This window comes from Lactobacillus agrestimuris, assembly GCF_943193025.1.
Taxonomy (GTDB): domain Bacteria; phylum Bacillota; class Bacilli; order Lactobacillales; family Lactobacillaceae; genus Lactobacillus; species Lactobacillus agrestimuris.
Window position 1 is genome coordinate 1 of record NZ_CALPCQ010000005.1, and the last position, 57,671, is coordinate 57,671.

A 57,671-nucleotide genomic window follows, 5' to 3' on the forward strand; every position below is an offset into this window, starting at 1 on the left:
GTCAGTTCGAGTCTGACAGCCGGAGCTAAACGGAATATGCAAGGAAGGGATCACCGGAAGGTGGTTCCTTTTTTCGTGCTTTTCCCTTTGAAATAGGGAGTATCGACGTCCCTGATACTCCCTATTTAATAGTTGTATTTAATTCTAATTTTTCAAAATGATTGATTAATTTTTCTAGCGACTTTGGAATGTTTTTTCCTTCTTTAATAGCTAGGAAGAATTTCAGGTTCATAATCTTACTATCTAATGGAAAAAGGTTGATTGGTGTTTGACTCATTCTTTTAAGAATACTTGCTGTAGAAATTGTTAGACCAATGCCGTTAATTGATAAGTTTGTGGCAGTGATTATACTGTTAGACTCCATTATGATATTTGGTTTAATATGAAATTTTTGGAGTAGTCCGTTAACTTGGTGCCTAATTGCGGATTCTGGGGCGCTTAAAACAAGTGGCTGGTTTAGTAATTCAATTAAATCTAAATCATCAAGAGAAAGAATAAATTTTCCTTCTTGATATAGACTAGAGGTAGGTGGGATTACAAAATAGTATTGTTCTCCCCCATTAATGAATAGCTTAAGTCCTCGATTAGTTGTTTCAGGTGTCTGCCCAATGTAGCAATCGATTTGCTCATTCAATAAACGGACTTCATTTTGTCTTGGGAAAGCTTCGAATAGCTGTATTTCGACATTCGGATTTTCTGATAAAAATCCAGGTAATACTTCAGGTAGCAAAAAAGTTCCTAAACTTTCTAATATTCCAATTCGAATAACTTGTTTATCTGGCCTAGTAAATCTAGCGAGTTTTCGATCCAATTGTTGATTATCATATGAAATATTTTCTAAATACTTATAATAGATTATTCCCGCTTCTGTTAAAGAAAATGGAATCTGGTCTCGATTAAGTATCTTAGCACCGACTTTTTTCTCAATTCTTTTAATTAATTGAGTTAAATATGGCTGAGAAACATAGAGTTCTTTTGCTGCTTGAGTAAAATTACTCTCTCTTAAAAGAGTATCAAGATAATGTAATAGTGCTTCTGGGTCGTTCATAGCAATCCTCCTTATAACAAATTTATTATAACTTACTAGCTAGAAAACTATTTCACGGATGAAAATTCTTAATTTAAAATAAAGTAAAAGCTTAAAAGAAAGGTCGATGTACATGAAGCCAGGAAAGTATGAGGTTAAAGCACATGGTCATGGTTCTAGTTATATGCCAATGTCTGTGACTTTATCTGAAGATAAAATACTTAATATTAATGTAGATTCTAGTGGTGAAACTCGTGGAGTCGCAGATGAAGTTTTTAAGAGATTACCTCAAGAAATTGTTGATAATCAAACATTAAATGTTGATGCAATAAGTGGAGCCACCATTTCAAGTCATGGAGTGATTGATGGTGTTGCTACTGCAATTACTCAGGCCGGTGGTGATTCTACAGAATGGGAAAATCGACCAAAGCCTGTTGATAAAAAAGTAAAAAAAGATGAAGAATTAACGACAGATATTGTCATTGTTGGTGCCGGTGGTGCGGGACTTGTTGCAGCTGCAACTTCACTTCAACATGGAGAAAGAGTACTTGTATTAGAAAAATTCCCACAAATTGGTGGTAATACTACACGTGCAGGTGGTCCAGTTAATGCGGCTGATCCAGAATGGCAAAAGAAGTTCTCATCTTTAGCTGGCGAAAAAGAAACGCTTAAAGAACTTGCTGAAACACCAATTGAAAAAATAGATCCAGAATATCGTGAGGATTTTGAACAATTACAAAAACAAATAAATGATTATCTAGCATCTGGAGAAAATTATCTATTTGATTCTGTTCTTTTGCACGAAATCCAAACTTACTTAGGTGGTAAAAGAGTCGATTTAAAAGGTAATGAGATTCATGGTAAATATTCTCTAGTTCATAAGCTAGTTGAAAATGCTTTAACTTCGGTTAAATGGCTCAGACATTTAGGTGTAAAGTTTGATCAAGAAGAAGTTACTGAGCCTGTTGGTGGGCTTTGGAGACGTGGTCATAAGCCAGTTGAACCAATGGGATATGCTTTTATTCATGTTCTTGGTGATTGGGTAAAAGAAAATGGTGGAAAAATTTTAACAGATACCCCAGTTAAACACTTGATTATTAATAATGGCCGAGTTGAGGGAGTTATTGCCGAAAGAAAAGATGGCAGTAAAGTTACTGTCCATGCTCAAGCTGTTGTTTTAACTGCTGGCGGTTTTGGAGCTAATACCAAGATGGTTCAAAAATACAACACGTATTGGGAGCATATTGATGATGATATTGCGACAACTAATTCACCAGCTATTACTGGTGATGGGATTCAGCTGGGTCTTGAAGCCGGAGCAGATTTAACTGGTATGGGATTTATTCAATTGATGCCAGTCTCTGATCCGAAGACAGGTGAATTATTTACTGGACTCCAAACTCCACCGGCAAACTTCATTATGGTTAACCAAAAGGGTAAACGTTTCGTTAATGAGTTTGCTGAGCGTGATACTTTGGCTAAGGCAGCAATTTCTAATGGAGGGCTATTCTACCTTATAGCCGATGATAAAATCAAAGAGACGGCTTATAACACGACACAGGAGTCAATTGATGCACAGGTAAAAGCTGGAACTTTGTTTAGAGCAGATACTTTAGAAGAATTAGCTGAAAAAGTCGGTATAGATCCAAAGGTTCTGACTAAAACAATTGCTGATTACAATTTATATGTTGATCAAGGTAATGATCCAGAGTTTCATAAAAATGTTTTAGGACTCAAATGTGAGGTGGCACCATTTTACGCTACACCTAGAAAGCCTGCTATTCATCATACGATGGGAGGACTAGTGATTGATCCGGATGCGCATGTACTAGATCCTACTGGGACAGTCATTTCAGGACTTTATTCGGCCGGAGAAAATGCTGGAGGACTTCATGCAGGAAATCGCTTAGGTGGAAATTCACTTGCAGATATCTTTACATTTGGTCGAGTAGCCGCTGATACTATTTACCAAGAAATTAATCAAGATTCAGAAGCAGATGCTAGTTCAGGTGCATCTGAACGTTAATAAACAAAAAAGCTGGGAAAATCCCAGCTTTTTTTAGTCAGTTAAAATACCAACTTTATTAATCTTTTTTAAAATATCTTTACCATGTGGTGAAGATTTAATTTCTTCAGTTAAATCCTGACCAGCCAAGTTACCGTGGTGTTGACCATCAGTCCAATGGTTATTATTAGTTACATCATATACTATACCGTCAACTGCAACGTAAGCGGGACGACCGTCTTTTCCGTTGTTGTTTTTCAAGTCTTCTTTAGTGAATTCTTTCATAGAGAGGACTCCTTTCATAATTAGATTACTTATCTAATTATATAGTAACACGGTGTCACCAAAATTCATAGAAATATGCTTATTGTTGATGCCAACCAGCAATGTCATCATTAGAAAAGTCATAATTTAACTTCTTGCCATAAATTCGTTCATAGGCAGCCACTTTTTGCTTGTAATCCTGCTCCTTCATTTTGGTGGAGCTTTCTTTTTCACTTAAGTTAAGGTCAGGATAAATGACTGGTAAAACGTGAACAATATACTTGGTTTGGTAGAAATTATTATCTTGCTTTTCTAATTTTGGTAGATCTTGAATTTCTACAAAAGTTGAGATAATTGGAACGTTTTGCTTAGCCGCAAAATAATAGGCCCCTCGCTGGAGTTTTCTTGGCTTGCGGTAATTCCACCACATTTCTTGTTCGGGATAAATAAGCACCCAATTATCGCGATCTAGAGCATTGTGTAGGTACTTGATGAAGTCATTTCCAATATAGTGGGGACTATCTACAATAGGAATGGTTCCCACATAATTCATTAAATAGCGTAAAAATCCAGGAAGCATTAGATTAGTGTCTTTGATGACGATTGATAATTTATGATGCTCGTGATCAGCTAGCCGCTTGATGGTCAATGAATCAAACTGATTGAAGTGATTGGCAGTGACTATAGCACCTCCGCGTGGAAGATCACGCAAGTTTTCAGCACCAACGATTTCGGTTGAAGCAGTAATCGTTTTGGCAAAAAGACTATACATGTAATGACCAATTGTATCGTTGATCTTTCCTTTAAGGCTCGCTTGATTTTTCCAGAAGTCATCCACTAGTTTTAAACGTTCATCTAAGGACATAACTGGATCTCCGACCTCAACTTTGGCATTTAAATTCCTAGAATTGGCGGCCTTTTTAATATTTTCAATAACTTGTTCACGGTTATCCCCAATGATCATAAATTCTCCTTGATCTTTTAGATTCTTACATCTTCAAACTTTTTAACTTTTGCCCAGGTGTATTCTTCTTGTTCAATGTGTTTAACTTTTGTTGCCATTTTTTCTAAATCATCACGAGCATGCTGACGATCTGCGTCAGTAAAGGAATTAAGTTGCTCTTTTAATTCATCATAATATTCAGTCTTTTTAGCAGCTTTCCAGAAGTATTCACCATATTGGACATCAGCAAAGTGCCATGGCTTGAAGAATAAATTGTAGTGAACAATCTTTGGGCTTTCAATTTCAGGCATATTTTCGTTAGGCATTGCGTCCCATTCTTTTGGTAAATGGTAAATCTTATCTTCACAAATCTCATTCATGTATGCTTGATCTGGATCAACATTATCGAAGTGATATTTTTCAAGCAAGTAGTAGAATTTATCCACGAAGTGCTTGTCGCGGAAAGCCTTCATGTTAAAAATGATCACGCCATTGTTGATATATTTTTCTGGTGGAAAAATACCTTGGCAGTTCTTAATATATTCTTGCAAAAGTGGCATGAAACGAATTGATAAATCAGGGCAGCTAGCAAACATGTTGTCCGCAATATCGATATCATACATTTCAGCTAAATCCGTATTGATGATTGTATCAGCATCCAAATAGATTGCCTTATTATATTGTGGGAAAAGTTCAGGGGTGAACAAACGATAGAAAATTGACATGGTAAAGAATTGACCACGTAAGTAATTTTCTTTTGAATTTGTGATAGGTTTAACCATTTGATCATCGATGTGGAAAATATTTACGTGAACATTATCAGTAGACATGTTTTCTAAGCTCTTTTTATGTTCATCACTGATTGTTTGAACTAACAAAGTAATAGTGTAGTCATGATCAGCGCTAGTATGATCAATCAAAGATTGAATTGAAACAGCCGCATATGGGGTGTAGTTGTCACTGATTGTGTAAAAAATAGGAATGGTCAATATTCTTTCCTCCAAGAAATAAAAATTATTTGTTTAAATTATCCCTCAATGCGAGATATTCGTTAAGTAATTTATCATATTCATGCAAATTTAATACGCTGTGAACACGTTCAACATCCCACGGTTTTACAGTCAGAGTGTGTATAAATGGAAATGGTTTAAAACGAAAACTAGTAGTGAAATGCTGAATACGGGTATCGGGTTGGAGTTTGTATTGCTCATTATAGATTCTAGGAGCGATTCGTTTACTTGTAGCTAGCTTATTCAGAGCAGCTTGATCAGGTAAAAGCATTTTTTTGACCTGAATCATATGGCGAACTTTGGCAAAAAGACCTGTTTTTCTGATTTCATGCATGTTTAATAAGAGCATTCCGGAGTTCACGTAATCAAAGACCTTTCTAAACTTAAGATGATGATAGAAAAATCTTCCCCAATAATCTAATACTCCGACAAACTCAACACCTGAAATATCTTGATTGTAAAAGTCATCGATATTCTGACGAACAATGATATCATCATCAAGGTAAAGAATTCGATCAGGAATCTGAGGTAATTCATCCGCAAATAATCTAAGCATAGCATATGGGGTAAAGCGCGAATTCATATTAGCGGTTGGCGGCTCCTTGATAAATAAAGTAGAGCAGTCAATTAACTCTAACGTATTTTTTGGATTCTTTTTTACTAAAAGTGAACGAATAAAATCAGCCGCATGTTTAGAAAATGGATGATAGTTTTTCTTTTCGCTATGGGTGTACATGGTTAAAATATACAAATGTAATTCGGCATCGGTATTTTTTAAAAGAGATAAAGTCGTGATTAAAACTCCATCTTGGGCGTGACTGTCCCCACAAAAAAGGATGTTCATAGTTACTCTCATTTCTTGCATTCATATCTAATATAGTTGTAATTACTTAGCTTGGCATGCTCATTTAAACTGTCCCAAATTTGGTTATGCAGTTTTTCTTGGGCCTGCTTTTTACTAAGCGTTTTATCTGGGAAAAAGGGACCATCAATGTAAACAATGATTTTTGGTCTTTTATAAAAAGATGATTTAACGTAAGTGCTTGTCGCAGTAAAACTTGGAGCGTTTAATTTAATTGGAAAATGCATACTAGTGTCGGCGAAAGGGCGGATTTTTGTATAGTATGGCCAAACGTGTGCTTCAGGATAAATCATAACTACACCGTGTTTATTCTTGATTACTTCTTGAACGGCTTTAACTAATTTACCGGCCTGTTTGATATCGCTGCCGACTGGAAGTCCGCCATAGCGAACGAGGTATTTTCCAATGAAGGGGATGCCCCAGTTTGCTTGTCCTGCAATGGCGTAGAAGTTTTTTACAGGAAAAATTGTCAGCGGAGTAAAAACATCTCCCATTGGTTGAGTGTGATTACCATAAACAAAATATCCGGTGTCTTTAAATGCTTTAAGCTTCTTCTTGTCAACTACTTGAACATGTAAAAAAAGGCGTGAGTATATCCAACCAAAGCCAGCAGCCAAATAGCGCGCAATTGGATTCCAGATTTTAGCACCGATTGAAGTGGGCAATAGTTGATAATCATCGCTTAATTTGAAGTTTTGATCTTTACTGTCGATTAAATCGTCAGTCAGCGTTTTGTAATAGTATGTTTCCATCTTTTTCTTCCTATAATTAAGTTTATTCTATCATGGAAAGCTTAGTAAAACTAAGTAGAATAATTGTTCAATGAAAATAAAAAGGCGAAGCACATAATGCTTCGCCCTAAATTTTGGCACAAAAAAAGCACCGACTTCTCGCAGTGCCATTTCCATATGGTGGGTGGTCAGGGGATCGAACCCTGGACCCACGGATTAAGAGTCCGTTGCTCTGCCAGCTGAGCTAACCACCCGTTTTTTTATTTATCAGCCGTACCGCTGACAGTTAATAATATTATCAAGAAATTCGACCTATGGCAAGTACTTTTTTGAAAAAAGTTAAAAAATAATAGCCACTTATTGTTTAAGTGGCTAGAAATCAAAGCTTATCCTTGATCTGATAGGGTTCACCATGGCGAGCATCACGTGCCTTATCTTCTAAATAAATTGCGTAAGTACCATCTTTTTCATTTTTAGCAATAATTAGTTGATCGGCAGTTGGGCGACCTGCTTTAATAATTTGTGCACTGCGACGTGCTTCTTTGTAATCATGTGAAGAAGCAATTGCATCGCCAGGGTTAAAGAAGACATTTTCGTTGTTCATAGTAATCCCTCCTTGAGAACTTCTATAATTTAATTTTATTTTACCAATAAATGGAATTTTTTTAATCAAAAAAGCATTAAGAACGACGTTACATGGAGCCTGATCTTATTATCAAGAAATTTGGTAACAAAAAAGCACCGCCGAAGCGATGCTTATAAGTAGTGGGTGGTCAGGGGATCGAACCCTGGACCCACGGATTAAGAGTCCGTTGCTCTGCCAGCTGAGCTAACCACCCATTTTTGACTTGTCATAACTGACAGATATTATTATGCTATTAATTGGGTAAAAATGCAAGAGTTTTTTTAAAAAAGTTTAACGCTATTGGCTAATATTATAAAAATCAGTATAATAAAAGGGCAAAGGAGGCACATTCTCGATGCCAAAAAAAATTCTCGTCGTCGATGATGAGAAGCCAATTTCTGATATTATCAAGTTTAACTTGGAGAAGGAAGGCTTCGACGTCGACACTGCCTACGATGGTGAAGAGGCTGTAAAGAAAGTTGACGAATATGATCCAGATCTGATGATCTTAGATTTAATGCTGCCAAAAAAAGATGGCCTTGAAGTTGCGCGTGAAGTACGCCAAACTCATGATATGCCTATTATTATGGTAACTGCTAAAGATACAGAAATTGATAAGGTTCTAGGTCTTGAAATGGGTGCGGATGACTATGTCACTAAGCCATTTTCAAACCGTGAACTTGTAGCTCGTGTGAAGGCTAATTTGCGTCGCCGCGATATTGTTAAAAAAGCAGAAGCAGCAACGCAAGAAGAGGCCGACAAAAACATTACAATCGGTAATTTAGTTATTATGCCAGATGCATATATTGTAGAAAAGAATGGAAGTAAGATTGAACTTACTCACCGTGAGTTTGAGCTCTTATACTACCTAGCTCAACATATGGGTCAAGTAATGACTAGAGAGCACTTACTCCAAACTGTTTGGGGTTATGACTATTTTGGTGATGTACGTACTGTTGATGTAACTGTTCACCGTTTGCGAGAAAAGATTGAGGATAATCCAATTCAACCTCAAATTTTAATTACTCGTCGCGGGGTTGGTTACTACGTAAAACAGCCTACAGAAGAATAATTAAGAAAGCCACAGGACTGTCTAAGTATGTGGCTTTCTTTTTATATAGTTATTGTGAAAATAAAAATGAATAAGATCAGAAAAAAATTAAAAAAGACTTTTAATTCCATAAATACAAAACTAGCGATAGTTTTCATGTTGATGTTACTAGCAACAATTGAAGTGATTGGGGCATATTTTACTAGGCAACTAGAACAAAATAATATTAATAATTTCCAATCTTCAATTCAAGTTCCACAGATCGTCACTAATCAGCTATCCAATCAGCTAGTTCGAAATGATAAAAATACTGATGATCGCTTGAGCGCAATTATTAATGACTTTAGTAATAATTCATCAATCAGTGAAATTATCGTCGTTGATAATAAGGATATTATTCGGGCAGTTTCGACCCTTAATGATAAGGGACGTGTTGGTCAAAGAGTAAATAATGCAGATGTGAAGCAAGTTACATCTACTGGTAGACAAGTTACTAGGGTAATTAATGATGGCGGAAATAGTTACATGATTCAAGTAACGCCATTAACTAGTGGTAATGGCTCCAATAATAATGTGGGAGCGATTTATGTCCGTGCAAATATGCAGAGTATTTTTGATGATTTAAGAAATACTTCTTTTGCCTTCTTAGTTGCTTCTCTAATTGCAGCATTACTTGGAGCAATTTTAGCTTTGGTTATTTCAAGAGCGATCACCCGTCCGATCGAAGAAATGCAGGAGCAAGCTTTAAGTATTGCAGATGGTGATTATTCAAATCAGGTTAAGATTTACTCAAATGATGAATTGGGTCAATTAGGTAAGGCCTTTAACACTCTTTCTGTAAAGATTGAACGTTCACAAGAAGAATCTGATAGTGAAAGACGAAGACTTGATAGCGTTCTGTCGCACATGACAGATGGGGTGCTAGCAACAGATCGTCATGGCAATGTTAGTGTTGTTAACCAAATGGCACTCAATTTCTTAAACTTAAAAGAAGAGGATGTAATTAATCATCCAATTAGAGAGGTTTTAGGAATAGAAGAAGAAACATCGCAAGAGTTAATTTCTAGTCAAAAAGAAATTGTGATTACTGTTAATGAAGGTACCCGTGATGAAGTTATCTTGCATGTGAGCTTCTCTTTAATTAAGCGTGTTACCGGGTTTGTTTCAGGTAGTGTATGTGTACTTCACGATATTACTGAACAACAGAAAAATGAAAATTCTCAAAGACAATTTGTTTCAAATGTTTCTCATGAGTTGAGAACCCCATTAACAAGTATGCGCGCTTATATCGACACTTTGAATGCTGGTGCTTGGAAAGATCCAGATATTGCACCTAAGTTTTTGCAGGTTACTCAAGAAGAAACTGAGCGTATGATCAGAATGATTAATGACTTGCTTAGCTTGTCAAGAATGGACCGTGGTGTGTCGAAGATGGATTGCGAATTAGTTAATTTTAATGACTTCGTGAACCATATTCTTAACAGGTTTGATATGATCGTGAAAAACGATGAATCAAATGGTAAAGATAGCAAGAAATACACCATTAAGCGTGAATTGGGAAATCAAGCATTGTGGGTAGAAATTGATACTGATAAGATGATGCAGGTAATTGATAATATTATGAACAATGCGATCAAGTATTCACCAGATGGTGGGGTAATTACAGTTAAACTTGTTCAAAATCAAAACCATGTCATTTTAAGTATTTCTGATCAAGGGTTGGGTATTCCAAGAAAAGACTTAGACAAGATCTTTGATCGTTTCTATCGGGTTGATAAGGCTCGTTCACGTGCACAAGGTGGTACAGGCTTAGGTTTGGCAATTGCTAAGGAAATTGTGGAAGCTCATCAAGGTAAAATCTGGGCAGATAGTAGTGAAGGTCGCGGATCTACTTTCTACATTTCACTTCCATATGAACCAATGAGTGAGGAGGATGATTGGGATGAAGTTTAAATTCAAATTTGGTGACCTCTTCTTAGGAATTGGGACAGCTGTAGCGATTATTTTATCTATTGTTTTATGGATCTTCATTATGACTAATGATCAGCGCTTTAGCCATATCGCTCAATCACCACACTCTTCGTCGGTTAATCGGGATCAATTGAGAAATCGTAATACTAAAGATCTCTATGATCTATATATTCCAACTAATTCTTATGGTTTCAAAAAGGGCCACCCTTATCGACTTTATGATTCTAAAAAGAACTTACCATTTGAATTTTCTCGGTCTTTAAAAAATGCTAAGGTAACCAAAACAGTAGATGTAAGTTCAAGTCGGGCAGATTATGAAAAATTATTGAATAATCCTAATTTTATTCAATTAACATATCCTGATGAAATCACTTTAAGATTATTTGCCAATTATAATCTTGATAAAAGAAATCGTGAGTTTAACCGAATTTTTATTCCAAATTCAAATAGTTGGCTTTATTTAGGTAATGATAAGACTAATCAAGTTTACCGTTTGAGCTTGTCAGGAGTGAACTTTAACCGTCTAAGAAAATATGCAAAAAATGCTAAGTATCAAAGCCAAGTTAGCTTTATTAGAATGAAGTCAGGATACTCAACTTTTTATGATAAGAGTTATGACTGGAAGGTTTATAGCTATATTACTAACTATCAATCTGACTCATTTTTTGTGAATCGGTTGCTAGGTACATCGGGAGTTACAAGTCGTACCTCTAAGGATGGCCAAACAACCTATTCGCTTAATTACTCAAATCGTTTAAGAGTACCAAATGCGGATAAGTCAAACGACCATAATTATTTGTATACCAATTATGAAAAGGGCAGAATTCCAAATGTTAATAACCGTCTATTAGACAGTGTCTATTATGTTTATAATTTGGGCTTAACTGAACAAGACCTGCGCTTCTTTGATGCAGATAAAGATAGTGTCAGTTATGTTAACAATATTGAAGGAATTCCAGTATTTTTGAATGAACATGATGTTCAAGTTAATACCAAGTTTTCAACTGGGGCAATTAATGTAGCATTCAATAGCATTAACTTCCAGATTCCAGTACCATTTGATGGTGAAACTGAAAGACTTGAATCGACTGATGAAATGATTGATAGATTGGCCACAAACGGCCTAAGAAAAGATGATATTGAAAAGGTGATTATCGGTTTTAAGGTCGAAAAAGATAAAAGTAACAATAGTTTAGTTAATCTAGTTCCGGCATACTTTGTTAAAGCCTATGGTGAATGGAAGAGTGCTGATGAATGGTCGAAGCAAGATATGCAGATCTATCGCAGCAATAAGGTAGCAGTGGAAAGAGAGGCAAAATAAAATGGATCATAAAAAAATTGAATGGCTATTTTTGATTGTCTTTGTTTTAATTGATATTTATTTAGCAATTGAAATAGTTCGCTCACCTGTTAGTTTGTCTAATACTGCAAGTAATTCAAGCAGTTCAAATATTAAACTAGAAATGCGCTCGGATGGAATTGACTTGCCTGATCATTTATCAACCACTCAGGAATCAGGTTACTATTTGGCTGCTAAAAATAAAGATTATCTTTCAGATAAGTTGTCTACTTTAACCCAAGTAAATGCTAGTTACTCGAAGGCAACTTCAACTTTAACTGCCACTCCTAAAAACCAAGTAACGATCAAAGGTGATCAAAAGCAGATCTTGAAGGAACTTAATATGTTTAAGGATGATTCGAAAAATGTGCCATTTGGGATGCAGTTTAAATATGAACCAAATATGTCATCAAGTGGTAGTTATATCTTTGTTCAAAACTCTGAGTATGGCAGTATCTATGATAATTCGGCCTTGCTAACAATTAATGTGAAAAATGGTCTGATTGAAAACTACACTATGACCTATATGGGACCAGTAAGTTCGGTGCGAGAATTACAATCAACAATTTCACCATGGCATGCAGTTAGATCAATGTATACTGATCGAGAACTAGCTAATAATTCTCGAGTGTTGAAGGTTAAATTGGGCTATTCAAAGTTAACTGATGTGCGTGGTTCAACAATCTTATTACCAACTTGGATGGTTTGGATTCAAAATAAGACAACAAAAAATACTACGGTTAAACGAGTTAATGCCTTTAATGGACAAATGATTCAAAACAATACTTCAATTTCAGATAAATAATGTGAAAGGGATAGTTGTGGAAGTTTCGGTTTTATCCAGTGGCTCAACTGGAAATATTAGTTTAATTACGACTGGTCAGCATAAGATTCTAATGGACGCGGGTCTATCTGGTAAGAAAACTAAAGAATTGCTAGATGAAGTTGGAGTCGATATTAATGAAATCGATATGGCTTTTTTAAGTCATGATCATAGCGATCATAGTGCGGGACTTGGTGTTTTGATGCGTCGCTATCCTAAGATTGATGCCTTTGCTAATACGGGAACGTGGAATTATCTTTTGGATACCAATAAGATTGGAAAGTTACCGTCTCAACAAATAAATACAATCGAACCAGGTCAGACAAGGACTTTTGGGGATTTAGACGTGACGGCTTTTGCAACTAGTCATGATGCTGCTGAGCCGCAATACTATGTTTTTGAAAGTGATGGTAAAAGAATTGCTTTCTTAACTGATACAGGATATGTGTCTGAGACCGTTAAGGGAACAATTAAAGATGCGGATGCATATATGATAGAATTCAACTATGATAATATGATGTTACGAGATGGTCCATATTCATGGTCGCTTAAGCAGAGAATCTTATCAGATGTTGGGCATTTATCTAATGATGAAGCAGGACAAGCACTACTTGATGTGGTATGTCCAAAGACGAAAAATATTTTTCTGGCTCACCGGAGTCATCATAATAATACTGAATATTTGGCTCATGAGACGGCGAAAGAGATTTTAATTGATGGGGATGCTAATCTAGATAGTGATGTCAACATAATTGATACGGATGCTCTCAGTCCAACTAAACTGGTGAAAATTTAAATATTTAACAAATTTCGTTCATATTTTTTTCAAATTTTATCGGTATAGTTAGTACAAATAAAACATAGGGGGATATTGAAGATGGATAACAATCAAAATAATCAAACACCAAAACAACCAACACGGGCTCCTAAGAAGAGCAATTCAATTATTACTAAAACTGCAATTGTTGGGGTAGTTGCTGGTTTGATCGGTGGGGGAATTTCATACTACGGAATTGATCAAATAAATAATGCCCAAGTTAATAATTCAGCTCAAACTAGTATTAGTTCAAGTAGCGCAAAGATTTCTAAAAATAGTGCTGCTAACAGTGGTGGTATGACTAAAGCATACAATCAAGTTAAAGGTGCAGTGGTATCAGTTATTAACTTGAAGCGACAACAATCATCAAGTTCAAATGACATTTATAGCATCTTTGGCGGTGGCAGCAGTAGCAAGAATAGCGATAGCAACAAGCTTGAAACCTATAGTGAAGGTTCGGGTGTTGTCTATATGAAGGCAAATGGTAAAGGTTATATCGTAACTAATAACCACGTAGTTTCAGGTAGTGATGCTATTCAAGTTATGCTTGAAAATGGTAAAACAGTTAATGCTAAGATTGTAGGTACTGATAGTACAACTGACTTAGCTGTTTTATCAATTGATGCTAAGTATGTAACTGAGACCGCTGAGTTTGGTGATTCTAAGACCCTACAAGCGGCTCAACCAGTTATTGCAGTTGGTTCACCACTTGGTAGTGAATACGCTTCTACAGTCACTCAAGGGATCATTTCGGCCCCAAGTAGAACTATCACTACTCAAAACAACCAACAAACTGTAATTCAAACAGATGCCGCAATTAACCCAGGTAACTCTGGTGGTGCGTTAGTTAACTCTGCAGGTCAAGTTATTGGTATCAACTCAATGAAGTTATCACAATCTAGTGATGGTACTTCTGTTGAAGGTATGGGATTTGCCATTCCATCTAACGAAGTTGTTACAATTGTTAACCAATTAGTGAAAAATGGTAAGATTACTCGTCCACAACTTGGCGTTAAGGTAGTCGCTTTGAACGGTATTCCTGATGCTTACAGAGAAAGATTAAACATTAAGTCAAATCTTAAGGACGGTATCTATGTTGCTTCTGTAACCAAGGGTGGTTCAGCTGCAAGTGCAGGTATTAAATCTGGAGATGTTATTACCAAGGTTGACGGTAAGAGCGTGAGCGATGTTGCTTCGTTACACAGCATCTTGTATAGTCACAAAGTCGGTGATACTGTGAATGTAACTGTTAACAGAAATGGTAAAACACAGGATACTAAGGTAAAACTTCAAGCTAATTAATATTCCGATATAGAAGAAATAAAAAGCTATGTAGTGCGTGTTTCACGTATTGCATAGCTTTTTTGTTAACTTTAAATATGTGTAACAGAATAAAGTTCGGAAATACAGGTTGTCAAGTTTTGAAGAACTTAGAAAAGTTGTTGATAACTGTGGATAAAACTGTGAATTGTGGATAAAGTGGGTAAAATTGCACACATTTATCTGTGGATAAGCTGTGAATTGTGACTTACTTATTGTGCTATTATCTTGTTAATTTTTTAAGAAATGGCTTTACAATAGGCTTTTCACAGTAAAAGTTTGTGAAAATTACTTACCCCCAAGGTTAATGTGGGAAAGTATTTTTAAAAATATTTAAAAAAGTTGCTAACCACAAATTGTGCTGGGAACGTATGAGCTAACTACTAAATCTTGATTTTACTTTTGCACACTTGTGGAAAATAGCAGTGGAAACCTTGTAGATTAGGGGATAAGTCCGGGACATGATAAAATAAGGGCATGAATATTAAGATAGTTTGTGTAGGAAAATTAAAAGAAAAGTATTTTAAAGACGCAATTGCGGAATATGAAAAGCGTCTCAGCCGTTTCGCTAAGGTGCAAATAGTTCAGGTGCCCGATGAAAAGGCGCCTGAGAAGCTAAGCGATGCGCAGGATGAACAAGTTAAAGAGATCGAGGGTCAGCGAATTCTCAGCAAGATCAAAGATAAGGAGTATGTGTATGTAACTGCGATTAAAGGAAAGCAGCGCAGTAGTGAGGAATTCGCAAAAGAGATTGCTGATCTTGGTACTTATGGTCATTCTGATATTACCTTTGTGATTGGGGGCAGTCTGGGTACGAGTGAGGCTGTGAATAAGCGTGGGGATGATTTGATCAGCTTTGGTAAGTTGACTATGCCACACCAATTGATGAGAGTAGTGCTGATTGAGCAGATTTATCGTGCGTTTATGATTAATAGTGGTAGTCCTTATCATAAGTAAAAGAAACTATTAAAAAACGATATAAGTATATTTAAGGTATTTACAACTAAGGATAAGCGTTACGTAAAAGTTGCAAACTTTGAATAAATAAATTAAGCGGAGAAACTTTGAGTTCTCCGCTTTTTTGTTTCGATAATATAAAAATGTTATACTACGTTTGACTAAATTACTTTTATAAAGAGCCAGCTACTACAAGTATTCCTCCTATCACTATAGGAAGAATTTTTTTTAGTTTAAATTTCAACATAATTTGGAGTCTCCTTTCATGAATAAAATAGATAAATTGATAGGTCCTAAATTCAAAAAGTTTAGAAAAAGATCAAATGTTTCATTAAAAAACTATGTATTGATGTTCCAGTAACTTCTACTTCTGTTCTCTCTAGATGGGAAAGAGGAGAAGAATATTTACCGATAGAAATTTTCGATAAACTATTAGATTATTTACATATTTCATATTTTGAAATTGGTACAAGTGAAAAAGAATTAAAGAGTATAATACAAAAAATAAGTATCTTGTATCAAGAAAATAATATCCAAAAACTTCATGATTTTTCACAAGACTTACTTAATAAATATCTAAATGAAAATAACAAATTTGTAAAGTTAGAGTTACTTTTTAAGTCAGCCATGGCCAATAATTATTATTTGGATTTATCAGGTAATGATTTGACAAATAGAGATTACAAATTGTCACTTTTAAACCAAATTGCCAAAATAAATAATGGCTTGATAAAGAAGTGATTCTATTTGCGAACGTTCAATTATTATTAGATCCAACAGCAGTTTATAAATTATCTCGTTCTTTATTAAGCGAGATGTATGAAAACAATATTGTATCTTTAAATGAAAGTATTGCAATTTTGAATGCTGTATTTGTCTTAATTAAGAAAAAAGAAGTTACTAAAGCTGAAAAATTATTATCAATAATTAAAAAAATGAATTTTGATGATAATGATCTATTAGTAAAGATTAGAATTCAGTTTGTAGAACAGTTGATTAATTATTTAAATACAAGAGATAAGGATAAAATTTCAAATTTTCTTTTTATGATAAAAGAAGTATTTGACCAGCAACTGTATTCAGATTATATGTTCGCATTTCAACAAATAAAAGAAATATATGATAATTAACCAATGATATTATTGTTTCATAGGTATAAATAAATTTTAAAAAATCCCTAATCAGGGATTTTTTATATTTACATTTAAAACTTATATTACTATTGAATAAGGTAACTGGGATACAAAATGTTGATAACGAAAAGAACTAAAAAAGTTCTTTCAACTCTTTTATTTTGGAGAATCTTATGAAATATATAAATAGCACTATTAAATGGATATTACTTATAATATGGTCATTTTTGATATTTGCATTTATGGAAGTACCTGGAGTAGAAAGCACTCCATTATATTCTGTTAAAAATGAACGTGAATTTAATTTAGCATTCCATCAAGTAAATTTACAGCATAATATTCTTATGTTTATAGCATTCACAATTATTACTTTTGTAATGGAGTGGTATTTATGTAAATGGGTCGGAAATAAGCTAGATTTTTTAAAAAAAGTTACTTTAAAAAATTTAATATTAGCTATAATATCTGGACTAATTGCATATGGAATAGGAATATTGTCTGCAATCATTGCACATGGATCTGGTACAAATAACATAATTTTTACAGAGACGTTAAAGACGAACTTAGCAATACTTGTGGTTTTAGATTTAGTAGTTATTGGACCTATTTTTGAAGAAATATTATTTCAAGCAGCAATTCAAAAAGGTTTTTTTAAGAGACTACCTCCATGGGCCTCAATAATTATTACATCAGTAATTTTTGCAATAGCTCACAATGCTTACATTAATATATTCTTTTTCCAGAAGGTTTTATCTGGAATAATATTTGGATCTGTGTATCAAAAGACTGATGATATTAAAATGGCAATTTTAACGCATGGTATAAATAATTTAATTATTGTTTCATCAATGGCTATACAAGCATATTTTTAAGGTGTAAAAAATTATATTCCACAAGTAGATGAAGCAGATTGCAGTAAAATTTTAGGCAATGATTAGCATATGAATATGTTTAATTGATGTAAGTTATTTCAAATCATGGTACTTAAACCGATTGATACCGGTGATTAATACAGAAAAATAGTATAATGATTCTGACAACTACTTGGAGGAATTTATTATGTTAGTAATCATTTTAGCCAATGTTATCATCGGCTTCTTTATTTCATATCTTTGCTTGAAAGGTCTGGGCTTTAACTTCACTGTTTGGACTATGGGAATCAACTTCATAGTCGGTGGAGTTGTTCTTGCCCTTAGCGCCATTCCTGTCTGGGAAAACAGGGATGACACATCGTTATTAACTTTTTTAGCCAGCTTAATGGTGATTGTGGGAGCAATTTTATTCATCATGGCACTGGTAACTAGTGCTTCAAGAAGGTTTACTAAGCACAATGTGCGTAATCTCGGAATTATTTTAGAAGTGGTTGGAATCATTGCCTTAATCACCCTATGGCGCCGCCCAGTAACATGGACTGAAGTAATTATCCCTGAACTTTCAGTTGTTGGCGGTCTATATTTGATTATTAAGAACAGATAGAAGATTAATTTTGCATACTACAGTTTTATTGAGGGTGTAGTAAATAAGTAAACTTTAAACAGCAAAAAAGGAAAGTCAATTGCGACTTTCCTTTTCTTTAATCATTTCTATTAAGCCAATTTTTAAGTAAATCTAAATACTCTGCATTTTTCTGAACAAAGGGCATGTGTCCACATCCTTCAAATAATTTCCATTGACTATTTGAAATATGGTCAAACATGGTTTTAGCAACTAATGGAGTACAGAGATCGTCTGTACCGCTTGTAATTAGCGTAGGAGCCTTAATTTTATCTAGTTGGTTAGTATACTCATAATCATGTAAATTACCCTGTGGGGTGTATTCATTAGGTCCCCAGGCGGTTTCATAAGCTACTGTTCCACCATGCTTTGCACGTGTAACGCATTCAGGTAAATCCTTGCTTATTTTGATTACATGTTGCTGCATAAAGTGATCGTTGGCTTTAAGATAATCAGGATCAGAGAAGTTCTGCGTGATTTCCGCCCTATAAATAGCAGCTTGTTCATGATTAGGTAAATACTTAATTAAACGATGCAGTTCTTTAGACCATAATTGAGCAGAAGATAAAGTAGATGAAAGAATCACACTCTTTATTCCTCGAGGATGGTAATCACACAAGTAGATGATTGCTAACATTCCGCCCCATGATTGACCTAGTAAGTGAAGATCATAAAGATGGAGACGCTCACGCAAATTTTCTAATTCTTTCACCCATGTTTCAGCAGTATATAACTCTGGATGATCATCAGGAATACTTGAATTACCGCAGCCTAACTGATCGTACATGATAATTTGTCTATCTGACATTTCAGCTAGTTCATCTAATACTTCGAAATAATTGTGACTTGATCCTGGACCGCCATGAAGGAGTAGAAGTGGAGCCTTATCACCACGTCTGCCAACAGTTCGATAATATGTTTTATATCCCATGAAGGGGATAGTTCTTTCAATAATTTCCATCATTTCACCTATTTGAAGAAAAATAAACGACAGTTAAAGATAAGTAAGATCGCAAAAAAGTAAATCCAGTCTTTGGCTAAAATTGGGATTTTAACAAGGGTAGATCGTTTCTTACCTTCGACATAGCCATGCGATTCCATTCCTTGAGCTAAATTATCTGCCGAAGAAATAGCGACTAAGATTGCTTTGAAATATAACATTGGTGACCAAAAACTTAAACATACACCGCGCATCATTCCAGCAGTTCGAATTTGTTTAACAGCCATCTTCATTCTTGGAATAATATTTAAAGCGGCTAAAACGCCATAAGCAAATTTGCTAGGTAAATGTAGATTCTGTTCAAGCGAGCGAGTTAATTCAGTTGGCGTTGTAGTCCTTGAGATACAGGCAATCGTTAAGATATAAACGTAAATACGTGAAGATAGGACCCAAGCGTAATAGTGATCAGGATGATCATTGAACCAATACAGAGTCGCAAAAACGGTGAAGGCAGCAATTAATGGTAAAAGTATTAGCAGAAGTAAATTCTTCAATTTTATTTTATGAACTAGCAGATAAATTATTGAACAGACAATAATAATGACACTGGTAGTAAGGCTAGCCTTAATCGATATTTCCAGGGAAATAATCAAGACTAGCAATAATTTTAAACTAGGATTCATACGGCACCTCGCTATAATGGAGCTTTAAATTGCTGAAGTTTAGGTGATAATCACATAAGTCAGCTAGATCACTGATTTGGTGACTAATAATCAAAAAAGTCCTATGCAATTTTTCTTTTGACTCTTTCATTAAGGAAAGGACCTGTTTTACAGATTGATGATCAAGACCGGCTAATGGTTCATCAAATAAAAGAATTTCTTGCTGACTAATTAGCATTAACAGAATTTGTAATTTTTTCTTCTGCCCACCAGATAATGAGTAGACAACTTGATCTAAGTGGTCATTAAGTTTTAATTCTTTTAAAAGTTGGTCAATTTTTTCATCACTGTAATAGGGATGACGATGCTTTTTACTCAAGTTGAGCTCATCTTGAACTGTTACAGTTAGAAATTGATCATCAGCATTTTGAAAGATTTGTGCCACGTGAAACAAATACTTTTTAGCTTTGAGTTTCATCAATTCTTGTCCTTGATAAAAAATGTGACCATCGTATGGAATTATCTTAGTTAAGGCCTTAAATAGTGAAGTCTTACCAATCCCATTTTTTCCTGTAATTAGTGTGCTGGTTCCTTGATATAGCTTCAAATTATCTTGCTTAAGTAAAAGCCGATCCAAACTAATTCGGGTATCTTGAAGCTCAAATACAGTTGCTCCATCTTTATTAGGAAGTTTAAAGTGAAGATCAGATAGATCAATTGCCTGATTTTTTGCAAAAAGTTCTCGCTTTTTTTCATCAGTTAATCGATTCACGGTTTGATGATCAAAGGCATAGACTTGATCGCAAAGCTGCTCATAATCATCTAGTACGTGATCACTAATGATAATCGTCTTTCCCATCTTCTTTAATTCGCTTAGCTTATTAATTAAATAGTGCCGTGCTTCAGGATCAACACTAGCAAATGGTTCATCTAATAAAAATAAGTCGATATCCATTGCTACTAGGGTAGCTAAAGCAACGCGCTGTTTTTCGCCGCCGGATAAATTGACAATCTTTTTATCAAGCAGCTTTTCGATATGAGCAAATTCAATCGCGAAATTTAAACGCTTCTCATAATGCTTTTGATCAACATCAAGATTTTCTAGGGCAAAAATAATTTCATCACGCGGTGTTGCCATGGTAAATTGTTCAGATGGATTCTGAAACATCATGGCTTGTTTAAGCCCATTTAAATTGATCTTCCCACTACTAATTCCTGCATATTTAGGATAAAGTCCCGCAATTAATTTAAGTAAAGTTGATTTTCCACAACCGGTTTGCCCAATTAAGAGGCTAAAGGAATTACTTGGAATATTTAAAGTTAAGTCTTTGATAATGTCTGGTTTTCCTTTATAAGAAAAAGATAGGTTATCTAATTGTATTGTTGTCATTTCTCACCAAAATAAAAATCACCTACAAGAGGTGACCGCAAGCTAAATAACATTTTTCCTTCGCCAGCATTATCTGGAACAGGTTCAATGGGTATCTCTCAGCCTGACGGCACCCCGATGTTTATTAATTTGATTGTACATAAGTATTTGAAGCTTGTCTAATTTTTAGTGATTGTAGTTAATATATATTATTAGTCGTGAGTCATGAATTACAGTAATATATGATATATAATATAGATATATTAGTTTTTTATACGTGTTTTCAGAAAGGTATACCCATGGTAGCTGTAACATTAGATCAATATCTAGTTAGTGTGTTACGCTCTGATCGAAGCGGAGTTAATGAGATTAGCCTGCAGTCTGGCAATGATAACTTCGACTTTTTTACCATTTATCTTGAAAATCATAATGATGGCATACACGCTTATGATATGGATGTATCGACGATTTTGTATTTAGTTAGTGGAACTGTAACTATTAAAAGCGGCGAGAAAAGTATTGATATGAAGGCCGGCAACATTCTTTTATTGACACAGGGATGCAAGTATCGAGTTGAAAATATTACTTCAGATACCGTACTTGCAAAAATAAAGTTTAAACCTGGTTTTAGATATCGCGAATTTTTCAAGGATTTTTCTTATAAGGGTAAAAAAGAAGGAGAAATTATTGCTCAAATCATTAAAAGCTTAGAGCGAGAAAATGTTTTATGGCTTAAGACTAGTAAGGTAACTCGTTCTAGCCAAGTAATGACCCATATTATTAATGGTTACCTCAATGATGAGTTATTTATGCGCGCCTTAATTGGGGCAGAGCTAGTTGTGGTATTGATATTAGCGATTAGAGCACAGAGAATTGCGACAGTAGTTAATATTGATAAGACAAAATTCGAAGGCAATGCACTAGATAATTATATTGATGAGCATTTTTCAGATATTACTTTAAGTAAAGCTGCTAAGTATTTTGGCTTTAATCCAAATTACTTTTCAAATATGGTTAAGCAAAAAACAGGTAAGAGTTTTGTTGATCATGTTGATGAAAGACGGATGCAGGAAGCTAAAGAATTACTTGCCCAGCCGGATATTTCGTTAAAGGAGATTATTAGTCGAGTAGGATATTCAAGTAAATCATTCTTCTATAAAAAATTTAATCAATTCTATGGAGAAACTCCAGCAGCAATGCGTAACAGACTATTTAGAGAAGCAAATATTAATTTGAAGTAAACAAAAATGGATAACCAAATGGTTATCCATTTTTTACATTTTTTCAAGGCGTGCAATTCGATCCGCTGTAGGTGGATGAGTATCAAATAAGCTGCCTGATTTTTGGAACGGATTTTCAATATACATTCCGCTACTTGAATGGTCAGCTTGTTTCATTGGCTGACTACCTTCGATCTTGTGCAAAGCAGAAATTAAACCTTGCGGATTTCTTGTTAATTCAACCGAACTTGCATCAGCTAAATATTCACGATTACGTGAAAGGGCCATTTGAGCAAGAGTTGCTGAAAGAGGCCCCAAGACTAAAACGAAGAGAATTGCAACTAACTTGAAGATCATTTCGATTGCATTGCTATCACGATCATCATCACTACTTCGATCGCCACCGAACCAGATCATTCTAGAAGCAATTCCTGACAAGAAGGAGATGACACCAACTAATACAACTGCAATCGTTGAAAGCCGAATATCATAATTTCTAATATGGGAAATCTCATGTCCTAAAACTCCTTCTAACTCTTCACGATTCATCATATCAAGTAATCCTTGAGTAACGGCCACAGCACTATGTTCTGGATCACGGCCTGTCGCAAAGGCATTAGGACTAGGGTCTGGAATGATGAAAACTCTGGGAATTGGTACCTTACCAACCATTGCCATGTCTTCGATGATATGCCATAGTTCGGGATTATCAGCTTCGTGAATTTCTTGAGCATGGTTGAGGCTCATTACCATATTGGCAGGATTTTGCATCACAATGAACAGGTATATCAAACTACCTACTAAGGCAATTCCGATTCCCATAACTGGTTCATTGTCAAACATGTAGCCAAATCCTGCACCCACTAAAGTTAAAATGATGACAAAGATGATCATCATAAAGATTGATTTTCTCTTGTTGCGAGCAATTTGTTGGTACAACATTTATTTTTACCTAATTCTAAAACTTGACCTTAGGAACTTCCTTTTCTTCAACTGGAGTTTCTAAGTAGTCAACCTTAGTGAAGTGATGAAGTTTAGCAATAATATTTGATGGAAAAGTAAGTAACTTTTGATCGTATTGAGCAGCACTTGAATTGTAAAGTTGACGTGAGTATGCAATCTTATTTTCAGTATTGGTTAATTCTTCTTGCAACCTTAGGAAGTTTTGGTTTGCCTTTAAGTCAGGGTAGTTTTCTGACAAAGCAAAAATGGTCTTAAGAGAATCAGTGATTTCGTTAGAAACCTTTTGAATTTGCTCATGATCACTAGCTGGAACTTGAGTTAATTGGGTACGAAGTTGAACTACTTTTTCAAAAGTTTCACTTTCATGTTTTGCGTAACCCTTAACTGTTTCAACTAAGTTAGGAATTAAATCGTTACGTCTTTTAAGTTGAACATCGATTTGACTCCAAGCTTCGTCCGTATAAACTTTAGCTCTTTGTAAGCCGTTGTATGCAGTGATGTAAATGATCACAAGTAGGACAACAATAATTAAAATAATCCATAATAATGGTGACATAATTAAACCTCCGTAAAAGATATTTTCTTAATTTTACCGAAAAAAATAAATTTTGGATATAGAAAAAGGTATCAAAACTGATACCTTAATGAATTTACAAACTTTAGAAAATCATGATGATGTAACCGACAGCTGTCAGAATGAACAAACCAATAAATTGCATGATTGTCCAATTTTTGAAGAATTTCTTCTTGCTGACGCTAGCATGTTGATTAAAGGTTTTAAGCACAAGCATGTTTGCCATTGAACCAATAACTGAACCAAAACCACCGATATTTGAACCCAAAAATAAAGCTTCTGCATAGATTTGAGGAGTAAATTTACCAACTAAGATAGTTGATGGAACGTTACTCATAACCTGACTTGAAATGATTGAAGTAAAGTAAGTCGAGGTTTCAGAGTGAAGCATCATATGGATTACGCCAACAATTGCTGGAATCTGTTGAATATCACTAATGAAGATGAAGAAACCAGTAAATGTTAATAGTAAAGCGTAGTCAATTTTTAACATAATTCTTGGATTAATTAGTAATGCTAAAGTGATAGCAACTAGCATTGGCCACACAATGTCGACGATTCTAAAAACACCAAAGAAGAAGAAAATAAATACTGCAGTAGTGATGATAGTTGGTCGCCAACTAATTCGAATATTTTGAGTTTGCTGAACTGGAATTTTTTCTTTTGGAATAAAAAAGAAAACTGCTGCAAAAATTAATAAAGATACAATTAAATAAGGCAGTGACCAACTAAAAAAAGTAACAGCATTAATGTTATATCTACTAACTAAGAAGATGTTATGAGGATTACCCCATGGGGTAAATGCGGCTCCAATATTGGCACCCATACCGATTAAAGTAACCGGTAAGATTTGCGGTAAATCATATCTTTTAGCAATGTTTAAATAAAGTGGTATTAACGTTAAACATGTAATATCATTTCCCAAAAACATTCCAGAAATAATTGCTAGTAATGTAAATAAAATATTTAATTTTCGCGTATTATCAGCAATGCTAGTCAATTTATAAGCAAGAACGTCAAGAACGTGCAAGTAAGCATAAATTTGAATGATTACCAACATCGCACCAACTGAGAACAAGGTATGAAGATTTATATCCTCAAGCCTCGGTCTTGCAAAAAAAAGACTGACTACTGTGACCAACACAGTAAACTGTAAAATTCGATCTTTAACAATATTCTTTAAGACGGTCATTAAGGGTCCCCCTTACATATATAATCGTCTAAAAACCCTATCTACCATTTTGAGCCTTTTTTGTCTCAGGTGCAACAAGTAATTTGTAAAAATAAGGCTTTATAGGCAGTTTTTTTCTATTTTTAAACCTTTTTAGCTATAATTAAAAGTAAGTAAAATAAAGGAGTGATTTTTATGACACAAAAAGTTACGATAAATATTAAGCCCGAAGCTGCCCAAGCAATAAAAAATAAAATGAAGAGCGATGATCAAGTAGTTCTTTTAGCCTTGAATGATGGCTCAAATAAATATTCTAAATTGGGTGGTACTTGTACAATTGGTGCTAACTTCCAATTTGTGATTTTGGATAAAAAAGATCCAGAATACAATATAAAAATTGATAATAATGCAGATCTTGACTTATATACTGCTGAACCAGAGATGGGATTCTTAAGTGAAAACCTGGTAGTAAATTCTAGAAATGCTACTTTAAGTTTGTCTGATGATAGTGGTGTGATCGATGGTGGTGTTACAATCAGTGATTGGGAACCATCAGATGTAACTAAAAAAGACATGCTTGAAGGTAAGACTTGCTAATTAAGTTTTGAAAATAGATAGAATCGATAATCTGAGAAGGTTATCGATTTTTTATTTCCTGGGAAATAAATCAAAATAAAGATTAACTTGATCAAGTTTGATTCATATGTTAAACTAAACTAGATTTTCGAAAATCTGAAAGGAAGTATAGTACTATGCGTAAAGGTGAAAACTACAACACTGGTTGTGAACCAAACCAAAGACCTAAGAACAAGAGAAATGCTAAGAAGCGTGTTGCTCACGTAGCAAACGTTGTTGCTTTCCTTAACAAGGCCGCAGAAGACGAAAACAAGTAGTCTTATAATATAAATGAAGATAGGAGTCTAAGAGTTTTTCTTAGGCTCTTTTTCATAATAAAAGTTAAAGTTTTAACTATATGACGAATAAAGTTTGGCGTAAGAGCCTTTTTAGCTTATAATTTAGAAAAAAGCGAGAGGAAGATGAGCAATGGGATTATCCTTTAACAATCCAAATAATTTAAATAAGATGCTTGATAAGTTTGCAACAGTTCCAGATCCAAAGAAGACTCCTAAGAAGCCTAAGTCAAATGATATTGAGTTAGAATCGAAGGATAAAAAAGACAAAAAGAAGTAGCATCTTAAAGAAACTGCCAATTGGCAGTTTTTTCTTTTTGCAATAGTTCTAGAATTTTGGTAACATAGTAAAAATTTTTAAACTTAAGAGGAGGATTAATAATGGGATTAAATGCTTATATTCAAGGTTTTAATAGTTTAGAGTCAATCGATCGTGCACCTGGGTACTTTAAGTATCACCATCACTCAGTTGCTGACCACTGCTTCAGAACTGCTGAACTCGCTCAAATGATGGGAGACATTGAAGAAGTTAAGGGTGGAAATGAAGTTAACTGGAAGGCTCTTTATGAAAAGAGCTTGAATCACGATTATACCGAGCGTTTCATTGGCGATATTAAGACTCCAGTTAAGTATGCTACACCACAACTTCGTAAGATGATTGGTGATGTTGAAGAAACAATGACCAATAAGTTTATTAAAGATGAGATCCCAGAAGAATTCCAAGAGATTTATAGTAAGCGTCTTTCTGAAGCTAAGGATGATACTTTGGAAGGAAAGATTCTTTCAATTTGTGATAAGCTCGATTTACTCTATGAAGCATATGGTGAAATTGAATTAGGAAATCCTAACCCAGTTTATATGCAAATGTTTAAAGAAAGTCTCGAAACGATTAAAAAGTTTGATGATATGGTTTGTGTGCAATACTTTATCAAACATATTTTGCCTGACTTATTTAAGGGCGACTTTGCTGGAAAAGATAAGATGCAAAGAATCGCTTTTAGTATTTTATTAATGGGAGAATAATAGTGAAATTTCAGTGTAGTTCTTGTGCTCTGCGAATGGATTCATTTCATTTCAAGCAAGAAGGACTAATCAATCCTAAACTCACAAGTATTTGCGATATTTGCCTTCAGCGTGGACTTAATGCAGAAGATTATGCCAACAATGTCGTTGAAGTTTTTGCAAAAACACTTCTTTATACTTTTGTTGGAAAAACTGATGTAGAAGGTGAAGAATGTAATTTTATAGTAAATAATCAAAAATTACGCAAACGTTATGAATCATTCCTACAAGATTATGATGGTAATGAACTAGCTACAGCACAAATTCCACGGCATGATTTTAATCAAGCGATCATTCGAAGTGAAGATGGTGAAATTGATTTTGTCCCTGATCAGAGTCGAGAATTCAAATATAATTTGGAACAAATGGGGATGCAGGTTAACTTTGATTTAAATGAAGTTGACTATATCGATCGTGAAAGAATCAGAGCAAAGTATCATTATCGCTGTCAATATTGCGGCAGACGCGGAACTAGTGTTGATCACAAAGATCCTGTTTCCATTTCGCATAATAATGACTTAGATAACTTAATTTTATCTTGTGCAGAATGTAATCGAATTAAGTCTAATATGCCATTTGACCTATTTGAAAAATTGAATAATCAAATTTCAGCTATTAATAAAAAATTGGTTAAATACGAAAACTCATTAGGTACACTTAGAGAAGAGTTTGAAAAAAGACGTCGTGAAATTGCTGCAAAAATGCATTTGAAAGGCGTTGTAAATGATCCAGAGTTAAATACCCTTAGAAGCCAAAATAAAAAGTTACAAGATGGAATAGATAGCTTGCAGAGCGATTATGATGCTTTAAGAAAGATGCGCGAAACACACTTTTCTAATGGTTGGAAAATAGCTTGTGAAAATCGCAAAACAGATATTGTGTAAAGAAAAATGGACCTCATATGAGGTCCATTTTTTTATTAAATTCGATCATTTTCATCAAATAAATACTTGTTCCACTTAACTGGCTTTTCAACGGTTGGATGGAATAATAAAAAGTCAATTAAAAGATCCCCAACATATGGTACAAATCCAATACAGAACCACCAACCATTAAGACCTGCATCATGAAGTCTACGGACAGTATGCCCAATTTGGGCGATAATTGCCCAGACTACAAAAATTGCAATAACAATTGCCATGAAAGTGAGGAAGATAATATATTCTTTAGGTATTCTTTCAGCTTTAGATGTAACTGGAACGAAAGATACCATAATCACCATAAAAAAGAGGATAAAAATACCTAGACTATAAATTAAGCGGCTGACAAAGGTTCCTACCCAAAATGAGGTTCTAGTTGAACGTGCATTCCACTTAAAGCAGTCAAAGAAGTGTTCCTTCATAATTTGAATAACGCTTGGAACAGGGATGTCAGACTTGTCCATTTCGGATTTGTAAGTCTGAGTGTAATAATCATTGCTACTTTTTCCATTTTCATTTAAGTAAAGGTAATTACCCCATTTTACTGGTCTTTGTAAAGATGGTTGAAGTGTTAGGTAAAGAATAAAATAACTACCTACAGGAATTAAGCTTACCCAATACCAGTATCCGCTGTAGTTAACATCGTGAAGACGTCTGACAGTTTGACCAAGCTCAGCCAAAAACAACCAAACATAAATTACTGCAGCGATTATGCTGTCAATCCATTTGAGTCCCGGGTTAATGTTATTTGAAAATGCATAAATTACTAAACCGATGGCAAGTAAAGTGATAATAGTATTAATTAAAGCGCTAATCCAAAATGACTTACGGGTAGTTCTTGCATTCCAAGTAAAGGGATGAAGGTAGGCTTCGTTCAAAATTTCACTGAAACTTTCTTCAGGCGGTTTTGCTTGATTTTCATCATATGGTTTGAAAAAATAATAATCTCGACTTTCCATAAAGTCCTCCTAAGTAAAATATTTTTTATTATTGTATCAAAAAAGTGAAAGTAGGTAACTTCCACTTTTTGAATTATTAACTTAAAAATCCATCTTTCTGAAGTTATGCAAGAACCTTTGAGTAACTTCATGTTTTGGATGATCAAAGATTTGATCAGGATGGCCTTGTTCAGTAATGACACCACCACTGATAAATAAGACATTATCTGAAATTTGCTTAGCAAAGCCCATTTCGTGAGTAACAATAACCATAGTTAAACCAGTAGTAGCAAGTTTTTGCATTACATCAAGTACTTCACCAACCATTTCTGGATCAAGGGCACTAGTTGGTTCGTCGAAGAGAAGAACTTCTGGATCCATACTAATCGCACGAGCAATTGCAACACGTTGTTGTTGACCACCAGATAATTGACTAGGTTTGGCGTTGATGAATGGATCCATACCAACCTTTTTCAAGTTTTCCATAGCAATTTTTCTGGCTTCTTCTTTAGAACGCTTAAGCACTAGTTGTTGGCCGATCATGCAGTTTTGCAAAACATTTTTGTTTTCGAATAGGTCAAATTGCTGGAACACCATGCCAACTTTAGCACGGAAGGCGTTACGATCGTAACCTGGAGTTAAAATATTTTCACCATGGAAATCAATTTCACCACCAGTTGGTTCCTCTAATAGATTAATGCAGCGCAAAGTAGTTGATTTACCACCACCAGATGGACCGATGATTGTTACGATTTCACCCTTATTAATATCAACAGTGATATCTTTTAAAACTTGGTGATCACCGTAAGCTTTTTGCATATGCTTTAAGCTGATAATTGTTTCATTTGTTTCCGTCATTAGTTATTAGCCTCCGTATCTTTGGGAGTACCAACTTGAATTTGGTTGGCCATTAAATTGTAATTCTTATTACCATCGAGTTTTCTTTCGATAAGGTTGAAGATTCGAGTAATTGTAAAGGTTAAAATCAAGTAGATTACAGAAATTGAAAGGTAAGTTGGGAAGAACTCAAATGTTTGACTCGCAATAGTTGTACCAACAAAGAATAATTCTGATACTGAAATAATACTTAATACTGAAGTATCCTTGATGTTAACAATAAATTCGTTAGTGATTGATGGCAAAGAGTTTCTTACAGCTTGAGGTAAGATAATATGCCACATTCTTTGGTTGTGACTCATACCAAGAGCACTAGCTGCTTCAAATTGACCTTCTGGGGTAGAAATAATACCACCACGGATAACTTCTGAAAGGTAAGCACCGGTGTTAATTGAAACAATGATTAAAGCTGCAAGAGTACGATTGATGTTAAGATGCCAGAATTGAGCAATACCATAGTAAATAACTGCAGCTTGAACCATCATAGGAGTACCACGGAAAATTTCAACATAAACAGAAAGGAGCCACTTAAGTACGTTAAGTCCCCAGCGTCTGCCGTAAGTAGTAGGAGTTGGAATAGTACGAACAATACCAACTAAAAGTCCAATGAAGAAACCAACAATAGTACCAACTAAAGCAAGAAGAAGTGTCATGCCAACACCGCTCAAGATCATACCGCCGTATTGTTTCCAAGTAGAAACGAGCCAGTTTTCTTTCTTCTTACTTTGAGCATCTTGTTGTTCACGAATAGCTTGTGACATTAATTCGTCACGCTTCTTATCAGAAATAGTATCAAGAGCAGCGTTAACTTCGTTTAAAAGTTTAGTGTTGCCCTTCTTAACACCAATACTGGTAATTGATTCATCGTGGTCAACCTTGAAGCCAGCCATCTTGTTTAAGTTAACAGCTACAATATTAGGGTTAACATTGTGGTAACTTTGGAATTCAATATCTTCGGCTACATAACCATCGATAGTACCTGATGAAAGACTTTGACGCATTGATGAGAAATCACGCATCGCAGGTTCACGCTTAGCACCCTTTAATTGTTTAATTAAGTTGTAGTGGAAAGTACCTTGTTGAGCAGTAAGTTTAGCACCCTTGAAATCATTCAAGCTCTTAGCCTTAGCATATTTACTATCTTTTTGAGTGATAACAACAAAAGTGCCTTTTCTATAAGGCTTAGTGAAGTTGATAGCCTTACGTCTTTCGGCTGTTGGACTCATACCAGCAATAATTAAGTCAATCTTACCTGAAGTTAAAGCTGGAAGAAGACCATCCCATTCAATCTTTTCAACGACCACTCGCTTGTGCAATTTCTTTGCAATTAATTTTGCAATTTGCACATCGTAACCATTGGCATATGTCTTGGAGCCATCAATTGGAACAGCACCATTTTCGTTATTTGTTTGAGTCCAATTGTATGGCGGATAGTTAGCTTCCATACCGACCTTAAGGACGCCTTCACTAGCTGCTTGCGCTGTGTGACTAGTAGAATTCAGTCCAATAAATAAACCTAAGATCAGAGCTAAGGAAGCAATGATCGCATGAATTTTTGACTTCAATGAAAAAACCTCCAAATTTTTCACATTAAGCCAATACAATAAAAGCGTAAATAAAAAACCTCACTTGAAAACGCAAGTGAGGTGTTAAATCATCAGTAGTTAAACCAAATCTTATAGCGCTCCCTGGGGACTACCAGGACAGTCTACAGAATATGCTTCTGCAGCCCAACAAGATTAATGCACGAAAATAATCTCATTTCGGCGAAAACCCTCAAGTCAATCTTCATCGCATTCGTGTGCTCGAATTAACTTAGTGATTTCCGCAACCTCTATTGCATTGGGATATTTATTAATTTAGAAAAATATTAAAGCATTTATAAAATCTTGTCAAGCCCAGCCATGATTTTTATCATAGTCTCTTTTCTTCATATCAGACACATATGGATTGCCTTGAGGGAAAAAGCGAAGAGGAGCCTGGGCCCATTTTGATTCGGATTGATTAATTCCAACTCTAGGAGCTGCAATTATTTCCCGGGCAATTTTCTTATGTTGATCATTTAAATCAATAGCAAATGGTGTATCATTCATATCATGTAGATCCCATTTTCTGCTTGTAATACCGAAGGCTTGCATTAATTTTCCAGGACCGTTAGTTAATAAAACTCCGGTTTTTCCATGTCGATTAGTTTCCATTTGTTTGATTCCTGATACTGGCTCAATTGCTCTAATCAGCACTCCTTGGGGCTCTCCGGCTTCTTGACAGGCAACGTCGAAGAAGAAATATTGTCTTTGCGAATAAATGTAAAGGCATCCTCCAGGACAATATAAGCCCTCATTTGCTGGACTTCGTCTGCCGCCATAAGAATGAGCTGCCCGATCTTTAATACCCATATATGCCTCTGCTTCAACGATATAACCGCCCAGCTTTTCACCATTATTTTCAAAAGTAAGCATTCGGCCAATCAGATCTTTAGCAATTTTATCAGTACTCTGAGAAGTAAAATAAGATAAATAGTTCATAATATAATATATATGCCTTTCTGGATTACAATTAATTAATAGTAAAGGAAGTAAATAAGATGTCAGAAATTAAATTAGTTAGAATTTATGATCATGAACAACCAGCTGGATATAGAATCTTGGTTGATCGGATGTGGCCACGTGGAATGAGTAAAATTAAGGCTGCTTTAGATGAATGGGATAAAGAAATCGCCCCAAGCAATGAGCTTCGAAAATGGTTCAACCATGAAGATGAAAAGTTCCCAGAGTTTAAGAAAAAATATGAGCAAGAACTCAATCAAAATGATTTTACACCTGTTTTTGTTAAAACCGTCAAAGAAAAATTACAGAAGGGCAACATTCTATTTTTATATGGTGCAAAAAATAAAGAGCACAACCAAGCGGTCGTGCTCAAAGAATATCTTGAAAATAAATTTTAATCTCTTTGACGTTTAATACGCCAGTAGTGGAAGAGAATAGTTAAACCTAAAATCCCAAAAACAATAATTGCAAATAAGGTATTAGGCATTTCATAATGAAGTGGTGGGAGAGCCAAAAGTAACTTTACAGCAATGATTCCAATTAAAACATAGGCCATTGGTTCAAGTTCAGGAATAATATTCATTAGCCTAATAATGATTTCTGCAACTCCTCTCATACAGAGGATACCGATCATTCCACCAATCAGAACAACAACAGGATTATCTGAAACGGCCAAAGCAGCTAAAACTGAGTCAATTGAAAAGACGATATCCATTGATTCAATTGAAACAACTGTCCGCCAGAAGGGAGAAAGGATGTGCTTTCTCTCTTTTTTATTTTTCTGGTGTGAAGCTTTTTTAGCTTCTTTTTCTTTTTCGTGTTCTGCAGCCTTCTTGGGATGACGAACATCGTAGAAGAATTTAAAACATAAATAAAAAAGATAGATACTGCCAGCTAACTTAATTTCCCAAAAGTTGATTAAGTAAGTACCTATCCCGATAATGATGAATCTAAAAAGATATGCGCCCCAAAGTCCATAAAGTAATGACTTTTCTTGATCTTTTTTATCTGGCAAAGCTTGAGTTTGTGCAGCTAGTACTACAGCATTATCAACTGATAAGAGACATTCCATGATAATTAAAGTTAAGATAATCATCCAATCTTTGCCACTAGTTAAGACTGTCTGCCAATTTTGTAAATCAAAAAAGGGAGCATACATTTTAAGAATTGCCATGTAAATAGCTCTTTTCTAAATTAATTAATCTAAGTTTTTCTTTTGCACCTAAACGATAACTACCAATTTTACCATCAGATAGGATCACTCGGTGGCATGGGATAAAAATCAAAACCGGATTAAGGGCAATTGCGTGTGCAACTGCACGTACGGATCTGGCGTTATCCAATGAGCTAGCTATATCCCCGTAACTTACTGTGGTTCCATAAGGAATTTTAAGCAAAGTTTCTAAAACACTGCGCTGGAAAGGCGTGCCAAATTCCGCAATATCAAGCGGCACGTCAAAGGTTCTTCTTGTTCCAGCAAAATATTCTTTAAGTTGTTGAATATATGGGGCAAGTCGCTTAGGATCTTGAATAAGCATTTTGTTAGGATAATAACTAAAAACGGGAACATTCTTTTCTTCAGATTTTACCCCTACGTAAGCTAGTCCATTATTGGTTGCAGCTAGCATATAAGTCCAGGGAGCGATTTCTACGTAATCGAAATAAAGTATATTGTCCATAGTTAGTTATCACTCCCCTTAAAAAACGCTATTAAAATAATAACAAGCCTGTGTTTTAAATTCAATTATAAATTTTCAAAGATGTTAAGCGCGTCATCAATAATTTGGTTGACACCTGGTGCTGGAATTTCCGTTTTATTGATAGCCCAAACCTTTGCATTAGGTTCTTTGTAGGCTAGCAATTGTGCAAATGGATACACTACAAAACTAGTTCCAGAAATAATAACTAAATCAGCATTTTCCATTACTTTCATTGATTTAGTTAGGACTTCTGGATTTATTTGTTCACCGTATAAAACGATACCCGGACGAATAATACCGCCACATTCTTTATGAATATAATTAGAACTATATTGTTCATATGAAACAGGCTTATGACATTTAGTGCAGTAAATGTTATATAAGTTGCCGTGAAATTCGACTACATTTTTGTTTCCTGCTTTACTATCTAGTGTATCAATATTTTGAGTAATTAGTACACCTTTTTTATTACATATTTCTGCAATTTTTTTATGAATTTGGTTTGGCTTAGCATTAGGAAAATACATATTTTCCATGACGAAGTTATAGAATAGCTCTGGTCGATTGAATAGGGTTGCTTCACTTAGAATTGTTTCAGGACTTTCACTGATACCATTGTAAATTCCGTGCTTTGAACGATAGTCAGGAATACCTGAATGAGTTGAGACGCCAGCACCGGTTAAAAAGACCACTTTTTTAGCATTATTAATATCTTTTTTTAAATTATCTATTTTAGTATTTTCATTCATATTTTTCGGCTTTCATTAATATTACTACATTAATTATAGTTCACTTCTTTGCTATAATGTTAAAAGATACTAATCATTTAGGGTAGGTGAAAAAATGCAAAATTCTTTTTACATTGTAATTAATCTAATGCTAGTGTTGTATGCATGCTATAGTTGGTTTTGGCAAGCAAAACTAGAACTACGTAGTAAATATCGCCTTTCCGTATTGCTCTGGACCTTGTTGATTATTTGGCTTGGCGTTGCTTGGAATTTCTTTGAAATTAAGGCTCCAGGGTTGAATGTGTTTTTAGCTTTGATTTTGGTAATTAGTATTATTGATGGATACACTGGATTTGCTCCACGGAGAATGGTAGTTTCGAGTTACTTTAAGCGAACTGTTCGATATTCAGAAATTGATAATATCTTGATAATTAACGTAATTACACCGACTAAATCATCAGTTATCTGTATCGTGAATACAATTAATGAAGGACAATATTATTTCCGTTTTAACGGAAGAAGTGCTGAGGAAGTTGTTGAGGTTCTAAAGCAACATATTGACCATACAATAAAAATTAGAGTTCAAAAGATTAAAAAAATGCCTTGAAACTCCCCCCTTAAAACTGGGCGATAGTTTTAAATATACTTTTTAAAGCAAGATTATATCATGTGCTATTAATACTTGTAGACAAAAATAATGAAATGTTGACGTGTAGGTGAGGTTGCTTCTCGGTTAAGCGTTATGTGTGGCTCTGCGTTTATGTAGAGCTTTTTTATTTTGCTAATGCAAAATTATTCAGAAAAAATAATAGATATATTAAATATAAGAGCGTAGTTAAATTTTATTTTAACAGTATTATTATATTTTTCATTGACATTTAATATATCTTACAAATATAATAACTACTAACCAAAAATTATTTTTAACATTGGTATTTTAATTTATATAATACGAGGGAGAGAAAAATGAAATTAAAAAAGTCTTTAATTGGCTTGTTGATAACGTTGGTTTTGGGTGCACCTGTTGCTAATGTAACCTCAAATAGTGTACAAGCTGCTGATAGTTCTGATTTAAATCAAAATATTGATGGAGAGACTCAGATTTTTGTAATTCCAACAGGGGGTAGCTCCGTACTAAATAAACAAGCTTTATCTGAATCTAAAGTTGGTACAACTAAAGTTGTAAAGACAGCAATAAAACTGGTATTAAAAAATAGAAATAAGTTGGTTAATGCTGTTGGAAAAGTAGCGGGCAGAGGTGCAGCTGTTAAAGTGGGTAATGCACTTAACAAAGTTATGCCTGTATTTAGAAAACTTTCAAGATGGGAAAGCCTATCATATGGAGCAGTACAAGATCAAGTGGCAAGTGCATTGATAAAATCAGGAATGAAATCAAGTACAGCTAGGACACTTGCATTTTGGATTAGACAAGCATTAGAATGGGGACTTTAAATGTACGATGAAAAAGAATTAGAGTATACATTGTATCTGATTAAGACCGTTTTGCGAGATTGTATTGATAAACTTGACATATCTTCAAATAGAGAAGCTTTTTTACTATATTATGGAATTTCTGCAAAACAATCTGAAAAAATTGAAAAACTATTTTGGGATATTGTAAATCAAGAAAATAATATTAGTTTTTCTGAATTTAGTCAGATGCTAAATCAACGATTAGAAAGCAACTTTTCTTCACAAGTCATCAAAAAATTATTGGATGCTTATAAAGAATATGAACCTGTAGCTATTTCTAAAATTAAGTAAAGTAGTTGGGTAATGTTAAAAAGGACTCTGCAAAATTGTAGAGTCCTTTTCTTAAACTTGATAAAATTATACACTAATCGATCTAACTTTATCTTAGACAAATGTCTAAGGCATTTTTGTTTGCTACAGAATTGGTGATAACATTCTTGAAACTCGTTGTCTGAGGCGTAAAAGGTAACCTTGCCTTTTGATCATTTCCTTAGTAAGTAAAATAGAATTTTCCATATCTTTTTCAAAGGTTTCGGCCATAATCTTGTTAAATTTTTTATCGTAGAAAATTGCCATGTCTTCAAAATTGAGATCATATGAACGATAATCTTGATTCATTGAACCGACGGAAGAATATAAGTCATCAACAACTATGGTTTTTGCATGAAGAAACCCATTTTGATAGTTATAAATTTTTACTCCATAGCGGGTTAATTCATTAGCGTACCATTGAGTTGCTCGATAAATAAAGGGATGATCCGGCTTGGATGGGATCATAATTCGCACATCTACTCCAGATGAGGCAATTGTCTGTAAAGTTGCAAAAACCGCATCATCTGGGATGAGATATGGGGTTTGTATCCAGAGCCTTTTTCTCGCAAGAAGCATTAATCTCATTATACCGTTACGTAAATATGGTTCATATCGATCAGGACCATCAGAAATGATTTGAGTTGAAATGGAATCTTCGCTAATTTTATTTTCATCAAGATCTGGAAAGAATAAATCATCGTAGATAATACTGTCACTTTCTTTAGTAACAGATGCATTCCAATCCATCACAAATCTCTCTTGCAAAAATAGGGAGGCGGAACCAACGATTCTAACTTGGCTATCGCGCCAGTAACCGAATTTTTTCTTCTTACCTAGATATTGATCTCCAACATTAAAACCGCCAGTCCAGGAGATTTTTCCATCAATAACTACGATCTTGCGGTGAAGGTGATAGTTGATACGATATCTGGTGATCATATTACGCGAAGTAACGAAGGGAAGAACCTTACCTCCAACGTCTCTTAATTGATTAAACCAGCTTTTATTTGCGCCCATTGAGCCCCATGCATCATATAAGACATGGACTTTAATTCCTTCTTTGGCTTTTTTGATTAATAAATCAAGTAATTTATTACCGATATCATCATTATAAAATGTATAGAATTCTACATTAATCGTTTCTTTGGCTTGTTCAATATCATGAAACATTGCTTCAAAGAATTTTTCTCCATCGGTATATAGATCGACTAAATTATTTTTAGTCAATGGGACATTACCATCTTTATTAAAAAAGTGAACCACAATATCACCTTTAGTTGAAGTATCGGATGAACTAATTTTTTTCGGAGCTTGCCCGACTTCTTCCTGCCATTTTTCTAAACCAAGGTGGCGCTGTTTATTAATCGAAAAGATATTTTCCTCTGAAATTCCACGTCCAAAAAAGGCGTAGATGATTAGGCCTAAAATGGGCAAAACAATCAAAATAATTAACCATGCCCAGGCAGTTGAAACTGATCGCCTTCTGTGGAAGACAATGTAGAAGGCTAGAATTGTATTGACAATTATAATTACTCTGAAAAGGTCATTAAGCGTGATCAAAAAATATCCTCCTAGCTAATTTTTAATGCCTGTAAATTTATTAATAATATCAATTACAAGGGGGTTGTCATGCATCCAACTATGTTCAGCGTTTTCACCACGAATTTCTACCTCCCTAAAGCTATGTGATTGTGGTGCTAGAATATAGCGAATACTTTTGGCAGAGACGACAGAAATAAATTTGTCGGTATTAGTATCATCTAAAACATTACCGTAAATATTTAAAACCGAAATATTTGGATTGAATCTTCTTTTATTCAGTAATAAGTACAGATAGTGCGGATTCATTAATGATGGGCGTCCTTTTTCGGTGATGATATTAACATTAGGAATGTCGCCTAAGTAGGTGACGCCATTGAAAGGCCCAGCAATAAATGCGCATTTGTCTAAGTGAGGAAATTTTTTCTGTTTGGCATAGCGCATTTCGGTTCTAACAACACAAGGACAAGAAAGAGAATGAGAGATGGCAGTATATGTTTTAAAGTGATACTTTTTTGATAAAAAAGGTAATAGCATTCGCATATAGTAATCAATGCCGTAAATTCCAATAATTCGTTGGCGAAAGACCACTTGGACGATTGGATTTTTATCACCGGTCCAAGTTCCTTCAAGCTTGAAATTGCCTAATAAATCTAAGGTGACTTTTAAAAATTTATCGGTTTTTTTATCTTTTAAGGCTTGATCGATCATAACTTTAGTAGTGTAGTCCCCACCGCGGAAGCCGTGAAAATAGATTACTGGAATTTGCTCAAAATCACCAGTTTTTTCTTCAATAATTGCTTGATCATCAATATGCCTTTTGTGCAAACGTAAGAATAATCTTGTTGGCGGAAATGATGCTAAAAGGCCTAATGAAATCATATTAAAAAGGCTAGGCTCTTGCTTAAGATTCTTTTTTCGATTTTTTTCAGCTTCTTCTGCATATTTTTTTGTATTGAAGAACATAACTTACCACCTTAAAATTAATTTATAGTAATATTTTAACATTATCTGTGTTTATAAATCCTAGAGGTAAACAAATGAAATTTTATGCAATAAAAAAAGGCCGTACACCAGGAATTTATCGAACTTGGGATGAGGCTAAGAAACAAGTTGACGGCTTCTCCGGGGCAGAATATAAGTCATTTGAACAAATTACAGATGCGACTGATTATTTAGATTGGGATAAAGAATCTGATCCAGAAGTTTTTAAAAAATCAGAAGATAATTTGCAAAGTGCGATTGATAAAATTAAAGCTCATAAAGATAAAGTTCCGGTTAATAAGCCAAAGAGTAAATCTGTTAAGTCCAATAACAATGTTAGTGATGAGAACTTAAATGACTACTTTGCTGTGACTTATACAGATGGTGGAACAAGAAATACCGGTGTTTATAAAGGTGGACACGTTCAAAAGACTGATAAAGCTGCTTGGGCCTATAAGATCGAATGGAAAGATCAAGAAGTTCATGGAGCAGGCGGTGAATACGGTGCAACTAATAATAAAATGGAGCAAACAGGTTTGATTAATGCTTTGAAGAAGCTGATTGAACTTGGCTTTAATGAAAAGAAATTATTATTTGTACTTGATTCACAATATGTTTTAAATGCAATTAATAAAGGCTGGCTTGAAGGTTGGAAGAAGCGTGGATGGAGACGTTCTGGCGGTGAATTATCAAATGTTGCAGAATGGAAAGAAATTGATAAACTCTTAACTAATTTTCCGGATGCAACGTTTAAGTGGACCAAGGGTCATGCCAAAAATGCAGGTAATGAATTTGTAGATCATTTATTAAATGAATATATGGATAAAGAAATGTAAAAAGATCGGGAAAGTTCCCGATCTTTTGGTTTATTTTAGCTATTTAATAATTACCACAGTTCCGAATAGATGACTGAAGAAGTTAACAATGTTATTCCAGAGCTGCTGAAGGAAGTTTTGATTTTCTGAAGTATTGTATTTATTGAAAATATTTTTTGCTCCATCTTGAATCTTCTTTGATAAAGCATCAGCTTGCTCTTTAAAGTTATTATTCTTCAAAGCACCAGAATCACGAATTTCAATTAAAATGTTAATGATTTGGTTCTTCTGATTATTGTTAATAGTGTTACCTAAATGATTAATTTTTATTTGATTGTTAACAATATCACGGATTTGACTGTCAGAAATGTTGTTACCGATCTTTGCCATATCCTTTTTAGCACCAGCTACAGCATTGTTTAATTGGGCGTCACTATAACCATCTTTATTTTTATTTTCCTGAGTAATGCCACTTAAAGTATTCATTTCATCTTGCGCAGCGTTTACTTGTTTCTGGTTTAAAGCATCACCGTTTTTAGCATAAGCTGCATAAACACCAGCCAAGGCACCGGAACCATCAATTGGAACAGCACTAGTTACATAGATATTTGCATCAGAGATACCAGCAGTTAAAGCGGCATTCTTATATTGATTGGCGGTGATTGTAGTAATATTGTCTTTGCCATTGTAATCTAAAATTTTAACGTTGATTCCTGAGCCAGAGCTAGTTTTTTGAATCATTGCACTGGACCAAACACCAGAAGAGGTAGTGAAGTTATCACCTGATGGATTTAAGTACTTCACTAAATCTTCACCAGTAACGGTAATTGTTTGGTAATTGCTGCCATTTAATGGGGCAGTTAAGGTTTTCAAAGTGCCTTCTTTTTGACTCTCAGTCAAAGAAGTTCCTAAAGTTACAACTGGTGTTTCACTATCAGCGTGAACTGTCATATTAGGGATGCTAAAAATTGTCGCGGCAATCCCTACAATAATACTTGTAAATAATGTCATTGCTTTTTTCATAGTTATTAATTCTCCTTATTTAGTAAAGTTATTATACTAGATCCGATAAAAAAGTCATAAAAGCTTAGATTAAATTTTAAGGATTTTGTAAAAGCTTAAAAATAGTCAAAATGTATCTAGATTCATGAAGATGGTATAATAGAACTCATATGGGGGAAAGTATATGTTGAATCAACCTGAATTAACTGTAATTATGCCAGTTTACAATATGGAAAAATATTTGGCTAGAGCTTTAGATCATTTATCTAAGCAGGCCGATTCTAATTTCAAATTACTGATTGTTAACGATGGTTCCAAGGACAAAACAAGAGAAATCGCTGAAAGTTATCGTGATAAGTTTCGTTATTTTAGAATTATTAACAAAGAAAATGGTGGCCTTTCAGATGCACGTAATGTTGGAATGGATAATGTAGATACACCTTATTTTACTTTCCATGATGGAGATGATTGGGTGGATCCAGATTATACTGCTTTTTTTGTGCGCGCTTTTCACAATCATCCTGACGTAGCAATGGTATGTTGTGGATTCTGGATAGATTACGAAGGAAAAGCTAACTCGATTCCAGCAACTAAGGTAAAAATGCAAGAGTCACTTACTAAGGTACAAACATATCGTCAAATCGTAAATCTTATGGGATCCTTATTTTTTAACAAAGCATTTGTTTCGCCGGTTAAAGGCTATACTTGGAATAAGGGCTATAAAACTTCAGTAGTTAGAAAATATAATCTTCATTTTGTGAAGAAACTAGCTTTTATGGAAGATCAAATCTTTAATGTCAAATATCTTTCACTAACAAATGGTTTCTATTGTGACAGTACTTCTTTGTACCACTATTGGCAAAGAGAAGATAGTATGGTTCATAATTTCAACTTGAAGATGGTGCCTGATAATTTTAAGGCCAACTATATTGTTTGGAAATTAATTGTTTCAAGTTTGCTTAATGAACGAAAGAAAAATACTGGACACAGCAATAGAAATTTAATCGGCGTTGATGAAGGGAACAACAATGAAAGAGAACGTTAATGGAGTAGATCTCTATTATCATAAATTAGGTAAGGGTGCACCGCTTTTACTCTTACATGGTCACCATTTAGATGGTGGGATGTTTGATAAGATTGTAGCACCATTGTCACTGTATTATACGGTTTATGTTCTTGATATGAGAGGTCACGGACTGAGTGCAGGGGATGGTGCTGAACATTATCAAACAGAAGTAGAAGATGTTCATACATTTATTGAGCAACTTGGAATTGAAGGATGTTACTGCTTTGGTTTTGATGCAGGTGGTCTAGTTGCTATGATGCTTGCAAGTCGCTACCCACATCTTTTCAAGAAAATGATTGTTGCTGGTGTTTTTGTTAATGGTGCTGGAATTAGACCGTATCATTATTTGACTGAAGGTTTTCACCGCTTTTTGAGACTTGATCGAGATAGTCGAGTTGAGCTTACTGAAAGCTTTATGTCAGAAGACAGTTTGAAAAAGATCGTTACGCCAACCTTATGTGTTGTTGGAGAAAAAGATTGGGTTAAAGTTGAACATGTTCGTTGGTATAGTCAATTAATGCAAAATGGTCGTTTGATTTTGATGCCAAGACAGACGCATGATAGTTACACTGTTAAAAGTTTGAAATTATTGGATTTGATTAAAGAATTTTGTAAATAATAAACTTTTAGATGAACCTACAATAAAGTGTAATTAGATATGTTTAATAACAGCTTAGATAAAATTAGTAAAAACCGTTTCGTAAAGAAGCGGTTTTTTGTATCTTTATTAAAGAATATTGATATAAATGATTTTTTAAGCAATTGACCTTCTTTTTTATAAACAAATTTAGGACTTTTTGTATATAATAGAAATGTGAATAATATTAATTTCAGAAGAGGTAGTTATGAACAAGGAAGAAATTCATGAATTATTGCATCCAATGAAAGTTATTGGCTTAGGCGGTAATCCAACATTAAATGAAAAAATCGCATCATTCTTAGGTCGACCATTAATTGAAACTGCAGTACATCACTTTAGTGATGGTGAAATTCAAGTAAATATTGGTGAATCTATCAGAGGTTGCGATGTTTTCGTAATTCAGTCAATTCAAGATCCAGTTAACGAAAACTTTATGGAACTTGAAATTGTCTTAGACGCACTTCACCGTGCTTCAGCTCACCGTGTTAACGTCGTGATTCCATATTTGGCATACTCACGTTCAGATACCAAGACTCGTTCACGTGAGCCAATTACTGCTAAGTTGATTGCCAACTTACTTCAATTAACTGGAATGGATCGTTTGATCGCTGTAGATTTACATGCTTCACAAATTCAAGGTTTCTACAATGTTCCTGTTGATCACTTACATGCAATGCCATTACTTGCACAATACTTCTTAGACAATGGTATTGCCGACAAGAGTGAAGATGATGTAGTAGTTGTTTCACCTGATCACTCTGGTGCAAAGCTTGCACGTAATTTTGGTCAATATTTTGACGCTCCAATTGCTATTGTAGATCAACGCGGAGCGCGTTACGATACTGAAGTTCATGATATGATCGGGGATGTTAAAGGCAAGAAATGTATCATTGTTGATGATTTAATTGATACAGGTTCACGTATTGCAGCTTCTACTAAGTCAGTTTTAGCAGCTGGTGCTAAAAAGGTTTATGTTGCTGCTACTCATGCTCTTTTATCAAAGAATGCTATTGAGGTACTTAATGAATTACCAGTAGAACAAATCGTAGTAACAGATACTATCAAGCATAATCATTATCCTGACAGAATGGTTAGAATTTCTGTTGATCAATTACTTGCACGTGGTATCGATTATGTTTACAACGATCGTTCAATTCACCAAATTTTTGATGAACAAAATCGATTAAAGTAGTTCAGCATAGATTTGGTCTGAATATACAAGGATCCTCAAATTTTGAGGATTTTTTTATCTGATAATTGAATTTTTTCCATTCATATAATGTGTTATCACTGATATAATAACTTTAAGTTATTTTATATTGTGAATTTTTTGGGAGAAAAAGAATGGCAAGACGTAAAAATATGGCGAGACGCCGAGTAATACTTGGTAATACTTTTCGTTTAATTAGAGAGAACGGAATGGATAATGTGTCTTTACAAATGATTGCGGAAAAATCAAATATTTCAAAATCTTTGCTTCAATCATATTACCCACATAAATCCAAATTAATTAATGATATTGTACTCAACTTATTTACTACGCTTGGATCACAAGTTGACAGCTATGATCAAATTATGCAATCATCTTCATATGCCCATATGAAGGCATTCATTTATACGATAGGTATTTTGGGCATAAATGATGAAGGTTTAGAGAGAATCATTTCTCAGGCCTTCACTAATAATGATACCCTCGATAGTTGGGGAGTTATGCTTTTTGAATGGATTAACAAGATTCATTTGTTTGATGATGTTAATATTCCTAAGAATGAGCTTGAAAGTGGTATTTCTTTCATCTCAATCGGTCTTGGTCGCCTATATCATGAGCGAAAGAAATATAATTTAACTGCAGAACAATTAGCAGATTATGCTACTAGTTCATTAATGTTTAGTTTCTGCCACTGTGACCCAGCAGAAATTAAACAGGCCTTAAAAGATGGGCACGATATTATTGAATCGGCTGATATGGAAAAAGTCCACGCGGCAATTGACTCCATGTTTGATGAGGACAAAGAAATTATCAGCTAATAAAGGGGAGAGTCTATGGTTAATGGCTCACGGGCCAATTTAAGACGAATGGATCAAGAGCAAAGTACTCGTTATAAGCGAATTCTTGCTTTTGTGATTTTTGTCATTGTTACTTTGATGATGATTACAGTGACTTTTTTGAATCCTTTTTTTATGAAAGGACAAATTCGCTCTAGCAATAATCGGGCTGTAATTGTGCGTCAAGTTAATGGACACTTTGATCGTTTAGCGGATTTAATTGGCGCTAAAAGTGAAGGAGATTCTAATTTACTGACTATTCAACAGACCGAGCCAATTGCTGATCATGTAATTGATTATACTTTAGGTATCCACGGGATTAAGGTAAGCAATTTAGAATTGGCTAAGCAAATTTTGGATGACATCAATAAAAATATTGATAAGGGTGCGTCGACTGATGCACAGGTTGTCCGGCAAAAATTAAATAAAGAAAAAGATAATGCTCCATATGCAGTCATTAAAGCCTTTGACTTAAATGTGGTTACTTTAGGAGCAAATATTTCAATTTTACTGTTAATAGTCAATATTTTAATTGTGATTATTTCAATTGTTTCACTCATATCTTTAATTCAAGATATGAAGACGAGGACAAGTGTAAAAGCAGTAATTCATGATACTACTGCAGCAGGGATGTGGAGTGGATTCTGGATGATTTTAATCTTTGGAATTTTGGCATTTATTCCTGTGGCCTTTAATTTAGAGAGCCTTTTATTAGGTGATGTTGGTTACTGGTTAGAGATTGGTAGTAGTATCTTCTTAGAATTTGTAATTGTCGGAGTCATCATGTACGTTGTATGTGCAATTCCATGGCAATTAACTACCCCGAATTAAGATAAAAATTGTAAGAATCTAGCGATGAAAGCTAGATTCTTTTTATATAATCAAGTATACTAGTTAAATAGTTTAATTATTTTTTAATGTATGGGTGGAAATATGAAGAAAACCAAGTTAATGGCAATGCTCATGACATTGCTAATGATATTTTCGATGCTTTTTTCATTTAGTACCAATATTCAAGCTGCGAGTTCAAATGATAAAAAGGTTGCAGAAGGTGCTGTTTTAAAGAAGATTAAGAAAACAAAAACTCTAGTTGTAGGAACCTCAGCGGATTATCCGCCATTGGAATTTACTACAAATGAAAATGGTGAGACTAAGTATGTTGGGGTCGATATTGAATTAGCAAAAGATATTGCTAAAGATTTGGATGCCAAGTTAGTGGTTAAGAATATGAGCTTTGACTCACTTCTTGTAGCCTTAGAAACTGGCAAGATTGATATGGTTATTTCAGCCATGACACCAAATCCAGAAAGAAAAAAGAGTGTTGATTTTTCAAAGATTTATTACCGTCCAAGTGGCGAATACTTTTTAATTAATAAGCGTGACCGCAATAAATATCGCAATATTAATGACTTTAAAGGCCAAACAGTTGGTGCGCAAACAGGTAGTATACAATATCAGTTGGTTGAATCTCAAATGAAAGATTCAAAGGTAAAAGGCCTTGGAAAGATCAACAACCTTGTTTTAGCATTACAATCAGGAAAAGTTGCTGGTGTGGTTGTAGAAGAATTAATTGCTAAAGCTTATGCACAAAATAACAGCAACTTACTAGCAGTGAGATCTAATTTGAAAGAATCTCAATCAGGTAATGCAGTTGCAATTGCTAAGGGTCAAGACGGCCTGGTTAGGGCAGTAAACAAGACTATTGATCGTGTTAAAAAAGAAGATTTAATTAATAAGAAATATTTACCAGAAGCTGCTAAGTATATGAAAACTGAAAAGCAGTCAAATACTATGCTGAAATATGCACCATATTTTGTTAAAGGTATTTGGTACACAATTGTTATTACGATCTTTTCAGTACTTATTGGGGTAGTTTTGGGTACAGTTTTAGCATTAATGCGTCTTTCTAAAATTACGCCAATTCGCTGGATTGCTATTGCCTATATTGAATTTATTCGTGGAACTCCACAAATGGTTCAAATTTTATTCGTATATTTCGGAGTTGGTTACTTAATTTCAAACTTATCAGCCATTGTCGCAGGTATAATTGCGATTGGACTTAATTCAGGTGCATATGTTGCTGAAGATATTCGATCTGGTATTAATTCAATTGCCAAAGGACAGACAGAAGCTGCACGTTCACTTGGTTTGAGTCAGGCTAAGACTTACCGCTTCGTCATTATTCCTCAAGCTTTGAAAAATATTTGGCCAGCTCTTGGAAATGAGTTTATTACTTTGTTAAAAGATAGTTCTTTGGTATCAGTAATTGGAGTGTCAGAATTGATGTATCAAACGCAATTGATCCAGACCTCAACTTATAAGGGAGTGTTACCATTATTTGTTGCGATGATCATTTACTTTATTTTGACCTTTACTTTATCAAGAATTTTGAATCACTTTGAGAAACGGATGAAACATAATGACTAAAGCAATGATTGAAATTAAACATCTTAAAAAGACTTTTGGCAGTAATGAAGTCTTAAAAGATATTTCGGCTAAAGTTGATAAAGGACAAGTAATCTGTATTATCGGTCCATCAGGTTCTGGTAAAAGTACTTTCTTACGTTGTTTAAATGTCCTTGAAAGACCAACTTCAGGTCAAATTATTTTTGATGGAACAGACTTAGCTCATTTAAAAGATGGTAAAGAACTAGACAAACTAAGAGAAAAGATGGGGATGGTATTCCAAAGCTTCAATCTTTTCCCTAATATGAATGTCATTGAAAATATTAAACTTGCTCCCATGCAGGTAAAGGGAATTAGTGAGCCTAAAGCTGAAAAGACCGCCTTAGAACTTCTTGAGAAGGTTGGATTAGCTGATCGAGCAAAACAATATCCAAGTAGCTTATCCGGTGGACAACAGCAACGTGTGGCTATTGCCAGGGCCTTAGCAATGGAACCTGAGGTAATGCTTTTTGATGAGCCAACTAGTGCACTTGATCCTGAAATGGTTGGAGAAGTTTTGAAGACTATGCAAGATTTGGCCGAGTCAGGAATGACAATGGTAGTAGTAACTCACGAAATGGGGTTTGCTAGAGAAGTGGCCGATGAAATTTGGTTTATGGCCGATGGCTATTTACAAGAAAAAGGTAAGCCAAATGAATTTTTCGCTAATCCAACTAGTGAAAGAGCAAAGGATTTCTTGTCAAAAGTATTGTAAAAAAGAATAAAATAAAAGGACAAATTTTCAAATTGCGAAAATTTGTCCTTTTTTCTTATTGGAAATGAATTGGAATATTCTTCAAGAAACGTTTAATAAAAAAATTATTATTCCATTGATTTTTCTTTAATGAATCAAAATACTGATAGATTTTTGTTTGTTCATTTATTGGATTAAAAGAAGCCCATAATTTTGAACTTTGGTTTGAAAAAGCTGAGTTCCCATGAGGATTTTGCTGTTCGGAAGCCCTTTGATAAGTTGTAGCCTTTTCTTCAACCGATTCAGTTTTAAGACTAGTGTTTTGTTTAAAAAGTTTGAAAGTATATTTATATAAATTACCAATCTTCACCTGATACTGGTGTCCTGCAACAATTGGTGTCTTCCCAGGAAAATATGTAATCACTGTCTTAAAATTACCAAATCCTGAATTACTATAGTTAGTAACGTTTTTTGCAGTATAAGTTTTCTTAGTATCTTTATCAGTAATAGTAACTTTCGGTACTCCAGTAAAAATTTTATCAGATAAGTAAATTGACCAAGCAACATTTTTACCCTTACTTAATTCAACTGGAAAAACACCGACGCTAGGGTAAACTACTGTAGCCTTACTTGCTGGTTTGAAAAGATCATCAACATTAAGTACTTTTTGAACAGAGTAACGATAGCCGTTGCTACCATAAGCAGCTCCAATTCCTGTGGTTGATAGTCTGGTTGAAAGAAGCCATGCACGGTGACCAGTATCTGAACCAGTTAAATTATAGTGGTCGGTCAATAAGTCAGTGATCACATCTCCAGCAGATTGATTATTAACGTTAAAGTTTAAATTTGATGTTTCAGAGGTATCCTGAGCTAATTTCCAAGTTCCCTTATTAATATAATTGGGCCTCTTCTCATTTGGTAAACCATGTTGGTTAACAAAGGGATTGGCATTAATTGATGCCATAACTGCTGCAGTAGTTTGAGCACTATCATTGGCCAACTTGTCATCAGTAATTGGTTGAAGACCAAATAAGCTACGATAGTAGTTGATATATGATAATTGATCACTGATATAATCCTTTTGAAGTTTACCAGCATTAAAGTTTTGCCCTAATTTAGGAGTAACTTCATAGAGATTATTTTGATTATATGATTTCTTACTTAAATTTGCGTACTCTTTTTGGAACTGATGAACTTGAGTGATTTCACCATTAGAAAAGTTCGCCGCTTTAATCGATGTACTTGGACTTAATGTAGTTAAAATTCCAACACTGATGATTGTTGTAATGGATAATCTTTTTAGAAGCATTGTTTTTTGCACTTCCTTTTTATATTTACCTAATTATACTTTATCATGGATATTTAATTATAAAAAATATATTGTAATTTTGTTTTTTCTTAAGAATATTGCGTATAATTATAGGATGGTAACAATAATTAAGAGGTAAAAAAATGACTAAAAAGATAAAAGTCGGTTTAATTTTTGGCGGAAATTCTTCAGAATATGAAGTTTCAATTGTTTCAGGTCACAACATTTATAAAGCGATAGATAAAGATAAGTTTGAAGTACACCCAATCTGGATTACTAATGATGGCTACTTTGCCGATGAAGAAGAAAGTTTCAAAGTGTTAGAGGATCATAATTATAAGGTAAAGAATCCTCATAAGGTGAATAATATTTCAAACTTAATTGAACTTGCTGATTTACCGGAAATTGATATTTTCTTCCCAATTGTTCACGGTAATCTTGGTGAAGATGGTGGTCTTCAAGGTTTATTTAAAATTCTTGATAAACCATTTGTTGGTGATGACATTTTATCAGCTGCCGTAACTATGGATAAGGAATTTACTAAGATCTTGGCTCAAAGAGTGGGTGTTCCTGTTGCTGATTGGATTTCAATTAAGCGTTTTGAGTTTGATGATAAAGGTAACGATAAGTTGGATTACAACAAGGTAAGTGAAACTCTTGGAGAGGACTTATTTGTAAAACCTTCCAACCAAGGTTCATCTGTTGGTGTTAGCCATGTTACAAACGCTGAAGAATACAAGAAGGCACTTGATGAAGCCTTTAAGTATGATGATAAAGTTTTAGTTGAAAAGACAGTTCCAGGTACTGAAGTAGAAACTGCTGTACTTGGTAATGATGAACCAATCGTAGCCGGTGTTGGTGAAATTACTAACGCTAAGGGCTCATTCTATACTTATGAAAATAAGTACGACAATTCATCAACTTCTAAATTACAAATTCCGGCCAATTTACCAGATAAAATTGTTCAAACTGTTAGATCAAATGCTTTAAAGGTTTACCAAGTTACTGAATGCTCTGGTTTAGCTAGAATTGACTCAATGCTTACTCCAGATGGTAAGGTTGTTTTAACTGAAGTTAACGCACTTCCTGGATTTACTAATATTAGTATGTATCCAAAACTATTTGAAGAAGCTGGAATTCCATATACTGAGTTGATTACACGTTTGATCGAAGCTGGTCAAGATAGATATAATCACAAGAAACACTTACTTCACAAGCATGATTAAGATCTATTTTTAGGAGTGGGATTGAATGACTAGCAATAAGCATGATTTTATAGAACTTGACGCCCCATCTACTGTAGCGGAAAAGTTGGGAATTAGTGTTGCTACTCTTCGTAAATATTCTTTAATTGTTGAGACGGTTACTGGCAATAAGAATTATTATGAGCGAAACAAGCAGCGTTCACGCTTATACCATCAAAAAGATATTGAAGATTTAGATGCTTTTTATAAATTGTCAAAGCAAAAAGGTTTGACTTTAAAGGAAGCTGCTAGACAAATTTATGCAGTTAGTGACAAGGTTAAAGTTAAAAAGCCAGAAAAAAGTAATGAAATGATGGATCCACATCAAGTTGCTAAACTTTTAGGGGCTCTCCAACAAACAATTGCAACTCAAAATGAAGCAATTGATAATTTACAAAAACAGTTAAATAGAATTGAACAGCAAAATAAAGAATTGATTAAGAACCAATTATCAAATCCTCCTAAAAAGGATGATCATTTAGAAAAGATTGCGGCAATGCCGGATATTTCTGGAATTGTAGATCCTGAAGAGGAAGAGGCTCCTTTAAGCCAGGCTGATAAAAGAAAGAAACTTGTAGAAGATTCTCAAAAATCTGAAGAAGATTTGCATAGTGAAATTTTAAAAAAAGCTCGTGAAAATGCAGAAAAACGTGCAACTGGCAATGTTCATCGAACTTTAGCAGATATGCAGCTTCAGCCTCAAAAAAGGCACTGGTGGCAAAAGCTATTTTGATAAAATAAAAGGGCGACTAACTGATAGTCGCCTTTTATATTAAAAATATTTAGGAGATAAAAATGAAGTTTAAGAAGCGATATTTGTTTGCTTTGCTAGCTTTAATTATTGGTATAGCTCTAACCGCTGCAACTTATTTTGCAGTAGGGATTTATCAAAAAGATAATATTGCTGTAATTACTGATGCCAAAATTGCAGATCGTTTAGTCGAAAAAAATAAGGATGTCTATAACAATCAGGATGAAACTCGTGAACAAACTATTCATGTCAAAGTTTTGGATGGTCCTTATAAAGGAAAAACTTTTGTAGAAAAGAATGTTTATTATCCGTCTCAGCTTGTAACTCAAAAATATCGAGCAGGAGATAGAATTTTTGTCAGTATAAAAAAAGGTAAGCTAGCTTTGGGGAATCCTAAGCGAGATTGGGTTTTGGTTTTGGTAGTGACTATTACTGTTGCTTTGATGATTGCTTTAGTCGGTAGGCACACGATAGCATTAGTTGTTTCTATGGCCCTAAGTTGGGTAATTTTTTATGGGGTAATTTTATTAGATGTAAAGTTGAACGGTGCGTATATAATATTACTCTTTGGTGCAGCTGATATTATCTTTTCTTTCATCAGTTTATTAATTGTTCAAGGCTTTAATAAAAAAATGTTAGTTACTTGGCTGGCTACTATACTCGGAGTTTTTGTTTCTTTTTTGCTCTGTTATATCATTATGAAATTAACTGGAGAAACAGAAATGCAGTATGAAACAGGCGACTATGCAACACAAGATCCAAGGGGAATCTTTCTTGCTCAAACACTGTTAGGAGTTCTTGGCGCAGTAATGGATGAAGCTACTGACATTGTTTCAAGCCTGTATGAGGTTATTAAAGTGAAAAAAGATATTACTCCAAAGGAATTGATTAATAGTGGACGTAATATGGGACAAGAAATTATGGGACCATTAATTAATGTTTTGCTTTTGATTTTTATCGCTGAAGCCTTGCCAATGACGATTTTATACCTAAGAGATAATAACAGCTTAAGTTCTGCCTTTGGCTTTACATTATCGCTTGGAGCAACGCAGACCGTGATTTCTGCTATCAGTATAGTCATAACAGTTGTATTTGCGACAGGATGCAGTTTACTATTATTACGAGACCAAAGAGGAGGTAAATTATGAGTACACTCTTAGTTTTGGTGATTGTTTTAGCAGTTTTGATGACAATCGTTGGTGGAGAAACTGGGATTAGAAGTTTCTTTAGTGTGCTGATTAATACCTTACTTTTAATATTAGTTGCAATGCTAATTTCATGGGGAATTGATGTAGCGATTATTACATTAATTTTTATACCTTTGAAATTGGTCACAATTATTTATTTAGGAACACATGACTATAAGGTTGCTAAGAATTCATTTATTGCTGCTTTTATTGTTTGTTTAATTGTTAGTTTGTTGATTTTAGCTTGTCAATGGTTGGCACAAGCTGCAGGACTTGGACCGGAAGCCGGTGAAGTGCTAGTTGGTTTGTCCCAAATGCCAGGAATCAGTTATGCAATGATTGCCGTAACTGTAGCGATTTTTTCAACGCTTGGAGCAATTGCAGAAGCTGCTGTTGCAATGAGTTCAGGTCTACTTGAAATTAAGCGTCATCACCCTGAAATTAGTCGGCATGAGCTTGAAGCGAGTGGAACTGCAGTTGGTAATGATGTTTTAGGAACAGCTATGAATACAATTTTATTTGGGATGTTCGGCAGCTTTTTGTCATTATTTCTATGGTATTTTCGTTTAGGTTACAGCTTTGGAGAAGTTGTGAACGAAAAATTATTTGTCAATGAAGCATTAATAATTTTGTATTCATTAATTGGTGTTTTGCTCACTGTTCCTCTTTCCACATATTTGATTTCAAGAGGGATGAGCAATGAGGTTGAGGTAGAAAATGAAGACAGAAAACATAAGTCTAACTAATTTTAATAATCGAAAGTTTACAATTCATACTTATACTCTTGATGAAAATCCGAAATTGGTTGAAAATAAACGACCATTAGTGATTGTGATTCCAGGTGGAAGTTTTGATCATCTTTCTCTAAGAGAAGGTGAGCCTGTCGCATTAGCTTATAATTCGCACGGCTTTAACAGCGTAGTGATGGAATATAATTTAGTGCAGGATGCTGGCAAAATCTATCCAGATGCCGGGCTTGATGTGTTGAGTACAATTAAGTATTATCGTGACAATGCGGAAAAGTATCACATTGATCCAAATAAGATTGTGACAATTGGCTTTTCAGCAGGTGGTCATGTTGCAAGTAGTGCAAATTATATGGCTAATAGTTTAGAGTATGCAAAAAAATATGGCTATAAACCAGTAGAGGTAAGACCAAATAAGACCATTTTAGGTTATCCGTTAATCAATATTAGTCAGATTGGTTTTGAAGTACCAGAGGGTGAAACTGAGAAAATGCCTGATGATCCGAAGTTATTAGATGGAGCTTTAGGTGTTACACGTGAAACACCAGCTACATTTATTTTCCAGGCATGGGATGATCCAATTGTTTTGATTTCAAATTCAATTGAATACATCAAAGCACTGAATGAAAATCACGTTAAATGTGAGGCTCACTTATATGAACGAGGATTCCACGGCTTTTCATTGGCTAGACCCGAAGTAGTTGAAAAAGGTAGTGAATGGGAGAATAATCCTCATGCTGCTAGCTGGTTTAAATTAAGTTTAGAATGGTTAGCACAAGAATTTAAGTAAAAAAAGAGGGCTCTCTGAGTAAGTAAAAGTTAAGCCGTTTAATACACTTATTAAAAGAGGACATAGCACAACTCTTAAAAAACTTAATTGAATTGGTTGAAGAAGGATTTTAAGTTAGAGAGGCTATGGTCTTTTTTTATGCAAAAAATTCTGCCAATAGAATATCATAAAATATTCCATCAACAGGAAAAATTATCGAGCCTTTTATTCCTATATTAAAACGCTGAAAAATAACGAATTGTGTTAATATATAGAAAAGAGGATAAAAATATTTTTGGAGGAATAAATTGAAATACAAAAACAAAACAAAAAACAACAAAAATAATTTAATAACAACTGAAGTAAATCGACATTATTCGATCAGAAAATTTAGTGTTGGTGTAGCTTCAGTCTTAATTGGAAGTACTTTATTTTTAGGTAGCCAAGGACAAAAAGTTCAAGCTGCTGACAATAATAAGCCAGCTGTTACTGAAGAAAGTAACTCGCAATTATCTTCAGACAGGGATAGTTCAAGCAGCGAAAGTGACACTGTGTCAAGAAAAGAACTAACTCCCGCTGTAACTTCTAATGAAAAGAAAGATAATAATGCTACTAATCCATCCGTTGTTAACAAGCCAGTTAATGAGCAAGTATCTTCATCAGCACAAGATGATGTAGCTAAGCAAGAATTATCTGGAGATACGAATGGGGCAGGTAACCTGGATGATAATAACAACCCAAGTCATAAGGCGACATCTTTAAATACTGATTCAAATAAGTTTGAATTGACTTCAACTATTACCAATAATACTGATCATGATGATAAAAACATCTTTGCAGTTACTGTATTACCGAATACAAAAGATGGTAAGAGCCAATTTGATACTCACTTAACAGGTCCTGTCGAAGTTGAAGGCGTAGAAAACGCTGAAAATGTCATTAATTGGTATGTCACAGGCGATGTTGGTAAATCATTAGACACCTTACTTACTAAAGATAAAGATGGTAATTATGAACCAACTAAAGCAGCGCTTGAGAAAGCTATTCCTGAAGGCTCCCCTAAGGTTACTCGCGTTTGGAAGAATAAACCAGATAATTGGGATCAAGTTACCGCAGTCATTACCACTGTTGATAGTTTGAAAGCTAAATCAAGCTTGAAAATCCATTTACATACTTATGATCCAAGTGTTGAAAATGATGTCGGGAAAAACGCATATATGTCTCAAGCTGTGATGGATTCAACATCCTTTAAGAAGTTGAGACTCGGACGAACTGTTAATTATGTTAGTGTTGACGGTAGAGATTTAGGATCATCAGGCCCCCAAAATATTAATGATATTGCAATCTATCACACCAATGCTATCACTGGAGATATAGTTGGCGATATCGTTTTAGAAAAAGGTCTACCAGAAGTGGGAGTTCCAACATTTAAAGGCTACAAACTTACAAGCATTTCTGGTGGTAATAGTGAGTTTTGGCAAGATTATGATCCAGAAAATCCAAAAGAAATTTTTCCAGTAAAAGTTATTAAAAACTTACAAGATGCCAAAACAAATAAGGTCAGTGGATATGCCCAAATTCCAAATTATTTTATTACTGTAACATATGATACTCCTCACGAGAATACCAGTATTATTACTGGAGGCGGCCATGCCAATACTTTAGCTTTGTTCAGTATGCTTGCTGCCGTTCCTCAAACACCTGATAAAGTAGAGCAGCACACTTCAATCATCAATGCCGGTGATAGTAATAGTGCTAAGTTAACTGTTGTTGGTAAACAAAAGATCAATATTAGTTACATTGATGACACTGACAATAAACAAATCGGTCAAACTGATTCAGTTGAAGGTTTACCTGGTGAAACGGCAGCTTATTCTACAGCAGATAGAATTAATGCATATAAGAAACAAGGATATGTCTTAGTCAGTGATGGGACTAAGTCTCAAGATGGTCAAAGTACTTTAATTTACGATAATGACTATCAAACTGATCAAAACTTTGAAGTTCACTTGAAGCATGAGACTAAACCTGTTGAAGATGATAGTACAGTAACTGAAACCATTCACTATATCTATAAGGATGGTGCTACTGCAAGTCCTGATAAGGTTCAGACTATTAACTTTAAACGCATTGGAACTAAGGATCTTGTAACCCAGGATGTAATTTGGGATCCAGTTACTCCGCAAACTTTTGCGAAAGTGGATTCTCCAGAAATTAGCGGTTATACTCCTGATGTTGCAGCAATCGATGCAATTACAGTTAACTTTGGTGATCAAAACATTGAAAAGACAGTAACTTATACTGCAAATGATCAAAATGCGAAAATCACTTACATCGATGATACAACCGGTACTTCATTAAAGAGTGAAGCTGCCAATGGTAAGTTTGGCGAATTAATTGAATTTCCTACTGATGTTGATACACAAATCAAGGACTATGAGGATAAAGGTTATAAATTTGTATCTAAAAACTTTGAATCCAATAAATATCAAGCCGATAATGCCAAAAATGTTTTCGAAGTTCATTTAACTCATGGTTATACTACTCCTGAAAGGACTGTACGCCATGCTACTTGGACCATCAATTATGTTGGTACAGATCATAATCCTGAAGCTAAACAACAAAAAGTAACCTTTACCCGTACTGTTTATACTGATAAGGTAACTAATGAAGTACATGATTCAGGTTATGTTCCAGATAAGCAATTTGAAGATGTTAAATCTCCAGAAGTAGATGGCTATGATGTTGATATTAAGACTGCTCATCAAGATACTGTTTTAGGTAAAGATAATACTGATGGTAAATTTGAAACTACGGTAATTTACACTAAACCTAATGAATTCGTTGATACTGATACTCCAGTTGAAAGTCACCGCGCTACTTTAACTATCAATTATGTTGGTACCGATAATAATCCTAAATCAGTGGTTCAAACTGTTTACTTTGTGAAGAAGGGTGATCAGTTTGTTCCAACCAGCAATTTTGAAGATGTAGTTTCACCTGAAGTTAATGGCTACAACCTTTACAATCCTGATGAATTTGCTAAGGTTCACCAAGATACTAAGTTAGGAGAAAATGATACTGATATTGACTATGTAATTGATGTACCTTACGTAAAAGATCAACCAGGTACTGACTTACCTGATCCAATGGAAAGTACTAAGCAAACTTGGACTATTCATTATGTTGGTTTAGACAAGAATCCTGATGATGTCGTACAAACTATTCACTTCATTAAGAAGGGTGGTAAGTTTGTACCAGTAGATTCTTATGAAGATGATGTTAAATCACCAGAAGTAGATGGCTACGATGTTGATACTAAGATTGCTAAAGCTGAAAATGCTACAGTCTTACCTGATGGCAATCTTGAAACTATAGTAGTTTATACTAAGCCTAATGAATTCGTTGACGTACCTGCCAAGATAGCTGATAAAAAAGGAATCCCAGGTGAACCATTAGTTCAAGATAAGCTTCCAGCTTTCACTGGTGGTGTTCCAGGCATTCCGTTAGAACAACCAGAACTTCCTAAATTTGAAGGAGGCATTCCAGGTATTCCATTGGAACAACCTAATAAGCCAATTGCAGAAATCGGAATCCCTAATGAACCTTTAGATCAACCTGATCTTCCAATTGTACCTACCCCAGACACAAACATCCCCGATATTCCAAATCCAAA

59 protein-coding genes, 2 tRNA genes and 2 riboswitches (1 of these 63 running past the window's edge) are annotated in these 57,671 nt (G+C 34.5%); of the genes, 35 read left to right on the plus strand and 26 right to left on the minus strand.

The window, feature by feature from the left end:
• Positions 1–121 precede the first annotated feature (121 nt).
• Positions 122–1,048, minus strand: coding sequence for a LysR family transcriptional regulator (locus tag NFR82_RS02140; protein WP_251716506.1), 927 nt, complete (start codon positions 1,046–1,048; stop codon positions 122–124).
• A 112-nt stretch (positions 1,049–1,160) separates the two neighbouring features.
• On the opposite strand from NFR82_RS02140, the gene NFR82_RS02145 reads away from it, so the two are divergent.
• Positions 1,161–3,053 carry a flavocytochrome c gene (locus NFR82_RS02145; RefSeq protein WP_251716594.1) on the plus strand — a complete coding sequence of 631 codons (1,893 nt, stop codon included), beginning with the start codon at positions 1,161–1,163 and terminating at the stop codon, positions 3,051–3,053.
• Positions 3,054–3,086: 33 nt separating this feature from the next.
• Here the strand turns inward: NFR82_RS02145 and NFR82_RS02150 are convergent, their stop codons facing one another.
• The 8 genes from NFR82_RS02150 to NFR82_RS02185 form a co-directional block, all read right to left on the minus strand.
• Positions 3,087–3,317 carry a cytochrome b5 domain-containing protein gene (locus NFR82_RS02150; RefSeq protein WP_251716507.1) on the minus strand — a complete coding sequence of 77 codons (231 nt, stop codon included), beginning with the start codon at positions 3,315–3,317 and terminating at the stop codon, positions 3,087–3,089.
• A 79-nt stretch (positions 3,318–3,396) separates the two neighbouring features.
• Complete coding sequence (locus NFR82_RS02155; protein ID WP_251716508.1) at positions 3,397–4,260, minus strand: lysophospholipid acyltransferase family protein; 864 nt, start codon at positions 4,258–4,260, stop codon at positions 3,397–3,399.
• Between the two features lie 17 nt (positions 4,261–4,277).
• Positions 4,278–5,231: a glycosyltransferase family 8 protein gene (locus NFR82_RS02160; protein ID WP_251716595.1), complete on the minus strand. Its 954-nt coding sequence runs from the start codon at positions 5,229–5,231 to the stop codon at positions 4,278–4,280.
• A 22-nt stretch (positions 5,232–5,253) separates the two neighbouring features.
• A complete protein-coding gene (locus NFR82_RS02165) occupies positions 5,254–6,093 on the minus strand; it encodes a glycosyltransferase (protein WP_251716509.1) in 840 nt (279 codons plus the stop codon).
• Positions 6,094–6,101: 8 nt separating this feature from the next.
• Positions 6,102–6,863 carry a lysophospholipid acyltransferase family protein gene (locus tag NFR82_RS02170; RefSeq protein ID WP_251716510.1) on the minus strand — a complete coding sequence of 254 codons (762 nt, stop codon included), beginning with the start codon at positions 6,861–6,863 and terminating at the stop codon, positions 6,102–6,104.
• Positions 6,864–7,020: 157 nt separating this feature from the next.
• A tRNA-Lys gene (locus NFR82_RS02175) sits at positions 7,021–7,096 on the minus strand.
• Between the two features lie 125 nt (positions 7,097–7,221).
• On the minus strand, positions 7,222–7,446 hold the full coding sequence (locus NFR82_RS02180) for a hypothetical protein (RefSeq protein ID WP_251716511.1): 225 nt from the start codon (positions 7,444–7,446) through the stop codon (positions 7,222–7,224).
• Between the two features lie 162 nt (positions 7,447–7,608).
• Positions 7,609–7,681, minus strand: a tRNA-Lys gene (locus NFR82_RS02185).
• 141 nt (positions 7,682–7,822) lie between these two features.
• Between NFR82_RS02185 and yycF the strand changes: the two genes are divergently transcribed.
• The 10 genes from yycF to NFR82_RS02235 all read left to right on the plus strand — a co-directional run bounded on the left by yycF (position 7,823) and on the right by NFR82_RS02235 (position 18,354).
• Positions 7,823–8,539: a response regulator YycF gene (gene yycF / locus NFR82_RS02190; RefSeq protein WP_251716512.1), complete on the plus strand. Its 717-nt coding sequence runs from the start codon at positions 7,823–7,825 to the stop codon at positions 8,537–8,539.
• Between the two features lie 66 nt (positions 8,540–8,605).
• Entirely contained in the window at positions 8,606–10,471 is a 1,866-nt protein-coding gene (walK, locus tag NFR82_RS02195; RefSeq protein ID WP_251716513.1) for a cell wall metabolism sensor histidine kinase WalK, read from the plus strand.
• Positions 10,452–11,810, plus strand: coding sequence for a YycH family regulatory protein (locus NFR82_RS02200; RefSeq protein ID WP_251716514.1), 1,359 nt, complete (start codon positions 10,452–10,454; stop codon positions 11,808–11,810). The genes walK and NFR82_RS02200 overlap by 20 nt, the downstream gene beginning before the upstream one ends.
• Position 11,811: 1 nt before the next feature.
• The gene (locus tag NFR82_RS02205) at positions 11,812–12,633 is read left to right on the plus strand and encodes a two-component system regulatory protein YycI (protein WP_251716515.1); all 822 of its coding nucleotides are present in this window, start codon (positions 11,812–11,814) and stop codon (positions 12,631–12,633) included.
• A 16-nt stretch (positions 12,634–12,649) separates the two neighbouring features.
• On the plus strand, positions 12,650–13,447 hold the full coding sequence (locus tag NFR82_RS02210) for an MBL fold metallo-hydrolase (protein WP_251716516.1): 798 nt from the start codon (positions 12,650–12,652) through the stop codon (positions 13,445–13,447).
• 81 nt (positions 13,448–13,528) lie between these two features.
• Positions 13,529–14,770, plus strand: a complete 1,242-nt coding sequence (locus tag NFR82_RS02215; RefSeq protein WP_251716517.1) for a S1C family serine protease — start codon at positions 13,529–13,531, stop codon at positions 14,768–14,770.
• A 495-nt stretch (positions 14,771–15,265) separates the two neighbouring features.
• On the plus strand, positions 15,266–15,745 hold the full coding sequence (gene rlmH / locus NFR82_RS02220; protein WP_251716518.1) for a 23S rRNA (pseudouridine(1915)-N(3))-methyltransferase RlmH: 480 nt from the start codon (positions 15,266–15,268) through the stop codon (positions 15,743–15,745).
• Positions 15,746–16,482: 737 nt separating this feature from the next.
• Positions 16,483–16,875 carry an Rgg family transcriptional regulator gene (locus NFR82_RS02225; RefSeq protein WP_251716519.1) on the plus strand — a complete coding sequence of 131 codons (393 nt, stop codon included), beginning with the start codon at positions 16,483–16,485 and terminating at the stop codon, positions 16,873–16,875.
• 176 nt (positions 16,876–17,051) lie between these two features.
• On the plus strand, positions 17,052–17,750 hold the full coding sequence (locus NFR82_RS02230) for a CPBP family intramembrane glutamic endopeptidase (protein ID WP_251716520.1): 699 nt from the start codon (positions 17,052–17,054) through the stop codon (positions 17,748–17,750).
• A 187-nt stretch (positions 17,751–17,937) separates the two neighbouring features.
• Positions 17,938–18,354, plus strand: a complete 417-nt coding sequence (locus tag NFR82_RS02235; RefSeq protein ID WP_251716521.1) for a hypothetical protein — start codon at positions 17,938–17,940, stop codon at positions 18,352–18,354.
• Positions 18,355–18,451: 97 nt separating this feature from the next.
• On the opposite strand, the gene pepI is transcribed toward NFR82_RS02235, so the two are convergent.
• Genes pepI through NFR82_RS02250 form a run of 3 tightly spaced genes read right to left on the minus strand, consistent with a single transcriptional unit; the run spans position 18,452 to position 21,364 of the window.
• Positions 18,452–19,333, minus strand: coding sequence for a proline iminopeptidase (gene pepI / locus NFR82_RS02240; RefSeq protein WP_251716522.1), 882 nt, complete (start codon positions 19,331–19,333; stop codon positions 18,452–18,454).
• 8 nt (positions 19,334–19,341) lie between these two features.
• Positions 19,342–19,995, minus strand: coding sequence for an energy-coupling factor transporter transmembrane component T (locus NFR82_RS02245; protein ID WP_251716523.1), 654 nt, complete (start codon positions 19,993–19,995; stop codon positions 19,342–19,344).
• Positions 19,985–21,364 (minus strand): ATP-binding cassette domain-containing protein, encoded by a 1,380-nt coding sequence (locus NFR82_RS02250; RefSeq protein WP_251716524.1) that lies wholly within the window; start codon positions 21,362–21,364, stop codon positions 19,985–19,987. Before NFR82_RS02250 ends, NFR82_RS02245 begins: the two co-directional genes overlap by 11 nt.
• 38 nt (positions 21,365–21,402) lie before the next feature.
• Positions 21,403–21,491, minus strand: a riboswitch (TPP riboswitch).
• A gap of 151 nt (positions 21,492–21,642) precedes the next feature.
• Between NFR82_RS02250 and NFR82_RS02255 the strand changes: the two genes are divergently transcribed.
• Positions 21,643–22,584, plus strand: a complete 942-nt coding sequence (locus NFR82_RS02255) for a helix-turn-helix domain-containing protein (RefSeq protein ID WP_251716525.1) — start codon at positions 21,643–21,645, stop codon at positions 22,582–22,584.
• Positions 22,585–22,617: 33 nt separating this feature from the next.
• Here the strand turns inward: NFR82_RS02255 and htpX are convergent, their stop codons facing one another.
• From htpX to NFR82_RS02270, 3 genes are all read right to left on the minus strand, one after another.
• Positions 22,618–23,505, minus strand: a complete 888-nt coding sequence (gene htpX / locus NFR82_RS02260; RefSeq protein WP_251716526.1) for a zinc metalloprotease HtpX — start codon at positions 23,503–23,505, stop codon at positions 22,618–22,620.
• A 16-nt stretch (positions 23,506–23,521) separates the two neighbouring features.
• Positions 23,522–24,082, minus strand: coding sequence for a LemA family protein (locus NFR82_RS02265; RefSeq protein ID WP_251716527.1), 561 nt, complete (start codon positions 24,080–24,082; stop codon positions 23,522–23,524).
• Positions 24,083–24,185: 103 nt separating this feature from the next.
• The gene (locus NFR82_RS02270; RefSeq protein WP_251716528.1) at positions 24,186–25,292 is read right to left on the minus strand and encodes an SLC13 family permease; all 1,107 of its coding nucleotides are present in this window, start codon (positions 25,290–25,292) and stop codon (positions 24,186–24,188) included.
• Positions 25,293–25,466: 174 nt separating this feature from the next.
• Between NFR82_RS02270 and NFR82_RS02275 the strand changes: the two genes are divergently transcribed.
• The 5 genes from NFR82_RS02275 to NFR82_RS02295 all read left to right on the plus strand — a co-directional run bounded on the left by NFR82_RS02275 (position 25,467) and on the right by NFR82_RS02295 (position 28,128).
• Positions 25,467–25,868: an iron-sulfur cluster biosynthesis family protein gene (locus tag NFR82_RS02275; protein ID WP_251716529.1), complete on the plus strand. Its 402-nt coding sequence runs from the start codon at positions 25,467–25,469 to the stop codon at positions 25,866–25,868.
• A 155-nt stretch (positions 25,869–26,023) separates the two neighbouring features.
• Positions 26,024–26,164 (plus strand): hypothetical protein, encoded by a 141-nt coding sequence (locus tag NFR82_RS02280; RefSeq protein ID WP_251716530.1) that lies wholly within the window; start codon positions 26,024–26,026, stop codon positions 26,162–26,164.
• Between the two features lie 151 nt (positions 26,165–26,315).
• On the plus strand, positions 26,316–26,462 hold the full coding sequence (locus NFR82_RS02285) for an SPJ_0845 family protein (RefSeq protein ID WP_251716531.1): 147 nt from the start codon (positions 26,316–26,318) through the stop codon (positions 26,460–26,462).
• Positions 26,463–26,563: 101 nt separating this feature from the next.
• Positions 26,564–27,205, plus strand: a complete 642-nt coding sequence (locus NFR82_RS02290) for a YfbR-like 5'-deoxynucleotidase (RefSeq protein ID WP_251716532.1) — start codon at positions 26,564–26,566, stop codon at positions 27,203–27,205.
• A 2-nt stretch (positions 27,206–27,207) separates the two neighbouring features.
• A complete protein-coding gene (locus tag NFR82_RS02295) occupies positions 27,208–28,128 on the plus strand; it encodes an HNH endonuclease (protein WP_251716533.1) in 921 nt (306 codons plus the stop codon).
• A gap of 35 nt (positions 28,129–28,163) precedes the next feature.
• On the opposite strand, the gene NFR82_RS02300 is transcribed toward NFR82_RS02295, so the two are convergent.
• The 4 genes from NFR82_RS02300 to NFR82_RS02315 form a co-directional block, all read right to left on the minus strand.
• Positions 28,164–29,123, minus strand: coding sequence for a DUF805 domain-containing protein (locus NFR82_RS02300; protein ID WP_251716534.1), 960 nt, complete (start codon positions 29,121–29,123; stop codon positions 28,164–28,166).
• A gap of 81 nt (positions 29,124–29,204) precedes the next feature.
• Positions 29,205–29,960: an amino acid ABC transporter ATP-binding protein gene (locus tag NFR82_RS02305; protein WP_251716535.1), complete on the minus strand. Its 756-nt coding sequence runs from the start codon at positions 29,958–29,960 to the stop codon at positions 29,205–29,207.
• A complete protein-coding gene (locus NFR82_RS02310; protein ID WP_251716536.1) occupies positions 29,960–31,564 on the minus strand; it encodes an ABC transporter substrate-binding protein/permease in 1,605 nt (534 codons plus the stop codon). Before NFR82_RS02310 ends, NFR82_RS02305 begins: the two co-directional genes overlap by 1 nt.
• 106 nt (positions 31,565–31,670) lie before the next feature.
• Positions 31,671–31,844: riboswitch (Lysine riboswitch) on the minus strand.
• Between the two features lie 47 nt (positions 31,845–31,891).
• Positions 31,892–32,524: a DNA-3-methyladenine glycosylase gene (locus NFR82_RS02315; RefSeq protein WP_251716537.1), complete on the minus strand. Its 633-nt coding sequence runs from the start codon at positions 32,522–32,524 to the stop codon at positions 31,892–31,894.
• A gap of 59 nt (positions 32,525–32,583) precedes the next feature.
• On the opposite strand from NFR82_RS02315, the gene NFR82_RS02320 reads away from it, so the two are divergent.
• Positions 32,584–32,943 carry a DUF488 domain-containing protein gene (locus tag NFR82_RS02320; RefSeq protein ID WP_251716538.1) on the plus strand — a complete coding sequence of 120 codons (360 nt, stop codon included), beginning with the start codon at positions 32,584–32,586 and terminating at the stop codon, positions 32,941–32,943.
• On the opposite strand, the gene NFR82_RS02325 is transcribed toward NFR82_RS02320, so the two are convergent.
• The 3 genes from NFR82_RS02325 to NFR82_RS02335 form a co-directional block, all read right to left on the minus strand.
• Complete coding sequence (locus tag NFR82_RS02325; RefSeq protein ID WP_251716539.1) at positions 32,940–33,719, minus strand: TerC family protein; 780 nt, start codon at positions 33,717–33,719, stop codon at positions 32,940–32,942. The two genes, NFR82_RS02320 and NFR82_RS02325, sit on opposite strands and share 4 nt — an antisense overlap.
• Positions 33,706–34,224 carry a methylated-DNA--[protein]-cysteine S-methyltransferase gene (locus tag NFR82_RS02330; protein WP_251716540.1) on the minus strand — a complete coding sequence of 173 codons (519 nt, stop codon included), beginning with the start codon at positions 34,222–34,224 and terminating at the stop codon, positions 33,706–33,708. Before NFR82_RS02330 ends, NFR82_RS02325 begins: the two co-directional genes overlap by 14 nt.
• A gap of 65 nt (positions 34,225–34,289) precedes the next feature.
• Positions 34,290–34,994: an NAD-dependent protein deacylase gene (locus NFR82_RS02335; protein WP_251716541.1), complete on the minus strand. Its 705-nt coding sequence runs from the start codon at positions 34,992–34,994 to the stop codon at positions 34,290–34,292.
• Positions 34,995–35,088: 94 nt separating this feature from the next.
• On the opposite strand from NFR82_RS02335, the gene NFR82_RS02340 reads away from it, so the two are divergent.
• The 3 genes from NFR82_RS02340 (at position 35,089) to NFR82_RS02350 (ending at position 36,737) form a co-directional block, all read left to right on the plus strand.
• Positions 35,089–35,580 carry a hypothetical protein gene (locus tag NFR82_RS02340; protein WP_251716542.1) on the plus strand — a complete coding sequence of 164 codons (492 nt, stop codon included), beginning with the start codon at positions 35,089–35,091 and terminating at the stop codon, positions 35,578–35,580.
• Between the two features lie 359 nt (positions 35,581–35,939).
• The gene (locus NFR82_RS02345) at positions 35,940–36,425 is read left to right on the plus strand and encodes a hypothetical protein (RefSeq protein WP_251716543.1); all 486 of its coding nucleotides are present in this window, start codon (positions 35,940–35,942) and stop codon (positions 36,423–36,425) included.
• Positions 36,426–36,737 (plus strand): hypothetical protein, encoded by a 312-nt coding sequence (locus NFR82_RS02350; RefSeq protein WP_251716544.1) that lies wholly within the window; start codon positions 36,426–36,428, stop codon positions 36,735–36,737. It abuts the gene before it with no gap.
• 123 nt (positions 36,738–36,860) lie between these two features.
• Here NFR82_RS02350 and cls read toward each other — a convergent pair whose 3' ends face one another.
• Both cls and NFR82_RS02360 read right to left on the minus strand, forming a co-directional pair.
• Positions 36,861–38,318 carry a cardiolipin synthase gene (cls, locus tag NFR82_RS02355; protein WP_251716545.1) on the minus strand — a complete coding sequence of 486 codons (1,458 nt, stop codon included), beginning with the start codon at positions 38,316–38,318 and terminating at the stop codon, positions 36,861–36,863.
• 15 nt (positions 38,319–38,333) lie between these two features.
• Positions 38,334–39,263 (minus strand): alpha/beta hydrolase, encoded by a 930-nt coding sequence (locus tag NFR82_RS02360; protein WP_251716546.1) that lies wholly within the window; start codon positions 39,261–39,263, stop codon positions 38,334–38,336.
• Positions 39,264–39,337: 74 nt separating this feature from the next.
• Here NFR82_RS02360 and NFR82_RS02365 point away from each other — a divergent pair, with 74 nt between their 5' ends.
• Positions 39,338–40,117, plus strand: a complete 780-nt coding sequence (locus tag NFR82_RS02365) for a ribonuclease H family protein (RefSeq protein WP_251716547.1) — start codon at positions 39,338–39,340, stop codon at positions 40,115–40,117.
• A gap of 39 nt (positions 40,118–40,156) precedes the next feature.
• Here NFR82_RS02365 and NFR82_RS02370 read toward each other — a convergent pair whose 3' ends face one another.
• Positions 40,157–41,119: a DUF1002 domain-containing protein gene (locus NFR82_RS02370; RefSeq protein ID WP_251716548.1), complete on the minus strand. Its 963-nt coding sequence runs from the start codon at positions 41,117–41,119 to the stop codon at positions 40,157–40,159.
• A gap of 163 nt (positions 41,120–41,282) precedes the next feature.
• Between NFR82_RS02370 and NFR82_RS02375 the strand changes: the two genes are divergently transcribed.
• The 7 genes from NFR82_RS02375 (at position 41,283) to NFR82_RS02405 (ending at position 48,010) form a co-directional block, all read left to right on the plus strand.
• A complete protein-coding gene (locus tag NFR82_RS02375; RefSeq protein WP_251716549.1) occupies positions 41,283–42,143 on the plus strand; it encodes a glycosyltransferase family A protein in 861 nt (286 codons plus the stop codon).
• Positions 42,127–42,783, plus strand: coding sequence for an alpha/beta fold hydrolase (locus tag NFR82_RS02380; RefSeq protein WP_251716550.1), 657 nt, complete (start codon positions 42,127–42,129; stop codon positions 42,781–42,783). Before NFR82_RS02375 ends, NFR82_RS02380 begins: the two co-directional genes overlap by 17 nt.
• 226 nt (positions 42,784–43,009) lie before the next feature.
• On the plus strand, positions 43,010–43,996 hold the full coding sequence (locus tag NFR82_RS02385; protein ID WP_251716551.1) for a ribose-phosphate diphosphokinase: 987 nt from the start codon (positions 43,010–43,012) through the stop codon (positions 43,994–43,996).
• A 152-nt stretch (positions 43,997–44,148) separates the two neighbouring features.
• Positions 44,149–44,832 (plus strand): TetR/AcrR family transcriptional regulator, encoded by a 684-nt coding sequence (locus NFR82_RS02390; RefSeq protein ID WP_251716552.1) that lies wholly within the window; start codon positions 44,149–44,151, stop codon positions 44,830–44,832.
• Between the two features lie 15 nt (positions 44,833–44,847).
• Entirely contained in the window at positions 44,848–45,681 is an 834-nt protein-coding gene (locus NFR82_RS02395) for a hypothetical protein (RefSeq protein ID WP_251716553.1), read from the plus strand.
• A 102-nt stretch (positions 45,682–45,783) separates the two neighbouring features.
• Positions 45,784–47,277: an ABC transporter substrate-binding protein/permease gene (locus tag NFR82_RS02400; protein WP_251716554.1), complete on the plus strand. Its 1,494-nt coding sequence runs from the start codon at positions 45,784–45,786 to the stop codon at positions 47,275–47,277.
• On the plus strand, positions 47,270–48,010 hold the full coding sequence (locus NFR82_RS02405; protein WP_277612419.1) for an amino acid ABC transporter ATP-binding protein: 741 nt from the start codon (positions 47,270–47,272) through the stop codon (positions 48,008–48,010). The genes NFR82_RS02400 and NFR82_RS02405 overlap by 8 nt, the downstream gene beginning before the upstream one ends.
• Before the next feature lie 55 nt (positions 48,011–48,065).
• On the opposite strand, the gene NFR82_RS02410 is transcribed toward NFR82_RS02405, so the two are convergent.
• Complete coding sequence (locus NFR82_RS02410) at positions 48,066–49,298, minus strand: CAP domain-containing protein (protein ID WP_251716555.1); 1,233 nt, start codon at positions 49,296–49,298, stop codon at positions 48,066–48,068.
• A 143-nt stretch (positions 49,299–49,441) separates the two neighbouring features.
• On the opposite strand from NFR82_RS02410, the gene NFR82_RS02415 reads away from it, so the two are divergent.
• The 6 genes from NFR82_RS02415 to NFR82_RS02440 all read left to right on the plus strand — a co-directional run.
• The gene (locus tag NFR82_RS02415) at positions 49,442–50,524 is read left to right on the plus strand and encodes a D-alanine--D-alanine ligase family protein (protein WP_251716556.1); all 1,083 of its coding nucleotides are present in this window, start codon (positions 49,442–49,444) and stop codon (positions 50,522–50,524) included.
• A 25-nt stretch (positions 50,525–50,549) separates the two neighbouring features.
• Positions 50,550–51,275, plus strand: a complete 726-nt coding sequence (locus tag NFR82_RS02420; protein WP_251716557.1) for a helix-turn-helix domain-containing protein — start codon at positions 50,550–50,552, stop codon at positions 51,273–51,275.
• A 56-nt stretch (positions 51,276–51,331) separates the two neighbouring features.
• Positions 51,332–52,441, plus strand: a complete 1,110-nt coding sequence (locus NFR82_RS02425; RefSeq protein WP_251716598.1) for a YibE/F family protein — start codon at positions 51,332–51,334, stop codon at positions 52,439–52,441.
• Positions 52,438–53,226 carry a YibE/F family protein gene (locus tag NFR82_RS02430; RefSeq protein WP_251716558.1) on the plus strand — a complete coding sequence of 263 codons (789 nt, stop codon included), beginning with the start codon at positions 52,438–52,440 and terminating at the stop codon, positions 53,224–53,226. Before NFR82_RS02425 ends, NFR82_RS02430 begins: the two co-directional genes overlap by 4 nt.
• Positions 53,198–54,016: an alpha/beta hydrolase gene (locus tag NFR82_RS02435; protein WP_251716559.1), complete on the plus strand. Its 819-nt coding sequence runs from the start codon at positions 53,198–53,200 to the stop codon at positions 54,014–54,016. The genes NFR82_RS02430 and NFR82_RS02435 overlap by 29 nt, the downstream gene beginning before the upstream one ends.
• A 287-nt stretch (positions 54,017–54,303) precedes the next feature.
• Positions 54,304–57,671: the 5' portion of a mucin-binding protein gene (locus tag NFR82_RS02440; protein ID WP_251716560.1), read on the plus strand. It continues 310 nt past the right edge of the window; only the first 3,368 of its 3,678 coding nucleotides appear in the window; it begins with the start codon at positions 54,304–54,306; its stop codon lies off the right edge, out of view.

Coding starts and splice junctions, on each gene's coding strand:
- NFR82_RS02250 (WP_251716524.1), bottom strand. CDS start 21,364: ATGACAACAATACAATTAGATAACCTATCTTTTTCTTATAAAGGAAAA.
- NFR82_RS02410 (WP_251716555.1), bottom strand. CDS start 49,298: ATGCTTCTAAAAAGATTATCCATTACAACAATCATCAGTGTTGGAATT.
- yycF (WP_251716512.1), top strand. CDS start 7,823: ATGCCAAAAAAAATTCTCGTCGTCGATGATGAGAAGCCAATTTCTGAT.
- NFR82_RS02390 (WP_251716552.1), top strand. CDS start 44,149: ATGGCAAGACGTAAAAATATGGCGAGACGCCGAGTAATACTTGGTAAT.
- pepI (WP_251716522.1), bottom strand. CDS start 19,333: ATGGAAATTATTGAAAGAACTATCCCCTTCATGGGATATAAAACATAT.
- NFR82_RS02145 (WP_251716594.1), top strand. CDS start 1,161: ATGAAGCCAGGAAAGTATGAGGTTAAAGCACATGGTCATGGTTCTAGT.
- NFR82_RS02305 (WP_251716535.1), bottom strand. CDS start 29,960: ATGACGGAAACAAATGAAACAATTATCAGCTTAAAGCATATGCAAAAA.
- htpX (WP_251716526.1), bottom strand. CDS start 23,505: ATGTTGTACCAACAAATTGCTCGCAACAAGAGAAAATCAATCTTTATG.
- NFR82_RS02165 (WP_251716509.1), bottom strand. CDS start 6,093: ATGAACATCCTTTTTTGTGGGGACAGTCACGCCCAAGATGGAGTTTTA.
- NFR82_RS02340 (WP_251716542.1), top strand. CDS start 35,089: ATGCAAAATTCTTTTTACATTGTAATTAATCTAATGCTAGTGTTGTAT.
- NFR82_RS02385 (WP_251716551.1), top strand. CDS start 43,010: ATGAACAAGGAAGAAATTCATGAATTATTGCATCCAATGAAAGTTATT.
- NFR82_RS02245 (WP_251716523.1), bottom strand. CDS start 19,995: ATGAATCCTAGTTTAAAATTATTGCTAGTCTTGATTATTTCCCTGGAA.
- NFR82_RS02360 (WP_251716546.1), bottom strand. CDS start 39,263: ATGTTCTTCAATACAAAAAAATATGCAGAAGAAGCTGAAAAAAATCGA.
- NFR82_RS02325 (WP_251716539.1), bottom strand. CDS start 33,719: ATGGCAATTCTTAAAATGTATGCTCCCTTTTTTGATTTACAAAATTGG.
- NFR82_RS02150 (WP_251716507.1), bottom strand. CDS start 3,317: ATGAAAGAATTCACTAAAGAAGACTTGAAAAACAACAACGGAAAAGAC.
- NFR82_RS02435 (WP_251716559.1), top strand. CDS start 53,198: ATGAAGACAGAAAACATAAGTCTAACTAATTTTAATAATCGAAAGTTT.
- NFR82_RS02330 (WP_251716540.1), bottom strand. CDS start 34,224: ATGGACAATATACTTTATTTCGATTACGTAGAAATCGCTCCCTGGACT.
- NFR82_RS02205 (WP_251716515.1), top strand. CDS start 11,812: ATGGATCATAAAAAAATTGAATGGCTATTTTTGATTGTCTTTGTTTTA.
- NFR82_RS02300 (WP_251716534.1), bottom strand. CDS start 29,123: ATGGAAAGTCGAGATTATTATTTTTTCAAACCATATGATGAAAATCAA.
- NFR82_RS02320 (WP_251716538.1), top strand. CDS start 32,584: ATGTCAGAAATTAAATTAGTTAGAATTTATGATCATGAACAACCAGCT.
- NFR82_RS02155 (WP_251716508.1), bottom strand. CDS start 4,260: ATGATCATTGGGGATAACCGTGAACAAGTTATTGAAAATATTAAAAAG.
- NFR82_RS02275 (WP_251716529.1), top strand. CDS start 25,467: ATGACACAAAAAGTTACGATAAATATTAAGCCCGAAGCTGCCCAAGCA.
- NFR82_RS02395 (WP_251716553.1), top strand. CDS start 44,848: ATGGTTAATGGCTCACGGGCCAATTTAAGACGAATGGATCAAGAGCAA.
- NFR82_RS02140 (WP_251716506.1), bottom strand. CDS start 1,048: ATGAACGACCCAGAAGCACTATTACATTATCTTGATACTCTTTTAAGA.
- NFR82_RS02290 (WP_251716532.1), top strand. CDS start 26,564: ATGGGATTAAATGCTTATATTCAAGGTTTTAATAGTTTAGAGTCAATC.
- NFR82_RS02375 (WP_251716549.1), top strand. CDS start 41,283: ATGTTGAATCAACCTGAATTAACTGTAATTATGCCAGTTTACAATATG.
- NFR82_RS02230 (WP_251716520.1), top strand. CDS start 17,052: ATGAAATATATAAATAGCACTATTAAATGGATATTACTTATAATATGG.
- NFR82_RS02365 (WP_251716547.1), top strand. CDS start 39,338: ATGAAATTTTATGCAATAAAAAAAGGCCGTACACCAGGAATTTATCGA.
- NFR82_RS02350 (WP_251716544.1), top strand. CDS start 36,426: ATGTACGATGAAAAAGAATTAGAGTATACATTGTATCTGATTAAGACC.
- NFR82_RS02335 (WP_251716541.1), bottom strand. CDS start 34,994: ATGAATGAAAATACTAAAATAGATAATTTAAAAAAAGATATTAATAAT.
- NFR82_RS02270 (WP_251716528.1), bottom strand. CDS start 25,292: ATGACCGTCTTAAAGAATATTGTTAAAGATCGAATTTTACAGTTTACT.
- NFR82_RS02430 (WP_251716558.1), top strand. CDS start 52,438: ATGAGTACACTCTTAGTTTTGGTGATTGTTTTAGCAGTTTTGATGACA.
- rlmH (WP_251716518.1), top strand. CDS start 15,266: ATGAATATTAAGATAGTTTGTGTAGGAAAATTAAAAGAAAAGTATTTT.
- walK (WP_251716513.1), top strand. CDS start 8,606: ATGAATAAGATCAGAAAAAAATTAAAAAAGACTTTTAATTCCATAAAT.
- NFR82_RS02180 (WP_251716511.1), bottom strand. CDS start 7,446: ATGAACAACGAAAATGTCTTCTTTAACCCTGGCGATGCAATTGCTTCT.
- NFR82_RS02200 (WP_251716514.1), top strand. CDS start 10,452: ATGATTGGGATGAAGTTTAAATTCAAATTTGGTGACCTCTTCTTAGGA.
- NFR82_RS02420 (WP_251716557.1), top strand. CDS start 50,550: ATGACTAGCAATAAGCATGATTTTATAGAACTTGACGCCCCATCTACT.
- NFR82_RS02345 (WP_251716543.1), top strand. CDS start 35,940: ATGAAATTAAAAAAGTCTTTAATTGGCTTGTTGATAACGTTGGTTTTG.
- NFR82_RS02370 (WP_251716548.1), bottom strand. CDS start 41,119: ATGAAAAAAGCAATGACATTATTTACAAGTATTATTGTAGGGATTGCC.
- NFR82_RS02280 (WP_251716530.1), top strand. CDS start 26,024: ATGCGTAAAGGTGAAAACTACAACACTGGTTGTGAACCAAACCAAAGA.
- NFR82_RS02285 (WP_251716531.1), top strand. CDS start 26,316: ATGGGATTATCCTTTAACAATCCAAATAATTTAAATAAGATGCTTGAT.
- NFR82_RS02415 (WP_251716556.1), top strand. CDS start 49,442: ATGACTAAAAAGATAAAAGTCGGTTTAATTTTTGGCGGAAATTCTTCA.
- NFR82_RS02265 (WP_251716527.1), bottom strand. CDS start 24,082: ATGTCACCATTATTATGGATTATTTTAATTATTGTTGTCCTACTTGTG.
- NFR82_RS02255 (WP_251716525.1), top strand. CDS start 21,643: ATGGTAGCTGTAACATTAGATCAATATCTAGTTAGTGTGTTACGCTCT.
- NFR82_RS02380 (WP_251716550.1), top strand. CDS start 42,127: ATGAAAGAGAACGTTAATGGAGTAGATCTCTATTATCATAAATTAGGT.
- NFR82_RS02405 (WP_277612419.1), top strand. CDS start 47,270: ATGACTAAAGCAATGATTGAAATTAAACATCTTAAAAAGACTTTTGGC.
- NFR82_RS02170 (WP_251716510.1), bottom strand. CDS start 6,863: ATGGAAACATACTATTACAAAACGCTGACTGACGATTTAATCGACAGT.
- NFR82_RS02215 (WP_251716517.1), top strand. CDS start 13,529: ATGGATAACAATCAAAATAATCAAACACCAAAACAACCAACACGGGCT.
- NFR82_RS02315 (WP_251716537.1), bottom strand. CDS start 32,524: ATGAACTATTTATCTTATTTTACTTCTCAGAGTACTGATAAAATTGCT.
- NFR82_RS02400 (WP_251716554.1), top strand. CDS start 45,784: ATGAAGAAAACCAAGTTAATGGCAATGCTCATGACATTGCTAATGATA.
- NFR82_RS02235 (WP_251716521.1), top strand. CDS start 17,938: ATGTTAGTAATCATTTTAGCCAATGTTATCATCGGCTTCTTTATTTCA.